At 46.4% G+C, this 57,671-nt stretch carries 50 protein-coding genes (1 of these 50 cut by a window edge); 16 read left to right on the top strand and 34 right to left on the bottom strand.

All coding sequences use genetic code 11. The features are described 5' to 3' along the window. Window positions 1–25 precede the first annotated feature (25 nt). The 5 genes from Q369_RS0113120 to Q369_RS28355 form a co-directional block, all read right to left on the bottom strand. Window positions 26–325, bottom strand: a complete 300-nt coding sequence (locus Q369_RS0113120; protein WP_031528267.1) for a Dabb family protein — start codon at window positions 323–325, stop codon at window positions 26–28. 26 nt (window positions 326–351) lie between these two features. Continuing rightward, a complete protein-coding gene (locus Q369_RS0113115) occupies window positions 352–1,443 on the bottom strand; it encodes a sensor histidine kinase (RefSeq protein WP_031528266.1) in 1,092 nt (363 codons plus the stop codon). A 198-nt stretch (window positions 1,444–1,641) separates the two neighbouring features. After that, complete coding sequence (locus Q369_RS0113110) at window positions 1,642–2,916, bottom strand: Glu/Leu/Phe/Val family dehydrogenase (RefSeq protein ID WP_031528265.1); 1,275 nt, start codon at window positions 2,914–2,916, stop codon at window positions 1,642–1,644. Window positions 2,917–3,188: 272 nt separating this feature from the next. After that, window positions 3,189–3,905: a LytR/AlgR family response regulator transcription factor gene (locus Q369_RS0113105; RefSeq protein WP_031528264.1), complete on the bottom strand. Its 717-nt coding sequence runs from the start codon at window positions 3,903–3,905 to the stop codon at window positions 3,189–3,191. A gap of 1 nt (window position 3,906) precedes the next feature. Next, entirely contained in the window at window positions 3,907–4,947 is a 1,041-nt protein-coding gene (locus Q369_RS28355) for a sensor histidine kinase (protein ID WP_051664058.1), read from the bottom strand. Window positions 4,948–5,183: 236 nt separating this feature from the next. On the opposite strand from Q369_RS28355, the gene Q369_RS0113095 reads away from it, so the two are divergent. Next, window positions 5,184–7,628 carry a TonB-dependent receptor gene (locus Q369_RS0113095; RefSeq protein WP_035333429.1) on the top strand — a complete coding sequence of 815 codons (2,445 nt, stop codon included), beginning with the start codon at window positions 5,184–5,186 and terminating at the stop codon, window positions 7,626–7,628. 66 nt (window positions 7,629–7,694) lie between these two features. Here the strand turns inward: Q369_RS0113095 and typA are convergent, their stop codons facing one another. The 3 genes from typA to Q369_RS29860 form a co-directional block, all read right to left on the bottom strand. After that, a complete protein-coding gene (gene typA / locus Q369_RS0113090; protein WP_031528261.1) occupies window positions 7,695–9,509 on the bottom strand; it encodes a translational GTPase TypA in 1,815 nt (604 codons plus the stop codon). A gap of 211 nt (window positions 9,510–9,720) precedes the next feature. After that, window positions 9,721–9,990 carry a DUF2442 domain-containing protein gene (locus Q369_RS0113085; protein WP_031528260.1) on the bottom strand — a complete coding sequence of 90 codons (270 nt, stop codon included), beginning with the start codon at window positions 9,988–9,990 and terminating at the stop codon, window positions 9,721–9,723. Window position 9,991: 1 nt separating this feature from the next. Continuing rightward, window positions 9,992–10,174: a DUF4160 domain-containing protein gene (locus tag Q369_RS29860; RefSeq protein ID WP_035333428.1), complete on the bottom strand. Its 183-nt coding sequence runs from the start codon at window positions 10,172–10,174 to the stop codon at window positions 9,992–9,994. Window positions 10,175–10,234: 60 nt separating this feature from the next. Here Q369_RS29860 and Q369_RS0113075 point away from each other — a divergent pair, with 60 nt between their 5' ends. Both Q369_RS0113075 and Q369_RS0113070 read left to right on the top strand, forming a co-directional pair. Beyond that, a complete protein-coding gene (locus Q369_RS0113075) occupies window positions 10,235–11,827 on the top strand; it encodes a M28 family peptidase (RefSeq protein ID WP_031528259.1) in 1,593 nt (530 codons plus the stop codon). A gap of 58 nt (window positions 11,828–11,885) precedes the next feature. After that, on the top strand, window positions 11,886–12,755 hold the full coding sequence (locus tag Q369_RS0113070; RefSeq protein WP_229206828.1) for a TraB/GumN family protein: 870 nt from the start codon (window positions 11,886–11,888) through the stop codon (window positions 12,753–12,755). Window positions 12,756–12,761: 6 nt separating this feature from the next. On the opposite strand, the gene Q369_RS0113065 is transcribed toward Q369_RS0113070, so the two are convergent. Beyond that, window positions 12,762–14,219, bottom strand: coding sequence for an NADH-quinone oxidoreductase subunit N (locus Q369_RS0113065; protein ID WP_031528257.1), 1,458 nt, complete (start codon window positions 14,217–14,219; stop codon window positions 12,762–12,764). A 103-nt stretch (window positions 14,220–14,322) separates the two neighbouring features. Between Q369_RS0113065 and Q369_RS0113060 the strand changes: the two genes are divergently transcribed. Further along, a complete protein-coding gene (locus Q369_RS0113060) occupies window positions 14,323–14,985 on the top strand; it encodes a hypothetical protein (protein ID WP_031528256.1) in 663 nt (220 codons plus the stop codon). Between the two features lie 3 nt (window positions 14,986–14,988). Here the strand turns inward: Q369_RS0113060 and Q369_RS0113055 are convergent, their stop codons facing one another. The 6 genes from Q369_RS0113055 to Q369_RS0113030 form a co-directional block, all read right to left on the bottom strand. Further along, window positions 14,989–16,221 carry an alkaline phosphatase family protein gene (locus Q369_RS0113055; RefSeq protein ID WP_031528255.1) on the bottom strand — a complete coding sequence of 411 codons (1,233 nt, stop codon included), beginning with the start codon at window positions 16,219–16,221 and terminating at the stop codon, window positions 14,989–14,991. 83 nt (window positions 16,222–16,304) lie between these two features. Continuing rightward, entirely contained in the window at window positions 16,305–16,805 is a 501-nt protein-coding gene (locus Q369_RS0113050; RefSeq protein ID WP_031528254.1) for a hypothetical protein, read from the bottom strand. Between the two features lie 2 nt (window positions 16,806–16,807). Then, window positions 16,808–18,130: a signal recognition particle protein gene (gene ffh, locus Q369_RS0113045; protein WP_031528253.1), complete on the bottom strand. Its 1,323-nt coding sequence runs from the start codon at window positions 18,128–18,130 to the stop codon at window positions 16,808–16,810. A gap of 121 nt (window positions 18,131–18,251) precedes the next feature. After that, complete coding sequence (locus Q369_RS0113040; protein ID WP_031528252.1) at window positions 18,252–18,587, bottom strand: DUF6787 family protein; 336 nt, start codon at window positions 18,585–18,587, stop codon at window positions 18,252–18,254. Window positions 18,588–18,773: 186 nt separating this feature from the next. Then, window positions 18,774–19,901 (bottom strand): cytochrome-c peroxidase, encoded by a 1,128-nt coding sequence (locus tag Q369_RS0113035; RefSeq protein WP_031528251.1) that lies wholly within the window; start codon window positions 19,899–19,901, stop codon window positions 18,774–18,776. Window positions 19,902–19,920: 19 nt separating this feature from the next. Then, window positions 19,921–20,730 (bottom strand): MbnP family protein, encoded by an 810-nt coding sequence (locus tag Q369_RS0113030; RefSeq protein ID WP_031528250.1) that lies wholly within the window; start codon window positions 20,728–20,730, stop codon window positions 19,921–19,923. A 270-nt stretch (window positions 20,731–21,000) separates the two neighbouring features. Between Q369_RS0113030 and Q369_RS0113025 the strand changes: the two genes are divergently transcribed. Beyond that, window positions 21,001–21,681, top strand: coding sequence for a MotA/TolQ/ExbB proton channel family protein (locus Q369_RS0113025; protein WP_031528249.1), 681 nt, complete (start codon window positions 21,001–21,003; stop codon window positions 21,679–21,681). Between the two features lie 15 nt (window positions 21,682–21,696). Beyond that, entirely contained in the window at window positions 21,697–22,089 is a 393-nt protein-coding gene (locus Q369_RS0113020; protein WP_031528248.1) for an ExbD/TolR family protein, read from the top strand. A 128-nt stretch (window positions 22,090–22,217) separates the two neighbouring features. On the opposite strand, the gene Q369_RS0113015 is transcribed toward Q369_RS0113020, so the two are convergent. The 9 genes from Q369_RS0113015 to Q369_RS0112975 all read right to left on the bottom strand — a co-directional run bounded on the left by Q369_RS0113015 (window position 22,218) and on the right by Q369_RS0112975 (window position 33,839). Further along, complete coding sequence (locus tag Q369_RS0113015; RefSeq protein ID WP_031528247.1) at window positions 22,218–23,243, bottom strand: Gfo/Idh/MocA family protein; 1,026 nt, start codon at window positions 23,241–23,243, stop codon at window positions 22,218–22,220. Window positions 23,244–23,319: 76 nt separating this feature from the next. Then, a complete protein-coding gene (locus Q369_RS28350) occupies window positions 23,320–25,152 on the bottom strand; it encodes a M56 family metallopeptidase (RefSeq protein WP_051664057.1) in 1,833 nt (610 codons plus the stop codon). 5 nt (window positions 25,153–25,157) lie between these two features. Next, complete coding sequence (locus tag Q369_RS0113005) at window positions 25,158–26,900, bottom strand: M56 family metallopeptidase (protein WP_035333426.1); 1,743 nt, start codon at window positions 26,898–26,900, stop codon at window positions 25,158–25,160. A 12-nt stretch (window positions 26,901–26,912) separates the two neighbouring features. Further along, window positions 26,913–27,287, bottom strand: a complete 375-nt coding sequence (locus tag Q369_RS0113000) for a BlaI/MecI/CopY family transcriptional regulator (protein WP_031528244.1) — start codon at window positions 27,285–27,287, stop codon at window positions 26,913–26,915. A gap of 153 nt (window positions 27,288–27,440) precedes the next feature. Next, a complete protein-coding gene (locus Q369_RS0112995; RefSeq protein WP_031528243.1) occupies window positions 27,441–29,432 on the bottom strand; it encodes a hybrid sensor histidine kinase/response regulator in 1,992 nt (663 codons plus the stop codon). Window positions 29,433–29,460: 28 nt separating this feature from the next. Further along, window positions 29,461–29,868 carry a response regulator gene (locus Q369_RS0112990; protein ID WP_229206827.1) on the bottom strand — a complete coding sequence of 136 codons (408 nt, stop codon included), beginning with the start codon at window positions 29,866–29,868 and terminating at the stop codon, window positions 29,461–29,463. 40 nt (window positions 29,869–29,908) lie between these two features. Continuing rightward, the gene (locus Q369_RS0112985; RefSeq protein ID WP_031528241.1) at window positions 29,909–31,258 is read right to left on the bottom strand and encodes a sensor histidine kinase; all 1,350 of its coding nucleotides are present in this window, start codon (window positions 31,256–31,258) and stop codon (window positions 29,909–29,911) included. Beyond that, window positions 31,258–32,382, bottom strand: coding sequence for an FIST signal transduction protein (locus Q369_RS0112980; RefSeq protein ID WP_031528240.1), 1,125 nt, complete (start codon window positions 32,380–32,382; stop codon window positions 31,258–31,260). Before Q369_RS0112980 ends, Q369_RS0112985 begins: the two co-directional genes overlap by 1 nt. Window positions 32,383–32,489: 107 nt before the next feature. Then, window positions 32,490–33,839 (bottom strand): deoxyguanosinetriphosphate triphosphohydrolase, encoded by a 1,350-nt coding sequence (locus tag Q369_RS0112975; protein ID WP_229206826.1) that lies wholly within the window; start codon window positions 33,837–33,839, stop codon window positions 32,490–32,492. A 158-nt stretch (window positions 33,840–33,997) separates the two neighbouring features. Here Q369_RS0112975 and Q369_RS0112970 point away from each other — a divergent pair, with 158 nt between their 5' ends. From Q369_RS0112970 to Q369_RS0112950, 5 genes are all read left to right on the top strand, one after another. Next, window positions 33,998–35,071, top strand: coding sequence for a DUF3500 domain-containing protein (locus tag Q369_RS0112970; protein ID WP_262485487.1), 1,074 nt, complete (start codon window positions 33,998–34,000; stop codon window positions 35,069–35,071). A 134-nt stretch (window positions 35,072–35,205) separates the two neighbouring features. Then, window positions 35,206–35,571 (top strand): endonuclease domain-containing protein, encoded by a 366-nt coding sequence (locus Q369_RS0112965; RefSeq protein WP_051664056.1) that lies wholly within the window; start codon window positions 35,206–35,208, stop codon window positions 35,569–35,571. Between the two features lie 11 nt (window positions 35,572–35,582). Next, on the top strand, window positions 35,583–36,248 hold the full coding sequence (locus tag Q369_RS0112960; RefSeq protein WP_031528236.1) for a pseudouridine synthase: 666 nt from the start codon (window positions 35,583–35,585) through the stop codon (window positions 36,246–36,248). A 60-nt stretch (window positions 36,249–36,308) separates the two neighbouring features. Next, complete coding sequence (locus Q369_RS0112955; RefSeq protein WP_031528235.1) at window positions 36,309–36,677, top strand: YccF domain-containing protein; 369 nt, start codon at window positions 36,309–36,311, stop codon at window positions 36,675–36,677. A 19-nt stretch (window positions 36,678–36,696) separates the two neighbouring features. Beyond that, window positions 36,697–37,689 carry an NAD(P)H-quinone oxidoreductase gene (locus Q369_RS0112950; RefSeq protein WP_031528234.1) on the top strand — a complete coding sequence of 331 codons (993 nt, stop codon included), beginning with the start codon at window positions 36,697–36,699 and terminating at the stop codon, window positions 37,687–37,689. Here Q369_RS0112950 and Q369_RS0112945 read toward each other — a convergent pair whose 3' ends face one another. Next, window positions 37,690–38,448 carry an alpha/beta fold hydrolase gene (locus Q369_RS0112945; RefSeq protein WP_031528233.1) on the bottom strand — a complete coding sequence of 253 codons (759 nt, stop codon included), beginning with the start codon at window positions 38,446–38,448 and terminating at the stop codon, window positions 37,690–37,692. 51 nt (window positions 38,449–38,499) lie between these two features. Further along, window positions 38,500–40,449, bottom strand: coding sequence for a TonB-dependent receptor plug domain-containing protein (locus Q369_RS0112940; RefSeq protein WP_031528232.1), 1,950 nt, complete (start codon window positions 40,447–40,449; stop codon window positions 38,500–38,502). A 103-nt stretch (window positions 40,450–40,552) separates the two neighbouring features. Between Q369_RS0112940 and pdxR the strand changes: the two genes are divergently transcribed. The 4 genes from pdxR to Q369_RS0112920 all read left to right on the top strand — a co-directional run bounded on the left by pdxR (window position 40,553) and on the right by Q369_RS0112920 (window position 45,519). Continuing rightward, a complete protein-coding gene (pdxR, locus tag Q369_RS0112935) occupies window positions 40,553–42,040 on the top strand; it encodes a MocR-like pyridoxine biosynthesis transcription factor PdxR (protein ID WP_031528231.1) in 1,488 nt (495 codons plus the stop codon). 73 nt (window positions 42,041–42,113) lie between these two features. Then, complete coding sequence (locus tag Q369_RS0112930; RefSeq protein ID WP_031528230.1) at window positions 42,114–43,448, top strand: D-arabinono-1,4-lactone oxidase; 1,335 nt, start codon at window positions 42,114–42,116, stop codon at window positions 43,446–43,448. 92 nt (window positions 43,449–43,540) lie between these two features. Then, the gene (locus Q369_RS0112925; protein ID WP_031528229.1) at window positions 43,541–44,215 is read left to right on the top strand and encodes a TetR family transcriptional regulator C-terminal domain-containing protein; all 675 of its coding nucleotides are present in this window, start codon (window positions 43,541–43,543) and stop codon (window positions 44,213–44,215) included. Window positions 44,216–44,217: 2 nt separating this feature from the next. Beyond that, a complete protein-coding gene (locus tag Q369_RS0112920) occupies window positions 44,218–45,519 on the top strand; it encodes an ABC1 kinase family protein (protein ID WP_031528228.1) in 1,302 nt (433 codons plus the stop codon). Window positions 45,520–45,567: 48 nt separating this feature from the next. On the opposite strand, the gene Q369_RS0112915 is transcribed toward Q369_RS0112920, so the two are convergent. The 3 genes from Q369_RS0112915 to Q369_RS0112905 all read right to left on the bottom strand — a co-directional run bounded on the left by Q369_RS0112915 (window position 45,568) and on the right by Q369_RS0112905 (window position 48,756). Then, on the bottom strand, window positions 45,568–46,608 hold the full coding sequence (locus Q369_RS0112915) for an AI-2E family transporter (protein ID WP_229206825.1): 1,041 nt from the start codon (window positions 46,606–46,608) through the stop codon (window positions 45,568–45,570). Window positions 46,609–46,753: 145 nt separating this feature from the next. Continuing rightward, window positions 46,754–47,227, bottom strand: a complete 474-nt coding sequence (locus Q369_RS0112910) for a GNAT family N-acetyltransferase (RefSeq protein WP_031528226.1) — start codon at window positions 47,225–47,227, stop codon at window positions 46,754–46,756. 47 nt (window positions 47,228–47,274) lie between these two features. After that, window positions 47,275–48,756, bottom strand: a complete 1,482-nt coding sequence (locus Q369_RS0112905; protein WP_031528225.1) for a cryptochrome/photolyase family protein — start codon at window positions 48,754–48,756, stop codon at window positions 47,275–47,277. 68 nt (window positions 48,757–48,824) lie between these two features. On the opposite strand from Q369_RS0112905, the gene Q369_RS0112900 reads away from it, so the two are divergent. Continuing rightward, a complete protein-coding gene (locus Q369_RS0112900; protein WP_031528224.1) occupies window positions 48,825–49,772 on the top strand; it encodes an MBL fold metallo-hydrolase in 948 nt (315 codons plus the stop codon). Between the two features lie 5 nt (window positions 49,773–49,777). Here Q369_RS0112900 and Q369_RS0112895 read toward each other — a convergent pair whose 3' ends face one another. The 5 genes from Q369_RS0112895 to Q369_RS0112875 all read right to left on the bottom strand — a co-directional run. Continuing rightward, entirely contained in the window at window positions 49,778–50,674 is an 897-nt protein-coding gene (locus Q369_RS0112895) for a DUF72 domain-containing protein (protein WP_031528223.1), read from the bottom strand. 47 nt (window positions 50,675–50,721) lie between these two features. Further along, window positions 50,722–51,237, bottom strand: coding sequence for a cupin domain-containing protein (locus Q369_RS0112890; RefSeq protein ID WP_031528222.1), 516 nt, complete (start codon window positions 51,235–51,237; stop codon window positions 50,722–50,724). A 105-nt stretch (window positions 51,238–51,342) separates the two neighbouring features. Continuing rightward, window positions 51,343–52,944 carry a SusD/RagB family nutrient-binding outer membrane lipoprotein gene (locus tag Q369_RS0112885; protein WP_031528221.1) on the bottom strand — a complete coding sequence of 534 codons (1,602 nt, stop codon included), beginning with the start codon at window positions 52,942–52,944 and terminating at the stop codon, window positions 51,343–51,345. 10 nt (window positions 52,945–52,954) lie between these two features. Continuing rightward, window positions 52,955–56,140, bottom strand: coding sequence for a SusC/RagA family TonB-linked outer membrane protein (locus tag Q369_RS0112880; protein WP_031528220.1), 3,186 nt, complete (start codon window positions 56,138–56,140; stop codon window positions 52,955–52,957). Between the two features lie 313 nt (window positions 56,141–56,453). Next, window positions 56,454–57,671, bottom strand: the 3' portion of a protein-coding gene (locus Q369_RS0112875) for a sodium:solute symporter family protein (RefSeq protein ID WP_031528219.1). 603 nt of this gene lie beyond the right edge of the window; only the last 1,218 of its 1,821 coding nucleotides appear in the window; its start codon lies off the right edge, out of view; its stop codon occupies window positions 56,454–56,456.

Here is a 57,671-nt window from a genome sequence, read left to right as displayed (position 1 = left end):
CTTGTTAACAAATGTTTGCATTCTCTTATGCCTCTACATCGTAGATAAGCACGCGCTCCCAGAGGTGCGAGTTCTCTTCTACAAACTTCTTGTGGAGCGGGTGAACCTGGTACACGTCGTGTGCAGCTTCGTCAGCAAAAACGAGGACTTCGGCAAAATCATAAGTGGCGTCAATCACCGGACGGCGGGTAGCGGCCGGGGTTCCGATGTAAGCGGATTCAATAGATTCAATTGCTTCCAGAGACTTAATACCTGCCAGCAGTTGCTCGCGGGCAGCTGCATTATCTTTTTCTTTCAGCCAGAAAAATACGTTATGTACAAACATGCTTGTTGGTTTATGGATTTGAAATGTTAAGAATTCACCTGCGTTGCAATCTCCTCTTCACCGGCTTCGGCGTGTGTAGTACCGAAGGCTTTTTCAAGTTTAAATGAGAAAGTTGTTCCCTTATCGGGTTTCGACATGACTGCGATTTTGGTATCATGTGCATTCAGGATGTGCTTTACAATCGCCAGTCCCAAACCGGTACCGCCGATCTCCTTGCTCCGGCTTTTATCTACCCGATAGAAACGCTCAAATATACGGTTCAAATGTTCATGTGGAATACCAGGACCGGTATCTCTTACCGCCACTTCCATGTATTTTTTGCCCTCACTGAAATGCACGGTAACTTTCCCGCCTTCATTCCCGTACTTGATCGCATTCTCGATCAGGTTGAGCATTACCTGCTCCATCCGGTCGGCGTCGGCCATTACCCATACTTCGGGCAGCTCGTCGGGTTTTACTTTCAGTGCTACATTCTTGGATTTTGCTATATGTTCCAGCCGGCCGAAAATGTTGATTGTCATCTGGCGAATGTCGGTGGGTAGCAGGTTCATCTTGATGTCGCCGGTTTCCATTTGTGATAAAACCAGCAGGTCTTTTACCAGCACATCCAGACTGTCGAGATTGTTGGCGGCTTTTCTCAGAAACCGCTCACGCACATTTTCGTCTTCCATTGCCCCGTCGAGCAATGTATGGATAAATCCCTGGGCGGCGAAAATCGGTGTTTTAAATTCGTGAGAAACATCGGCTAGAAACTCCCTTCTGAACAATTCCAGCTTTTTCAGCTCGTCGATCTCCTTTTGTTTTTTGGTTACGTAAACAAAAATTTCATCGTTGATCGTTTTCAGCGGATTTGATTCCTGGATCAGCTTTTTGCGCGGCGCCATATTGAAATCGCGCATTTTCAGCTTGTGTATCGTGCGGTACATTTTGTTTACTTCCCTAAAAACAAGGATGTCAACCGCATACAATACAAGGAAGAAGGAGGAAATAAATGAGGCAATCGCCACTACGAACAACATACCCTTCGAAACACCGTCCACAAACGCAAGAAAGGTGGTGGTTATAAGCGAGATAAGGAACGCTAAAATGAATGCGATAAAACGCGGACTTAATGACATACTGAGCTGCTTTGTTGCCTTAAAGTTAACATTTCCAGCTTTAAGAAGCAGGTATTTCGGCCCTGCGGGAAGGTTTGTTAATGTTGGGGTAATGTTCGGAAGGTTGTTTGGTGTTGTTCGAAATTGTTGGTATTGTAGACAAACAATTGCCAACAACACCGAACAATCTCGAACAACTTTTATCCCCTAAACCCCCCTTTAGAATCCCCCTCTGAACTTATAAGTACTTGAAACCTTGTCGATCGCTACAATGTATGCGGCGATGCGGAGGGATACTTTGTGTTTTTGGGAAATTTCGTAGACTTTGTCAAACGAATCTTTCATGATCCGGTCTGTGCGGCGGTTGATTCTTTCGAGCGTCCATTTGTAACCAATGCGATTTTGAACCCATTCGAAATAGGAGACAGTCACGCCGCCTGCATTGGCAAGGATATCCGGTACCACCATAATCCCTTTTTCATTGATAATATCATCAGCTTTGGAAGAAGTGGGTCCATTAGCGCCTTCCACGATCATTTTGGCCTGAATGCCAGAAACGTTCTTGCGTGTGATTACGTCTTCTTTGGCGGCAGGTACCAGCACATCCACTGGCAGGGTAAGCAGTTCATCGCCCGGAATCAGCTCGGCTCCGGCAAAACCTTCCAGCGAGCCTTTGTTGCTGTCGCGGTAAGCCATTGCAGCGGCGATATCAATTCCTTTGTCGTTATAATAGGCGCCGGAAATATCGCTGACCGCATGAATGGCCACGCCACGGTCGCGCAGTAGTGCGGCCGCGTGCGAACCTACATTTCCAAATCCCTGCACAGCTGCGGTGGCGCGGTAAGGATTAATGCGCAATTTCTCCATTCCGGCAAGCGCAGATACCATTACGCCGCGGCCGGTCGCCTCGGTGCGTCCCAGTGAGCCGCCAAGTACGAGCGGTTTTCCTGTTACCACTGCCGGGACTGTCATTCCTTTTGACTTGGAATATTCGTCCATCAGCCACGCCATTTCCCGCGGACCAGTTCCCATATCAGGAGCCGGAATGTCCTGGTCCGGTCCGAAAACGTCAAGTAATGCAGTTGTGTAAGCCCGCATCAAACGTTCGATCTCGCCTGCGGACATTTCGCGCGGGTTACATGCAACACCGCCTTTTGCGCCTCCGTAAGGAATGTCAACAACGGCGCATTTCCAAGTCATCCACGCAGCCAGCGCGCGCACTTCGTCGAGATTTACATCCGGATCAAAACGAATACCGCCTTTGCTTGGTCCCAGAATAGTAGAATGGATCACACGGTAACCTTCAAAAGTCCGGATCTCACCGGAGTCCATTGTAACTGGCAAACCAACGATTACCTGCTTGCGTGGGACTTTTAATATGTGGTACATTTCTTCGGATATTCCTAGAATTTCCACTGCTTTATCAAAACGCTGCATCATTGACTCCAAAGGATTTTCTTTGTCCTTAATGGGAGCTGGCTCTATGTATGACATTTTATAACTAATTGAAATAAAGTATGTTAATGAATAATGTGTATTTAACAACACAAACATACAGGATTTGTTCACATAAAAACAAAAAACTAAAATTTCTTGAAATAGTATAATAAAACACGAGAAGTAGATTGTTTTAAGCTATTTCAAAAGGTAAAATGATTATTTGGCCTGAGGCAGTTAGTCCAAATTTGATAGCAGCTTTCCACACAATTTTAAAATGTTAGGAATACGTCAGAATGGACATTCTGTACAGAAAAAAATGCTTGCACTTACCCGTTCAATCCAAGCTCACGCAGCAAGTTCTCACGATAATTTGTACCTATCGGCAGCTCGGCATTGTTCAAAAAAATGCGGTTGCCTTCAATGTGGCTGATTTTTGATTTATTGACAATGAAGGACCGGTGAATTCTGATGAAGGAAGCTTTCGGTAGCATTTCTTCGAAGTTGGAGAAAGTCATAGCTGGCAGCAGGGTTCCGTTTGCGAGCACGATCTTCGTGTAGTTGCCGCTCGCTTCTGCATAGAGGAGGTCGGAGAAGAGAATTTTGTAGATCTTACCTTCGGTTTTGATGAAAATGAAATCATCAACCTTTTGAGCGGGAGGTTCCGGAGGGAGGTTATTGCTCAAATGCAGGCGTTCCATTGCTTTGTCAACCGCCACGACAAAGCGTTCGAGCGAGAAGGGTTTTAGTAAATAATCGCAGGCAGACAGCTCGAAAGCGTCCAATGCATATTCGCGGTAAGCAGTTGTGAAGATTACCTGTGGCGGATTTTTTAAAGTTTTCAGAAAGGTTACTCCGTCCATTACCGGCATATTGATATCCAGAAAGAGGATATCGATCTTTTGTTCAAATAAAATGGGCTTTATTTCCAGCGCGTTTCCAACCGCGCCGGCTACATGCAGATATGGAAAATGAGCACAATATGTTTTGAGAATATCACGCGCAATGGGCTCGTCGTCGACAATCAGACAATTGATTTGCTGCATTTTAATGTGCATTAAGTCTTAGGATAACCTTGTACGAATCCGGCTCATCTTTGATTGTGAGCTCGTGTGCATTCGGATAAAGCAGTTCAAGCCGCTTTTTTACATTAGGCAAACCAAAACCACTGCTTTTTTCAAATAATCTGACTTCCTGCGGCGCCTGTCCGCGTGAATTATTAGCCGCAAAAAGGATCAGTCCATTCCAGGTTTTAAGAGATATGTCAATGTAAATCTGCTCATCAGCAGTGTTTTTGGAATGTTTGAATGCATTTTCGATAAATACGATCAGCAGCATAGGTGCAATCTTCATTTCCGTATCCGATACCTGCTCGATATCGGTCACAAGTTGCAATCGCTCACCAATCCTGATCTTTTCAAATTCAATGTAGTTGTTGATATATGCAATCTCATCTTTAAGCGGGACAAATATTTCGCTGGCATCGTAAACGGAGTAACGCAGCAGATCGGCCAGTTTGAGCAGTAAAGGCGGGATTTTCTCGTGTTGTGTAATGGAGAGCCCGTACAGGTTATTTAATGTATTAAACAAAAAATGCGGACTCAACTGCGATTGAAGTAAATGCAGCTCACTTTTGCTATGCGCCGCCTGGGTCCGGGCTTCCTGTAATTCGTTGAAGCCGATAGCGCGTAGAAGTTTAACAACCATTCCCAGCGTGATACTGATCGTTATAAATAATATCCAACCCAGCAGCACATTGAACGCCCGTGAGCTGTCATCGGTAAATTCAAACTGCGCCATCAGTCCAATGTTGCTGAGTACAAGAACTAAAAGCGTTACCAGCAATAATTTTTGTGGCTTCTTAATCCGTACCGTCGCCAGCTCGGCAAGGTATCTGCCGGTAAATACGCCGCCCAGGAAAAATGCGGTTAACGCAGCCGCCACAGCTTCGTCACCGTTTATCCCCATTGTATTTGCGAAAAAATCCATAGCAACCCAGATCGGCCCGGCAGCGCAGGCAGAAAGGAAGATGTATTTATCCCGCGTTGAAAAACCCGTTTTTGTCCAGATATCCGGCTTAGTTTCCATTTCGACTTCTCATTTTATGATGGTCACAAAAGTGCATTCTGCAATGTGACATCTCAAATCCTCTTGCCGGACGCGCCGCAATTCCTGACGGAATGCAGATATATACATTCCAATCATTTCGACCAGCTGTTTGCGGCGTCTGTCAGCCATTTGGGAAGGTACGACACTATTATTTTCTGTCGCCCGCACTACTGTGAATATTTGCTTCATCAGAACACTTTCAAATTGATGAAGCCATGAAAACGATAAGCAGTTTTTTGACCATTTTACTTTTTGCCAGCCGACTATATGCCCAAATGCCTTCGTATTCAATCTCAGGTACGGTGAAGGATATTGGAAATGAAGTTTTACCGGGCGTTACCGTTCGCGTGTTGAAAATACCTGATTCTGTTTTTGTAAAAGGCGGGATAACTGATCCCGGCGGCAAGTTTGAGATCAATGCGTTGGAAAGTGGGACATTTTTTCTGGATATATCTTCACTTGGTCAAAAGCGGTTCGTAAGTCTGCCGATGACACTCGACAGTGCGCATCACGCTATCGTGCTCCCGGCGATTATTTTGTTTCCTGCGAAAGACATTGCATTAAAAGAGGTAACTATTAATGCCAAAAAGCCGCTTATCGAGCAGGAGATTGACCGGACAATCGTAAATGTGGAGTCGATGATCAGCAGCGCAACGAGCAATACCATGGAGGTTTTGGAAAAAACACCGGGTGTTTCCGTAAATAACAATGGAGAAATCAGCTTGAATGGAAAAAGTGGTGTTTTGGTTTTGATTGATGGAAGAAGTACTTACATGTCGGGAGCAGATCTGGCCGCTTACCTGAAATCGCTGCCGGGCGGGTTGCTTGATAAAATTGAACTGATAGACAATCCGCCGGCCAAATACGATGCTGCCGGAAATGCAGTGATTGACATCCGCTTGAAGAAAAACAGGGTAGGTGGTTTTACCGGCAGCTTTTCTGTGGGGCTGAGTCAGGGTAGGTATGCCAGAACAAATAATGCATTGAACCTCAACTACAACTATAAGAAGTGGAATGTTTTCGCAAACCTGGGTTACGGATTCGAGCGGAATTATAGTGAAGATGTATTTGACAGGAGGTTTTATAATGAATCCGGTGCATTGGTGTCGCGGGTGGATCTCATCAATGATCAGGTTTATAAAAACAATGGCGTCAATGCAAACATTGGAGTTGATTTTGCAGCTACCCCGAAAACTACTTTGGGGTTAATCCTTAATTTGAATAAAACCAAAAGAAGCGGCAGTTTTGACTACGATAGCAGGAATTACGATGCATTCAATCAACTGGCAGTAACCGGCTCTGGCGGAACAACCGGGGGCGATATGCGGAACAATACTGGTTTCAATTTCAACCTTTTGCACAAGTTGAATACCGCAGGCCGCGAGCTGGCGGTGGATGCGAATTACCTCCATTATGCAAATCATGGAAACCAGTTTTTAAGGAACCTGGCATTCGAACCTTCCAGCGAAATGATCCGCCGGGAGGATTTCATTTACCGCATTCCGGCAAACTTTGACATTTATACAGCCAAGGCAGATTATGTGCATCCGTTTTCAAAGAAGGGAAAATTAGAGGCGGGGTTTAAGTCAAGCCTGATTAATACGAATAATGTGTTCAACTATTATGTTGTCGAAAATGGCCGGGAGACGCTCAATAATGCGCAATCCAATCATTTCAAATACAATGAAAATATCAATGCTGCTTATCTGAATGCGCAGAAATCTTGGAAGAAAACCGGTTTGCAGCTGGGTCTGCGCGTTGAAAACACCAATATACAAGGCAACCAGCTGGGAAATGAAGCTGTGGCAGGTTCTTCGTTTACAAAGCGCTATACGGGGCTGTTTCCGAGCGCGTACCTGAGTTTCAAACCCGATGTAAAAGGGGATAATACATGGGGCTTGATGGCAGTGAGACGGATCAGCCGTCCCAACTATCAGCTTCTCAACCCATTTCTTTTCCTCCGGGATCAATATACTTACAGCACTGGTAATCCCGACCTGAATCCCCAATACCAGAGCCGTCTGGAACTCAAATTTCAACGTAAACAATGGTTGAATATGGGTTTGAGCTACAATAAATTCAAAAATACGCTCATTCCGATCACACAGATTATTGATTCTATTTTTGTAAATAAACCGGGCAACGTGGCAGGTGGATTTATGATGTTGCTAAACACCACTGTTTCAACATCGCTTGCAAAATGGTGGTATACCAATACAACAGTGCGGTTGTCAAGAATTGGCTTGAAAGGAGCGGCATTCAATTCGACTATCGATTTTAAAACCAACATCGCCCGGCTGGAAGTAAATAATTACTTCACGCTCGGAAAAACACTATCAGCGGAATTGGGCGGATATTATGCGAGCCGCGACTTCACTGCCCAGACTGTGACAGGCGGAATGTACCGTGTAAATGCATCGATACAGAAAAAGATCTGGAATGGAAAAGGAAGTATCAGATTGTCCGCTGAGGATATTTTCCATTCCTGGGTTTACCACAACCGCTCAGTCGCATTGGTCAATTCAGAGAATTTTCAAACCAGCAGAACCGATACCCGGCGGATTGGAGCTGCATTTACTTATCGTTTTGGCAAAGAGACTTTTGCAAGAAAGCGGAGGCACAACAATAATGCGTCAGACGAGGAGAAAGAGAGGCTGTAAGCTCCTGTTAAACAAAAGAGGGAGCACTTTCGCGCTCCCTCTCTGCTATTTACATTCAGAAATGACCTAAACCATCTCTAATTTGGAAGCATAACGCTTGCGATCGTTTTCTTCCAAATAGATTTTCCGCATCCGAATGCTCTGTGGCGTTACTTCCAGGTATTCATCTTTCTGGATGTATTCCATTGCCTCTTCCAGGGAGAAATTGATTTTCGGAGCGATTCTCAAACCGTCATCTGTACCAGAAGCACGCATGTTGGTCAGTTTTTTCGCTTCCTGAAGGTTTACCACGATATCGTTCGGGCGGTTGTGCTCGCCGATAACCTGTCCACCGTAAATTTCATCACCCGGCTCCACGAAGAAACGGCCGCGATCCTGCAATTTATCAATTGTATAACCAGTAGCTGGTCCTGTGTTTTTAGAAATAATAGAACCGCTGATACGTCCAGGGATTGGTCCGCGGAATGTACCGAATTCTTTGAAACGGTGCGTCATTACAGCTTCACCCTGCGTGGCAGTCAGTACGTTTGAGCGAAGACCGATCAAACCTCTTGAAGGAATCAGGAATTCAAGGTGTTGCAAATCGCCTTTTGGCTCCATAATCAAAAGCTCGCCTTTACGCTGGGTTGCCAATTCGATTACTTTACCGGCAGTTGTCTCAGGTACGTCCACTACCAATGTCTCAATCGGTTCAAGACGCTCGCCCTTTTCATCTTCTTTGAAAAGCACCTGTGGCTGGCCTAATTGCAGTTCGTAACCTTCACGACGCATTGTTTCAATCAATACAGACAAGTGAAGGATACCACGACCAAATACCAGGAATTTATCTTCGGTATCTGTCGGCTCAACGCGCAATGCGAGGTTTTTCTCAGTTTCTTTCAGCAAACGGTCACGCAAGTGGCGTGATGTTACAAACTTACCTTCTTTGCCAAAGAATGGAGAGTTGTTGATCGTGAAGAGCATGTTCATAGTTGGCTCGTCCACAGCGATACGCGCGATTGGCTCAGGATTTTCAAGGTCAGCAAGGGTATCACCGATTTCAAAATCTTCAATACCAGTTACTGCGCAGATGTCACCTGCCGTAACTTCTGACACTTTCACTCTTCCCAGGCCTTCAAACGTCTGCAATTCTTTCACTTTCACTTTCTTGATCACACCATCTGCTTTGCAAAGCGACAATGTCGATCCTTCTTTGATAGTGCCACGTTTCACACGACCAATTGCAATCCGTCCCACGAATGCATTGTAGTCAAGTGAAGTGATTTGCATTTGCAAAGTACCTTCGTCGATCTTCGGCTCAGGAATTGATTCGATGATCGTATCCAGCAGGTACGTAATGTTATCAGTTGGTTTCTGCCAATCCGGGCCCATCCAGCCTTGTTTTGACGAACCGTAAACAGTTACAAAGTCAAGCTGGTCTTCGGTAGCGCCGAGGTTGAACATCAGGTCAAATACATTTTCCTGAACTTCTTCCGGGCGGCAGTTTTCTTTATCTACTTTATTGACAACTACGATCGGCTTTAATCCCAGATCGATAGCTTTTCCGAGTACAAAACGCGTTTGTGGCATAGGGCCTTCGAATGCATCGACCAGCAACAATACGCCATCCGCCATTTTAAGTACGCGTTCCACTTCACCACCAAAGTCTGCGTGACCTGGTGTATCAATTACATTGATTTTAACATCTTTGTAACGCACCGATACGTTCTTAGAAACAATTGTAATTCCACGTTCGCGTTCCAGGTCATTGTTGTCAAGAATCAGGTCGTCGAACTCCTGATTGTCCCTGAAGAGCTTTGAAGCGTGGATGATTTTGTCAACCAATGTGGTTTTACCGTGGTCAACGTGCGCAATAATTGCGATGTTACGAATGGCTTGCATTGTTTTATAGATCAATTGTTTACGAAACCTGAATTGGATAGTTGGATGTTTTACCAGGCCCCGCTATGCTTGTTTTGACTGAAGTAGTGTCAAAATAAGGTGCAAATGTACTACATTTTCTACTGAATAACAGTATTTTACAATTAAATAATTGTTACGGCTTGAAAATGGGGCTTTATACTCGAAGAAGTGCAATATCTAGCGGAAATTATCAGAATGCGGCTATTTCTGCCTCTGACATCTTATAGAGATTATCGGGATCAAAATCTACGCCATTATCCCAGGTTAATGTTCCGTAAGAGTCCAAATTTACCGATTTAAAATAGTCGGGATCAGCCAGCCGGCTTACAAGTTCATCGTTGATCAGCTTATACTTTTCTATAATCTTTTCTAGATCGACAGTGCGTACTTCTCCTGTATTAAACAGGCACTTAACTGTATAATCTTCAATCGAAACGATTTTCTTGATATAGTAAAGCATCTTATTGAAGCGGATCTATTTTATTCCACGATTTATGATCTTCTCCCAAGCGGGTAAAATTATCTAACAATTCAGTCTCGTGAATAATTGCCCAGGCCTGCACTAATTTAAGTTGTTTCGGCGGAAGGTAGCCTTCCAGCAGCTCTGCATTCCTTATTCCAATTCTTTCGCAGATCAACCGCATTTTGCAATAGACCCTGCGTTTAGTTACTTTGTAACAATTGACATAACAATGAACATTACTATGAACAAAAATTTGCTGGCCGGGATACTTCTTTCCGCTGCAACGATGGCAAATGCGCAGGATGATGCTGCCAAATATGCAAATAGCATTACGCCGGAAGATCTTAAAAAGCACCTTGTAATAATTGCTGCTGACAGTCTGGAAGGGCGAGATACTGGTTCGCCGGGCCAGAAAAAAGCGGCCGAATATGTTTCAAAGTATTACAAAGAATACGGTTTACAGCCAGCGGCCACAGCCGCCGATGGTTCAAAAAGCTATCTTCAAAAATATACGCTTTATAAAAGAAGCTATGGTGATGTGTATGTTAAAGCAGGTGGTAAAAAGTTTGAGTTCAACAAGGATTTCTTTCTCAATGGGTTGCTGACCGTGCCGGAAGAGATCTCGGCAAATGTGGTACTTGCCGGATTTGGCATTGAAGACCAGGCTTATTCTGACTATAAAAACCTGGATGTTAAAGATAAGTCGGTGATCATTTTCGAAGGTGAGCCAAAAAGGGCGGACGGGAAATATCTGATCAGCGGGACTACTGAAAAAAGTAAATGGGGCGCAACCGTGGGTTGGCAAAATAAAGTAAAGCTGGCACATGAAAAAGGCGCGAAATATGTGTTCATCATTACTGAAAAAACAGGCGATGATCTCGACAAGGAAATCCGGCAGCGTGCTGCAATGGCGCGCAGATTCAGTGCACCTACATTAAAACCGGTTCAGGAAAATCCAAACAATGTGGCTGCATTTGGTTTGTCGCAGGAGCTGGCTGCCAAAATCCTGAATACCTCAGCTGCGAAACTTGCGAAAAGCCGGGAGTCTATCGAAAAATCGGGAAAGGCTCTAACCAAAAATCCAACAGGAGAGGTGGCGCTGAAAGTGGAGCGCATTAGTGAAACAATCGATACTGAAAATGTGGCCGCTTTCCTGGAAGGTAGCGACAAGAAAGACGAAGTGCTGGTGATCAGTGCGCATATTGACCATATCGGTATCTCGCCCAATGGAGAGATCAACAATGGAGCAGACGACGATGGCTCAGGAACTGTGTCACTGCTTGAAATCGCAGAGGCTTTCAGCAAAGCCAAAGCCGAAGGAAAAGGACCAAGAAGAAGTATCCTGTTCCTGAATGTTACCGGAGAAGAAAAAGGGCTTTTTGGTTCTGAATACTATTCTGAAAACCCGCTTTATCCATTGAAAAACACAATCGCCGACCTGAACATTGATATGATCGGGCGCGTTGATGAAGCGCATAAAAATGACCATAAATATGTGTATCTGATCGGTTCAGACAAGCTGTCTTCGAAGCTGCACGAAATCAGTGAAGAGGCGAATAAGAAGTATGTCAACTTCAAGCTCGATTATACTTTCAACGATCCGAAAGATCCGAACCGTTTTTACTACCGTTCCGACCATTACAACTTTGCCAAAGTGGGTGTGCCGGTGATTTTCTACTTTACCGGCGTGCATGAGGATTATCACAAGCCCGGCGATGATGTGGAAAAAATCCTTTTCGACAAACAATCTTCAATCGTGAAATTGGTCTTCCATACTGCCTGGGAGCTTGTTAACCGGGAAGAGCGGATTGTGGTTGATAGTAATAAGGAGTAAGGAGGAAAGGGAGGATGGAGGAAGGGGAGGAAGAATTGAAGAATTAAAATTAATTATAATGGGAGTCGGGGTTAAGTGGTTTTTTGGTTTGATGCTTTGTTTTTTAATGGGTACTGGCTTTGCGCAGGTTCCTACTGAAAATGCATTGCTTTGGGAGATTACAAAACCTGGGCAGCCCAAGCCTTCTTATCTGTTCGGTACCATTCATTTGATCTGCCCGGCTGATTTTACATTGAGTGACTCGCTTAAATCCGCGCTTTCCAAAACGAAGCAAGTCGCTTTGGAAATGGATATGGACGATCCCGGGATGATGATGAGCATGATGAAATCGATGAATATGCGAGACGGAAACGAGTTGAAAAAGCTCGTTTCCGAATCAGAATATGCTAAGCTTGATCAGTTTTACAAGGACTCCGTAGGTGTGGGAATCGCGATGTTTGAGAGAGCCAAGCCTTTCGTTTTAATGGGCCCGCTTTTCAACGCAGTACTGAATTGCCAGCCACAATCTTATGAAATGTCACTTGTAGAGCTTGCAAAAAAGCAGCAGTCGGAAGTGATCGGAATTGAGACGCTCGACGAACAAATGGCAATATTTGATTCCATACCTTATAAAGACCAGGTTAAAATGATCCTGGCGATGATCGACGACCTGCCAAAAGCAAGGAAGGAGTTTAGAGATCTGGTAGCGCTCTACAAAACGCAGAATATTGACGAACTCTACAAGCTGACGTTAAAAAGCGAATTTGGCCTGGATGGAAACGAGGAGATCATGCTTTTTGACAGAAATAGAAAATGGATCCCCCGCATTGAAAAGATCGTTTCTGAAAACCCGACTTTTATCGCAGTTGGAGCAGCGCATTTAGGCGGAGAGCGTGGCGTAATTGCATTACTCAGAAAGCAGGGATATGAGGTCCGGGCAGTTCTCTAAGCTTAATCAAAATGCTGAAATCCATTCTGTCAGCAGCTCGGGCATAAAGAATAGCAGCAGCACCGCGGCAAGCAGCAGGCCAGCCACCACTTTTCCCGAAAAACGATCATTGGCGGTACTCACATTGTCAGCTGCATTTTTGAAAAACAACAAATAGGGCAGCTTCATATAATAACCCAATGCGATCGCCGCGTTCAGAATACCTCCGATCAGCAGCCACAGCATCCACGGAAATTGCTGCTGATGATAACTTTCCCAAAGCGCTGAGAATACCAGAAGTTTTGAAGTAAATCCTCCTGTTGGCGGCAATCCGGCAAGCGCTACCATTACGACTGTCAAAGTCGCTGAAATCCAAACCGATTTTTTACCCAATCCTTCATATTCCAGGAATGCAGTTTCAGATTTCGGGCGTAACAGGTCGATCAGGAAGAATGCGGCCATATTGATAATCAGATAGGCAGCTGTGTAAAATACCGCCGATTCAAAGCCAAATCTGCTGTATGCCGCAATTCCGACGAGGAGATAGCCAGCTTGTGCAATGGAGGAATAGGCGAGTAGTCGCCGCACATTGCTTTGCCACAGCGCAGCCACATTCCCGACAGTGATGCTGATCAGTGCGATACCTCCTAACACAGGGAAGTACTGCACAGGTAAAATACCTGCCAGCCGCATTAAGACCAAAACCACCGCAGCCTTAGGCGCTACCGACAGGAATGAAACCAGCGGAGTAGGTGCAGCTTCGTAAACATCGGGTGTCCATACGTGAAATGGGACCAGTGAAAGCTTGAACAGAAGTCCCGCTAATGTCAGTACAATGGTAACCGTTACCACGAAATCGGGATTGTTCGTTAACCCGATCGTCATCATTTCACTGGTAATATCCATTGTTCCGGTAAGTCCGTAAACCAGCGAGATTCCGTAAAGCATCACCGCCGAGCTGGCCGATCCGAAGAGCAGGTATTTGATCCCGCCTTCGGCTGCTTTCCGGTAAGGGGAAAGCGCCACGAGTACGTAGGAGCTGATCGAGATCAGTTCAAGCGACAGGTAAATGGAAAGGAAATGCGTTGACATACTCAACAGATTCATTCCCAGCACGGCCGCTATCAGCAATGCATTGAATTCGGGAGGGAAATCGTATTTGAGTATCCGCACGTGCAACAATGTAAATAGCCACGCAAACGCGATCATCAGTTTGAAAAAAACAGCTTGCCGATCCAGGAAGAGTAGGGGATGGAAGCGGAACGAAGGTTCGGCGTTCCATTGCAGAAGCAGGAGAAAAATAACAATAATGCTGCCCGCCAGTGCAATGCTACTCAGGTAAGAAGCAGATTTTCTGGCATCAATTCTCTTCAAAAACAGCAGCTCAGCGAGCAGAATGAAACAAAAAAGAAAAGCCAGGAAAATTTCCGGTACGATGCCTGCTAAACTTTGGCGTATATGTATGAGCTGCTCGCTTATATTCAATGGAACGGGTACAATTTTTTTGGCAAAAGTACTTAAAGATGGCAGGGAAACCAGCCTGAGCGGCTACCCGACTTCGAACTTATCAAATTAACCAACTTAAATCATGAAATATCTAAGAAGATTTTTTCTCCTGACAACGATACTTCTGGCCCAGCTTGCAACTGCCCAGGACTCCACCGGTCTGGCAGGTACTCCCTATAATGAGGCTTCCGCGAGCAGCGACGGCTCACATTATCTTTTCAAAGAATGGTACACGGGAAGTATCCGTACAAGCGATGACCGCGTGCACGACGGGATCAAAATCCGGTACGATGTAAACAAGGATGAACTGGAATACAAAGCAGATTCGGGGATGTACCGGGTTTCGGCCGGGATCAAAGAATTCAATCTTCCCACAGGTACCGACCTATATACATTCAGAAGCGGCTACCCTGCTGTTGCAGATCAGTCTGAAAAGAGCTTTTACCGCCTGTTGTACGACGGAAATACAAAGCTTTTGAAAAAATACGTGAAGCCGATCAAAGTGGAAAAAGCGAGTGCTACCATGCAAATGGATCCTTCGGCAAAACTTTATATAATGAAAGACGGAAAAATGAACCTGGTAGATCTGAAAAACCGGAACAGCTTTCTGAAACTGCTTACTGACGAGAAAAACAAAATGCAATATGTGATCCGCGAACAGCAGCTGGACTTCGCTGCTGATGATGATCTGATCAAATTACTGGAAGAGTACGATTCTTATAAAGCCGGGAGAGGAGGCAGCTGATCGCTACTTTTCAACAATCCAGCGATTGATGCTATTGTACTTCGCTTCTAACACCACTTTGAAAAAGCCGGATGGATATTTGCTGATATCTATTTCGGCTTTTCCATTTGTAACAGGTACCTCGGCGGCAAGGTGGTAGAGATCGCGTGAGCCTTTCGCGAAGTTATTGGTAGTCGTCAGCCATATTTTCGCATTCCCGTCTTTCTCCATTGCCTGCCATGAAATCATCAGCTTTCCCTGCTCTTTTTTCGCAGTAAGGTTTGTTGCCGACAATTTTCCTGTAAATGCGGCCCCATCTACCTCAAAAGCCTGTTCTTTTGGAATGTTGATATCCATGTGGCGCGCGACCGTAGGCATAATATCTACGATGCCGGGATTGTTTTTAAAATTCGCATTCAGATTTTTCGCATTGGTAACAATCCAGGTGCTGCGCTCACGGTCCGACTGCCCGCCGTGACCTTTACCTGTCTTGGCGTCGCGACCGTGATCGGTGGTGACTACCAGGAGCCAGTCTTCATTAAAGGTTTTTTCACGATACTGAATCGATTTCCACAGCCTGCCCATTTGATCGTCCATGATCTGGATCGCCTTGTGAAATTGCTCGCTGTCGCCAAATCGGTGGCCCATATCATCGGTATACTCCAGATAAACCCACGACATATCCGGGCCATTATCATGAATGTACGTCGCAGCTTCGTCCACAACTTTTTCATCGATCTTGTGAATGTATTCAGCCTGCTTATCATGCGGGAAATGAATTGTATCCAGCTCGAAGCCGTCAAAGGAATAATCGAGCTGTAACTTGTTGGTTTGTTCCAGTCCCTCACCTACCAGCTTGGTGCGGTTATCCAGCCAGGTTGAAAAAACCGCAGTCTTTTTGTGTGGGTACTGGCTTTCCAGGAAGCGGAAAAGTGTCCAGTAATGGTAATTCGGGTCTTTGATATTATTGTCGGGCACATTGTGCTTGTTAACCCAGGTGCCGGTCAGTAAGCTGTTATATCCCACTGCCGAAATCGTCGGCGTTTCTGAATAGGTACCTTTGTCGCCGCCGACGTGCGCGCGGGTGTAGCCGCCGGCTTTTGCGATCGCGTCGAGATTAGGTGTAGGAATCTTTTCTTTGCTGTCACTCGAAATCCCATCGACAATCACGAAAAGCGTTTTTTTGATTTTGGTTTGGGCAAAAAGACTTTGTTCTGAAATGAAGAAGCAAATGCAGCAGAGTAGAAGGTTTTTCATTCGGGGAAATAAAAAAATGCTCCCAAATTAACAGCTATTTAGCCGGATTCGGGAGCATTGAAGTACTAAGAAATTATTAAATGTCAGGGATTAACAGGCTGTTCCGGCAATGTTTCCGTCTTTTTCTTTTTGCCAAAAACATAAACGAGCCCGAAGTGGCTTTTCAATACCCCGCTGTCAAATTCATCTTTCACATACGGATTGAGTTCCAAAGCCAGCTGAATGTTCCGGTTTTGCGGCAAAGGAGAAATCCGCACACCTACGTTCAACGAATATCCGTCGATGGTGATCAGATCTGCATTCGCGTCGGCAATGCGGTAAAGTGGGTTTAACCGAACCCCGCCGCCAAGATACCATTGTACCACCTCCCCTCTTTTCAAGTTAATCATCGGAAGCAAATCCACACTTAAACTACTGAATAGTGAATTGGTCTGAAAACGTGTATCGAGCCAAATTGCCTTCCGCGAATTGGTACTGATCGAAAGCAGGCTGCTCCACGGGTAATATCCCACAGAAGCCTGTGCTTTCAATGTTCCGGTACTTATTGTCAGAATGAAGATGAAGAGGCAGAGCAGTTTTTTCATTATTAGCGGCGCATTGCTTTACCCAGCTTTCCAGCTGCCTGCATTGTATTCATTTTCTTCATCATTCTGCGCATTTCGTCAAATTGCTTGATCAGGTTGTTAACCTGCAAAATCGTAGTTCCGCTACCCGCAGCAATTCTCTTTTTGCGGCTACCGTCGATCATATCGGGATTTTCCCGCTCCTTTTTGGTCATAGACTGGATAATCGCCTCAATAGGTTTGAACGATTCATTGCTGATATCGAGATCTTTCATCGCACTTCCCATTCCCGGGATCATACCAATCAGATCCTTCACATTACCCATTTTCTTGATCTGCTGTAACTGGCCAAGGAAATCGTCAAAATCGAATTTGTTCTGACGCATTTTGGCATTGATGCGCTTCGCTTCGTCTTCGTCAAAAGCCTGCTGCGCGCGCTCAACGAGCGAGATTACGTCACCCATACCGAGGATCCGGCTCGCCATCCTGTCCGGATAAAACGAGTCGAGTGCCTCCATTTTCTCACCTGTACTGATGTATTTGATCGGCTTATCAACGATCTGACGAATGGAAAGTGCCGCTCCACCACGCGCGTCACCGTCTAGTTTTGTTAGTACAACCCCGTCAAAATCAAGTCTTTCGTTAAATGTCTTGGCTGTATTTACCGCATCCTGTCCGGTCATGGAATCCACTACAAAAAGGATTTCGGAAGGGCGCACGGCGGATTTGATATCTTCCACCTCTTTCATCATCACTTCATCCACAGCCAAACGGCCAGCGGTATCCACGATGACGATCTTCTTTCCGATTTTCCTCGCGTGAGCTACTGCATTTTGTGCGATGTTCACTGCATTCTTGTTCTCAGGCTCCGAATACACCTCAACTCCTACCTGCTCGCCCAATACTTTTAGCTGGTCGATGGCAGCGGGACGGTACACATCGCAGGCTGTTAACAATACCTGCCGGCCTTGTTTTTTCAACAATGCGGCCAGCTTACCAGAGAATGTAGTTTTACCAGAACCCTGCAAACCTGCGATCAGGATCACGGCGGGATCGCCTTTGATATTGATCGCTTCTGCCTGGCCGCCCATCAGTTCGGTCAGCTCTTCCTGCACGATCTTGACGAACATTTGTCCCGGCTCAACGGAGATCAATATCTTCCTGTCAAGCGCCTTGTCGCGGATCCGGTCGGTAATTTCTTTCGCAACCTTAAAGTTTACATCGGCGTCGACCAATGCTTTACGTACTTCCTTGGTAGTTGCGGCAACATTTATGTCGGATATCCTGTCCTTTCCTTTTAGTGTGCGAAAGGCATTGTTTAGCTTATCCTGTAAGTTCTCAAACATGGATTATAAAATATTATTCTGGATCTGATTTGAAATAAGTCACAAATGTATAAATAAAATAAGGAGTACAGGAAAGGGAATCCTGTACTCCTTGAAAATCAATGCGGGATATATCTTTGATTTATTTGTTGCCTTTGAACTTAGCTGCAACCCAGCGGAACATTTTCTTTTCTTTTTCCCAAAAAAACGAAAACTGGCCTAGCAAAAACCCGTAAGCCAGCAGCAAAGTCTGATACATCGGGAAGATGAAAATGATGTAGGTTATGGTTTTAAGCCACATCGGAGTAAGATCGTCGTAGCCCAACAGGTAAAAAAGCCCTTTTCTGAACCAAACTACTGAAGAGCCTGCCAAACTAAAAACGGCCAGTACCACGAGTACCTGTCTGGTTGTTTCCAAACCCCATCTTTCCTGCATTTTGCCCAACCAGGGCTGCGCATTTTTTTCTCCGCTTTGCATATTTTACTTACCTGCTTATTTGAATTCCACACAAAGAAACAATGCACATCGCAATTTTCCTTGATTTTAATGAATGTTTAATCATGACCTTAGTCAGTGGATAAAGCCTTAAATCTTAATAATAAAAGTTCAAAAAGTAACCAACTAAGCAAAAAGTCGGCAGCTGACAGCCGAAAGCCGATTACCCTAAAATGACGTCCCTATGCCCGGATCTGAGAATTGCTTGTCTCGGATAAACTGCTCGTCGTTGAGCGTCCGCAAAAATGCGATGATCGACTGCTTTTCAGCTGCATTAAGCTGTATTCCGGGTTTGGTACCTGTTTTCAGAAACGGATCCAGGGTGGCGGATTCATGTATGCTGGGCTTTACATTGTCGTTGGCATAGTGGTTCAGCACTTCTTCCAATGTGGTAAAACGGCCATCGTGCATGTAAGGCGCCGTCAGGCCGATGTTCCGCAGGCTCGGCACCTTGAATTTCAGCCGGTCATTCTCATTCAATGTAATCGCATACCTGCCCTGATCATTGATCCGGTTGGGCGGTAATCCGTTGTTTCTGAAACTATGATCAGTAAATAGCTCGGTTGCGTGGCAGGAACTGCATTTCTGCTTAAAAATCGATAACCCTTCTTTTTCCTGTGTATTTAATGCAGAAGCGTCGCCTTGTAAATAGTAATCGTAGCGCGAAGTAGCTGATACCATCGTCATCATAAACTGGGACAACGCTTTCATCATTTTATCCGCCGTAATTTCGTCTGTTCCAAAGGCAGCTTTGAACATTTTGGGGTAATCAACCTGCTTGGTTGCGCCTGCTACCGGCGTTTTTTTAAGCTTTTCAATCACATTTCCAGTACGCTCGCCCATTTCTACTTCATTCTGAATAGGCACGGGAGGCACTTCGTCCAAGGCATGCACGCCGCCGTCCCAGAAAAAGGAGGTACTCCACGCCAGATTCTGGACAGCAGGTGAGTTGCGCAAACCAATTTTGTCGTCTACACCGTGGCTGAGTTCGTGGCCATGGTGGGTGAATGCAGCTTGCTGCTGGTGACAGGTGCCGCAGCCGATGTTGTCGGTTCTGGACAGAATCCCATCATAAAATAGAAATCTGCCAAGTTCAATTCCTTCCTCGGTTAACGGATTTTTGGAAAGATCGTAAACAGGCGCAGGGAAGTAGGCGGGCTGGGTGAATTTAACTGGCATCGGGCCAGTTGGTTTTGGCACGGGCTCAGGCAAAGGTTCTTCAGTATCCTTTCCACAGGAAATCAGCACCAGCAGCAGCCAGGAAAGCATTACCAGGAAACGGAAGGTTTTTTTCATCACAGCTACTGACTTGTAATCAGTTGGTTCGAACTTCTTTTATGCTGAACATATTCCCGTAGTTGCTGGCAATATCCGCTGAAACTGGCTCATACATTACCCCCGAATTTTTGGCAATACTCAGTTTTATTGGTCCGTCGAAAATTTTAAGAATATCTGCCTTAATGTAAACCTGCGGGCTTATTGAAGTGGTAACTGTCGCCTGGGCGTTGAAGTTCAGCTTCACGTTTTTAAGGTTATTGAGCGTTTTTGCAGTTCGGCCACCGAAGCCGCCGATGTGGTATTGATACTTTCCATTGGAAGTGGTAGCGAAATCTGAGGCACCTTCCATCTTCAGGAAAATATAGCCAGGATTCCAATTCCAGTACATTGTTTCTTCGTTCGTCGGTCCGGTATATATATCCAAAATCCCTTTTCTGTTCTCAGGCTCTTCGATGCTTTTGAGGCTGTCTATTCCAACTACATATTCAATTCCTGTGTAGTTGCCTACCGGCACGTTGTTGATCCTGATAGTTTGTGAAGCTTCGTTGGCTTCCCGGATCAAAAAGTAGCTCGAATCTTTTGGTACTGTAAAGCCGCTGCCGTCGGCTTTGGTGAATTTGATATTCGAGATATAGTAATTCAGCTTCGTTACCGTAAAATCTTCTCCGGCCGCATTGATGTAATTCCCGCTGTTCAAAGCCAGGTCTTCATTGCCGACCATATTATTAAAATGCACAACCACACTACCCGTTGCGACAGTCGGTTCATCATCATTGGAGCAGGAGAGCTGAAAAAGCGCCAAGGCCAGGAAAGTAATGGCGGCAGATACTGAGAAGTATTTTTTCATAGATATCTGGAAAAAGAACGAAGGTATTTACCTGAAATATATAACAGAAAAACGGTGGTAATTATGCGAAACGTGCTTTTGTTTTCGTGCAATCACCTCATTTATCTTTTATGTATCTACCTAAAAATGTGCATTACTGTTCCCATAGAGTAATTTTTCTATATTTGCCCTTTAAACAATATGGGAGGCCCGCCTCCGTTTATGTTCAAAGCCATTTTTCCTGGGTTGACCTCTGTTCCATTCGCTTAAACTTTCACTATTATATTTAATATGATGCTTCTGCAAGCACTTACTGACTCTACGGTAGCCGCGCCTGTTGCTGACCAGGGACTTTCCATTATAGATCTTCTCGCAAAAGGGGGTTGGGTTATGTTACCGCTTGGATTGCTATTTCTGGCAACTCTCTTTTTAATCATTGAACGCTTTTTAGGAATCGGGGCGAATGGAAAGATCGAGCATCAGTTTGTTGATAATGTAAAAGACTTTATTCAGCAGGGTAACCTTAAATCCGCCGAGTCGCTTTGCCGTAACCAGCGCAATGCTGCGGGCCGGATCCTGGAAAGAGCAATTGGCCGCATTGGGTATCCGATTAAGGACATTGAAACTACAATTGAAAACGCAAGCCAGATCGAGATCCAGCGAATGGAAGGTAACCTGCCTTACCTCGGTGTAATTGCCGGTATCGCGCCTATGCTTGGTTTCGTGGGTACGATCTCTGGTATTATCCGGATTTTCTACGATATCTCCATTTCTAACGACTTCAACATCAGTACAATTGCTGGTGGTATGTATGAAAAAATGATCACTTCCGGCTCAGGTCTGATCATTGGTCTGATCGCCTATGCGGGTTATCACTTGCTGAACATGAAAATCGACCGTTTTGCATTGCGTTTGCAAATGGCGGCTTCTGATTTTCTGGATGTATTACAAAAGCCGGTGGCTGCGAAGTAAAAAGACAATCTATTTATGAAAATACGTCGCAAGAGCAGGTTTGCCCCGGAGGTGTTCACACACTCGCTCAACGATATTATGTTTTTCCTGCTGCTGTTCTTTTTGATCATCTCCACGATGTCAAATCCGAACGTGATCAAGCTGATGCTTCCAAAAGCCTCGGCAACGCAGCAGATGTACAAAAAGCAGATTACACTTTCGGTTGATGAAAATAAAGGTTATTTCATCGACAAAGAACCAATTCCATTCGATAGGCTGGAAGCCGAACTGCAAAGCATTTTCGCCAACGTAGAAGAGCGCACAGTCGTTTTAAGAGTAGACAAAAACCTCGCCGTACAGGACCTGGTAGACGTACTCGAAGTAGGCGCCAAGAACGATATCAAGATGGTGATGGCTACTGCTAAATAAAGGGAAGACGGAGGAAAGGGCGGCCCGCGTAGGGAGGATGGAGGAAGGAATTTTAGTTCTTTCATTCATTCTCCCTTTCGTTTTTGCTACCCACCTTTCTCCCTTTCCTCCATCCTCCCATTCCTCCCTCAAGTCCCAGCACTCTCATAAATCCGGGAAACGATTTCCTGCAAAATGGCTCCTTGTTCGGCGTTGCAGATGTTGCTTGGTTTTCCTTCAATCGCGTCGAGAAATGCGGTCGTGTTTTTGAGCTGGATATCTGTTTCCGGCAGGTGAGGGAAGTGAGTGTTTGTTAATTCACCTCCCATTTCGGTAAAGAGCCCAAGCGGCTTGTACATTGCTCCGCCTTTGGAGCCGAAAACTTCCAGGTTTATTTCTTTTTCAGGCTGCATATTCAATGCAAACGAAGCTGACAGTGTGATACTGGCGTTGTTTGGGAAAGATAAATGTGCGAAACAGGCGTCTTCTACTTCAAAACTGTCTGCATTCCATTCTCCCATTAAACCCCTTCCTCCGGCTTTTCCAATGTAATCGTAGGTGTTGGCCACAACTCTGTCGGGCATTTGGTAATCCAGCATTTCAAGTGCGAGATCGAGGATATGGACACCGAGGTCCATTAAAGCGCCGCCGCCTTGTATGGATTTGTTGGTAAAATTGCCCCAGCCCGGAATTCCGCGCCGCCTCAGGTACCGTGCATTGATATGGTAAATCTGCCCTAGTGTTCCTTCTAGTCTGGCTTGCCGGACGAAGCTGAATTCCGGTGTTTGCCGGAGTTGTAAGTTATAAGCGAGGATTTTGCCTTTTTGTTTGGCTAGTTCCGCCATTTCAGCTGCTTCTCTGGCCGTTAAAGCCGGCGGTTTTTCACAAAATACGTGACAGCCTTTTTCGAGTGCCTGCATTGCAAATGGATAATGCAGGTTGTTGGCAGTGCAGATCACAACGAAGTCAGGCCGGCCTTCGCCTGCGTACATTTCTTCGGCATTATCATAAGCGAAGGGGATCTGGTGCTGGTTGGCCAGCGCGCGGGCTTTTTCTTTGACGCGGCTGCAAATAGAAACAACTTCAACCTGATCAGATAAGCTCTTTAATGCGGGAATGTGATTCTGGTCGGCAATGTGGCCGCCGCCGATGATCGCAGCTTTGAGAAGTGACATGCTGTTATTTCCAATGATGTTTGCGTAAAATATGGAAACATTATCAGAAATAACAGCCTGCGTCGGGTAATCAGACTTAGTTGTTGCTTTCGGTAGATTGCTTGCGGAATTTGACAGCGCCACTTGGGCGTAGCGAATATGTTGTTCCGTTTACCCGGTTATTGTAGTTCATAAAGCGATAGCTGCTCGAATCAGGAACATACTGGTAACTGGCAGTGGGCGTGTTTAGGGAGGGTTTAAACGACTTTCCTTCAAAAAAGGCTAGAGAAGAATTGAATAGATCCTCTACATCTACTTTGGCAAGCTGAAAACCCTGAATAAAGGAGGATTGTGGTAAATGAAATCCCTGCCGCTTGTCGCCTTTCGCCGAAGCCAGGTCAAACTTGATTTCAATGGTCTGAGTCATTTCCAGCGGCTCGCCGTTCTGAATACCCGGCTTCCATTTTGGCATACTCTTGACCAGGCGGACAGATTCTCCATCGAGCCCGAAGCCTACGCCTTTTACAATTAATATATTGCTGAGAGTGCCTTCTTTATCAACCGTAAACCTGACGATGACAGTCCCTTCTACATTCGCTTTAAGCGCAGGCGCAGGATATTTTGTATTGGTTTTCAGGAATTCAATCATTGCTTCGTGGCCGCCCGGGAACTCCGGTTTTTGCTCCGCCACCATAAAGGTTCTGTTAGCCGGTTTCGCATTCGGAGCGGCAGTTTTGGCAACATTTGGTTTTGGTGTGTTTGCTACTGCTGTAATAGTCGGGCCTTTCAGTACAGTATCGTCGGGTTCTATCACGATAGTATACGTCGACTTATTGTTAGTAACAGCCACTTCTTTTGACTTAAACTGAATGTGGCTAACAACCAGAGAAGCGCCTGCTGGAACATTCTGTAACTCGAAATTCCCGTCCAAGTCCGTCGCCGCACCTTGCGTGGTGTTTTTAATTATAACATTTGCACCTGGTACCGGTTTGCCGTTTTGATCGGATACTTTTCCTTTCACGACATTAGCATTTGCGAGTTCTGGCTTCGAAGCTGGGGACATAGGTATGTATTCCCGGGCGGCGGTTAAAAAAATAGTAGCCAATGCAAGTGGGAAGATCAGCAGGTACTTACTTAAAAGCCATTTGGAAGTGCGGGTTTTGTAAATCATTTTGATCCTGTCTTTAAGTAGTGAAGCATTCGAGAAATGGTTTGTAAGTACCTGCTCCGGTACCTTCAATGCGTAAGAAACCAGGAAATGCGCATAGCTGTCGCGATTGGCAGCTTCTTCGTCGGCGAGGTATTCGTGTACAGTCTGCAGGGACTTTTTGTAAAGCCACACTACCGGATTTGCCCAAAACACGATTTTGATAATTTCAATAAGCGAAATATCCAGGCTGTGCCACTGACGTATATGCACGTGTTCATGCCGGAGAATGGTATCGGGATTGTTTTCGTAATCTGCCCGGTTTACAACCAGCCATTTAAAGAAGGAAAACGACCCTGCTCCCGCCTTTTTAGTGTGTTTCTGGTCTAAGAAAATGAGGGTGTAAGCTTCCAGCTGAATGCGTTCGCCATTTTTGATCAAAACAAATAACCTTTGGAAAGACCGCAACAGCTTGGCTAGCATGAAAGCAGAGACCGACGCATAAGCCCAAACCAGTAACTGCGCCCAGCCAATTTGCTCTTCCTGCGGAACGGGTGCTACTGCATTGACTGCCACTTGCTGCACCATTTCTGTACTTTGCGCAGCAATTTCAATGGGCGTGTAAAATACGATAAGCGGCAGGAGAAACGAAGCTGCGATTGAGCTAAGCAAATAGACCCTGTTCCATTGAAAAAAAGTATGTCTGCGGAAAAAGAGCCAGTAGCAGCAATAGAAAAGGACCAGGTACAGGTTGGTTTTGGCCAGATAAATGAGCGTTTCCATAAGCCCTATTTATTTCTTGTAGTAATCAGCACCACGCCATTTTTGCCTTCTTCTCCATAGGTAGTGGTAGCACCCGCCTCTTTGAGCACACTTATTGATTCTATTTTCTTCGGATCAAGCTTGCTGACCGCAACGTCATTTTCCTGCTTGACACCGTCTACAATGTAAAGAGGCGCCTTAGCAAGAGAGACTGACGGATCGGTCCTGAATTGTATTCCGGAACCGGGCTCCGGGTTCAGCTGCTGTACTGTAGTGGTAGGCTCCTTGGCAGATTTGTTAGGCGGCACGAATGCGACTATGGTTGCCGACTCAATGGTTTTCGCGGAGTTTGGCTTTGTTGCAATCTCAATCACGCCGTTTTTTCCCTTGTTCCCATAGATTGAAGTTGCCTTCGAATTTTTGAGCACATTGACCGAAGCGATCTGATCCGGTGCCAACCTTTTTGCAACATCCGCGTTTTTCAATTCTTTACCATCTACGACGTATAGCGGCGCCTTTTCATCAGTCTGTATGTTCAGCTTAGCCTGGCTGTCTTCTTCTTCCAGTTGGAAGTTGATAGGCAGTACATACTTAACATTGACCTTTTGTCCGTTCTGCTCGCCGGGCTTCCATTTGGGGAAACTCCTTATAACACGGACTGCTTCCTCGTCACACCCAAAGCCAAGTCCTTTCAGTACTTTAACGTCTAGGATGTGACCTGTTTCGGTTACTATAAAAGATAAGAAAACTCTTCCCTGTACATTGGCTTTGACAGCAGCAGTCGGGTATTTGATCTTTCGTCCCAAAAACTTAAACATTTCCTCTTTACCTCCCGGGAATTCAGGCTGTGTTTCAACAACCGTAAAAACCTTCGCAGGCAATACTTCCTCTTCTGTTTTCGCGACTTCAGGCTGACTGTTATCTTCCTTTTCGCAACCCGCAACAAGCAATGCAGTTGCGCCTATCATGGTGGCAGCAAACAGATAAGTACTGAGCAGCCATTTCGGACTTCGGTTTTTGTAGATCATCTGGATTCGGGATTTAATTTGTGATGGTTTGAAAAAATGGTTTGTTAATGAAGCAATAGGCGCATTCAGTGCGTAACTCACCAGAAAGCGGGCGTAGTTTTCCCGATTGGAAGCTTTGGAATCGGCCAGGAATTCGTGTACCTCCTGCAAGTCTCTTTTGTAAAGCGTTAAAACAGGATTGAACCAGAAGCATACTTTCATAACCTCCACAAAGAGGATATCTGCACTGTGCCACTGCTTTACGTGTACCATTTCGTGACAAAGAATATCGTCAAAATGGCTTTCATAATCATTTCTGTTGATCACAATCCATTTGAGAAATGAAAATGAGCCGATCTGATTGGAGTCGATCATGACCACTGTACAATCTTCCAGCTCGATCACTTCACCAGCCATTAAAAACCGCCGAAGCTGGCGTATATGCCTGAACAGCAGATATCCGGAAATGATCAGCCCGATTGCATACACAATCCAGACAGCTTGTACCCAGGTGATCAACGGCTGCTTTTCCTGAATGGCGGAAACCGAAACTGCTGCTGCATTCACCTCATAAATTACGGGCAGCGCGGGCGCGGTGTCAGGGTAGATCACAAATGGCAATGCAAATGCGGCGGCAAGTGAACCAAGCAGATAAAACCGGTTCAGCTGAAAGAAAGTGTGCTGCCGGAGCATCAGACGATAACAGGCAAAAAGCAGTATCCAGTACAGGTTCACTTTGCCGAGGTACAATAGCATTTCCATGGCTAACAGGGTTTATTGTTCGTTTTTGTGCTGGTTGATCAGCTTCATGATTTCGTCCAGGTCTTTCGTTTTCAGATCATTGTCTTTTACGAAAAACGAAACCAGGTTAGGCAGCGAGTTGTCAAAGTAGTTGACCATCAACTGCTTCATTTCGTGTCGCTTGTACTCTTCTTCGCTGATCAGCGGGTAGTATTCGTGCGTTTTCCCATAGGCTGTGTAGCCCACAACCTCTTTCTTTTCCAGGATACGGATGATCGTTGAAACGGTGTTGTAAGCCGGCTTGGGTTCGGGCATTTCAGCGAGTATGTCTTTTACAAATGCCTTTTTGAGTTGCCAGAGGATCCTCATTACCTCTTCTTCAGCGCGTGTCAATGTGCGTACTTCCATAATTCAGACTGTATTATTAAATTTTATCATTGTATTATCCCAAAGTTAAGACTATTTAATTAGTTTCAAAACTATTTTATTAGTTATTAACGATTGTTGCAAAAAAAACCCGCATTTGGTGCGGGCTGCGGATTTAAAAAGCGGTTTAAATACTTAATATCTGCTGACAGTCGGGGATAGCTCTTTCAGGTTGCGGCTGATCACGGTGATCAGTTCGTCAGCTTTGAATGGTTTTGTCACGAAACTGCTGAAACTGACACCTTCCAGCTCCTTCTCAGCGAAGGTATCTGCCGTAAATGCAATTACCGGAACATTTACAAGGTGCGGGTAGGAATTCTGAATGGTTTTCATTGCTGTAATTCCGTCCATTACCGGCATTTGAATGTCCATCAAAATAAGGTCAAAGTCTCCGTTGTCCAGGTGTTCAAGAAGCTCTTTTCCATTGTTGCAGATCACATATTCGGCCTCCCATCTGGATAATAGGTGTTTCAGCAGGATCTGATTGGCGATAATGTCCTCGGCAGCCAGAATACGGTACCCTTTGAGCGAGATGTGTTCAACCGGATCGGGCTGCACCTCATTCTGGCCTTTTACTGCTTTGCCGAAGTTGAGGATCACGCTGAATGTGGCGCCTTCGCCCAGCTTACTCTGTGCTGAAATGCTCCCATTCATCAACTCCGCTATTTTTCGCGTAATGCTCAATCCTAGTCCCGTTCCGCCGAAATAGTGCTTTGCATTGTTTTTATGTGCCTGCGAAAAGCTGTCGAAGATCACGCTCAGCTTGTCTTCCGAGATCCCGATCCCGGAGTCTACTACATCAATTTTAAGATCCACGCTGCTCCCGTGATCTTTGTGAAGCGATACGACAACTCTGACAAACCCGCCTTCTTCCGTAAATTTAATCGCATTCCCCACCAGATTGATCAGGATCTGATTCAACCGGTAAGCGTCTCCTGTGAGCAGTGTCGGCGTATTTTCGTCAAAATGGTAAGTCAGATCAATTGACTTTTCTTTCGCTCTTACTTCAAAGGTTTTGAGCAAATAACCCAACCTTTCTTTCAGGTCAAAATCGAAATGTTCCAGACCGAATTTGCCAGCCTCAATCTTGGAGAAATCGAGTATGTCGTTTAGGATAACCATCAGATTATCTGCTGAATACTTGATCATCTGCAGGTACTGTCGGTCTTCATCGGGAAAATCCCGCGTCATTAACAGGTCAGTAAAGCCAATGATCCCATTCATCGGGGTACGAATTTCGTGGCTCATCGTGGAAAGAAAATCAGACTTGATCCGCGTGGCTTCTTCTGCGTCCCGCTTCGCTTTGATCAGCTCTTTTTCCACGTTTTTGCGACTGGTAATATCAATAGCAGTACCCAGCACCTCCTGCACACTTCCATTTGCATTGCGCTTGAAAGGTACTTCCCTGGTGATGATCCAGACTTCCGAACCGTCTCTGTGCAGCAGCCTGAACTCTTTTTCCACCACATCCGAATCTTTTACCCAATGCCGCATATAATGGTAGTGCCGCCGGAATGTGAGCTGGTCCTGGTCATTCACAATCAGTGAAAGCCCCGCGCTGCTTTGAGGTATAAGGTCTTCGTCCGAGTATCCGAGGATCTTCGATATCTGCTTATTCTGAAATATATTAGTCCATTTCTCAATATCAATTACATAAATGATATTGGGGGAGAGTAGCGCAATTTTGTTGATAAACTCCTCCTTCTCAGCTAGTTCCTGCTTTGCCTGCTCTCTCCCTTTACCGGCTTCAAGCATCTGGCTCATGGTATGGAAAGTCTTCCGCAGCTTCTCAGGCGTAATTTCCGACTTAGGGAAGTAGTCCATCGCGCCCGCTTTCATCATTTCGACTGCGATGCGCTCGTCACCCTGGGAAGTAAGTACGATCACCGGCAGGTCAGGAACAAGGCGCTTGATTTTTTTCAGCAATTCCAGTCCGTTTGTTTTTGGAAGCTGGTAGTCAAGAAAAATACAGGAGGGTAACCACACATCTAGTGTCTGCAATGCTTCCTCTGCATATTTACAAACCCGGATCTCTCCAATATTCAGCAAAGACTTTTGCATTGCACGCATAAAGTGCATTGCATCAATGTCGTCGTCTTCTACTAGCAGAATACCGGGACTGGTCATGATTTTTTAAGAGATAACGCTGAAATATTTATTCGGGAAATTCGCAAAGTGTCCAGTAGCTGTTCAGTGTGGATACAGCGGCTATAAACCGGTCCATCGATAAGGGTTTCAAAATATAGCCAGCTACATTCAAGTTAAAAGCGTCGATCTTGTCGCTGTCTTCATTGGAGGTGGTCATTACGAAAACCGAAAGAGCGCTCAGGTCAGGGTCCTGGCGGATTTCTTTCAAAAATTCGATTCCGCCCATTCTCGGCATATTCAGGTCCAGAAGTACAATCTTTGGTCTTGGAAAATCATTGTCAGGATTGCGTAGGACTGCAAGGGCATCTATTCCGTTTGAAGCTACCACCAAACGGTTTGAAATATTGTTTTTCTTGAATGCCCTTTTGACGTTCATTACATCTACTTCATCATCCTCTACAAGAAGGATTGTCATAGGAACTGGATTGGAGAGTGACATTTAAATATTTCAGTGATTAAAATGAATTGTTTTTGAGAGTTGTTTCTGTGTTTTTCAATTCGTTTTTCGGCCAGGTAAAGAAGAACCTGGTCCCTTCGCCCATTTGAGATTCTATGCGGATCACGCCGCCTTTTTCATCCAGTATTTTTTTGACAATCGCCAGTCCAACCCCGGTACTCTCAACTTCGTCACGCGCCTGTAAAGTCTGGAAGATCACAAAGATCCTTTCGTGAAACTCGGGACTGATACCCGGGCCATTATCGCCGACGTAAAATTCATACAGAGACTCTTCCTCTCGCCAGCCGATCGTGATCTCGATCTCCGGCTTGTCGTTGTATTTAACACCATTGGAGATCAGGTTCTGCAAAATCTGGGTCAATGTAATCTTCTCTGTTTCGAGTTCAAGACTGGCGTCACCATCCAGTTTGAAACGCACCGGTTTCTTGCTGCTGAAAGTTTCCGACAGATCGTCCACCAGCCCTTTCAATGCAAAACGTTCCTTCGAAGTTTTGATCCTGCCAGCCCGGGAGTACGACAAGATCCCATTGATCAGGCTCTCCATTCTGTGTACGCGGCCGCGCAGCAGCTTGAACTGGTCAAGGGTATCTCCTTCCAGCAAATGGTTAATATCTTCTTCAATCCATTCAGACAAGTTATTGATTGCCCGCAGCGGCGCTTTCAGGTCGTGGCTTACCACATAGGCAAACTGGTCCAATTCAGCATTGATCCTTTCCAGGTCGCGCATGTAGGATTTCAGTTTCTTTTCCGAATTAACCTTTTCGGTTACGTCCGAAAGTGCGCCAATGTACCCCACCAGCTCGTCGCCGGCATATTGCTTTGTGATCGAACCGCCGACCCAGATTTCTTTTTTGCCGGCAGTATGGATCTTGATAATTGCATCCACAGAAGCCTGATCCGCATTCAGTATTTCATGGATCTGATCAGCCGACTCGGAGAAGAAATCTTTCCAGTTGCGGTTGAGCGTTTCGGCGACAGTGTAGCCGGTTACAGTTTCCCAGGCATTGTTGAGATAAATGATAGTCCCGTGACGATCGAGCTGCAACAGTATCTCCGAAATACTGCTGACAACCTGTTCCAGCCTTTTGCTGGTAAGCGCAGCTTCTTCGGTTTTTTCCTGCGCAACCCGGGTCAGTTCCCTATTGGCTTTGAAAAGCTCGCCTGAGCTTTGTTCGAGGATATGTTCAACACGGGTAAGATCGTCCTGGTATTCGGTATAAGCCAAATGGACCGAAAGCAGAAATTCCTGCAAACCGGGATGTTCGGCCAGTTCCGGCGGCAACGATTTACGGATTTGTCGTTTGAGCAGCCGGTGATAATTGGTTTCCGTTATTTCAATTGCTGACATTACAGTTCCCTGAAAGTAGTAATGGTCATGGTTTGATTGTGGAGCTCGCACAAAGCATTGCGGTTGAATGGGGCCAGCTCGCCGTAAGAGTAAAAGCCAGCCATAACCGGTGCCGACAAAACGTCTGAAACACATTCCACTTCTTCTTCAACCATTTGTTTTAGCACCAGCTTTCGTCCGACGCAGCTCACCAGGATTGCAAGTTCCGGGTTGTTTTCCAGACCTTCGGCAGCAGCGTGCGCCGCTTCTTCTGCACCTGTAATCAGCCGGTCGTTGTTTGCTTTCATTAATCTTACAAATGAACCCTCCGGAATATCGCCTGCGAAAGTGAGGCTTTTTTCTTCTTCGTTAATGCCAAGAATGGTGCGTACCACAGGTGCGCGGTCTTCGCTGTCGCGCATGCTCAATGGGAAAAGCAGGCCCGAAGCGGGTAGTTCTTTGGCTTTATCTCCCAAAAATGATTTATAAAGATCCAGCGCAGGCTGGTTGTCAATCTCAAACAAAACGTTTTCCCTGGATCTGGTCACAACCCTGTCCAGCCCGAAACTGTCCCAGCCGCCTCTTGAACCAAAACCAATGGACAGACTGTCGCCGTAAAATCCGACCGCCGCCACACTCTGCGTTGCTACAGCACCATCAGGCTCAACAATTACCGTCTTTGCGAAATGGGAACCGTCGCCCGCGAGCCCGCCAGTTAATGTTACATTCGCCGGGAGGTGCTGCGTCATACCTTTTACCAGGTCGGTACCATTCACTTTCAGTCCGTCAGAAACAACAAAAACGTGCTGTAATCCTTCTTTCGGAAGTTGGTCTACGAGCTGCTTGCCTGCTTCCATGCTGCTGAAATGGATATCTTCAAGGCAAACTTTCGAACTTTTTACAAGGGTTTTGTCGAAGCCGACTGCTGTGATAATAATGGTATTGTCTTTCACATTTACATCTGCGATTTCACCCGCGGTGGAGCATCCGGTAAAAATTGCTTCGGGATAGTCGGCCGCCAGCTGAGCAGTCAGGCCGGTTCTTTCAAGTAGTTCGCGGTTTCCGAATATAAAAAAGAGTTGAGGTGTAAAACTAAATTTAACTGAGGAGGAAGATTCGGTATAGACGACCTGTTCAATTTGCATGGGTTTACGGATCTAGAAAGGCTGGATAATTCGGGAAAACAATTTACATAAAACTTTTAATATTCGAATTAATATTACACTTATTGCCTTGTAAGTGCGGTATTTAACTAAGAGATAGAAGGGAAGGAGATACCCTTGATCTTTCTGAACAATTCAACCGCGTACAGGTCAGTCATTCCCGAAATAAAATCCAGTACGGTCTGGATGCGGGAATAGGTTTCGGTGCGGGAAGTAATGAATTGTTTGGGTATCAGATCCACCAGCTTGCGGGTATAATGCGAAGTATTGTTCAGGTAAGCCGGTACAAATTCTTCCAGGAGGCCGCCAATCACTTTATATCCGGCAACTTCAATTTGTACAACCGAAGAATAGTTGTAAATCTTGCTAACCGAAACGCGCTGAATTTCTTTCATCGCGCTGCGGTAAGGTTCCGCGATCCCGTCTACCAGACTGCAATTCAGGTCGCCCCCAAGAATGGCAGATTGCTCATCGTAGAAAAGTTCGGAGCAGGCACCAATCAGCGTGTTGATCGACTTGGCCCTCAGCAGACTGATTTTGGCATCATCGTCATCGATTTCCTGTAACCGTGCCGGCATTTTGGGATCATTGCAAAGTTCCAGCAGCAAAGTCTCCACTTCTTTATACGAAAGGATTTTCAAACGGTGTGCGTCTTCCAGGTCGATGATATTATAGCAAATATCATCAGCTGCTTCTACGAGGTAAACCAGCGGGTGGCGCTTGTAAACCAATGGAGAGTCGGTTACCTTACACAAGTCCAGTTCATTCGCAATCTTTTGGAAGCCAGTTTGCTCCGATTGAAAGAAGCCGTATTTTTTGGTATAAATATTGGCTTTGTTATGACCTGCGATTGCTTCACAGGGATACTTGGCGATTGCGGCCAGCGTGGAGTAGGTGAGGGCGAAGCTTCCGTAACCTTTTCCCGCGTAGGGATGTGTGAGTATCCGGAATGCATTTGCATTTCCTTCAAAATGGACCAGGTCCGCCCATTGTGCCTCAGTTACCAGGTCTTTGTATTTCAATCCGTCACCATCCGTAAAATAATGCGAGATTGCCGCTTCACCAGAGTGCCCGAAAGCCGGATTACCCAAATCGTGTGCAAGACAGGCAGCGGAAACAATGTTCCCTATCTCGCTGATCAAGGGATATTTCGAGTCAATGTCGGCATCGTCTGAACAGAGCTTGTTGTAAAAGATCCGGCCGAGCGACTTACCTACACTCGCTACTTCGAGGCTGTGTGTTAGTCGGTTATGAACAAAAACGCTTCCGGGTAATGGAAATACCTGTGTTTTATTTTGAAGCCTTCTGAAAGGAGAAGAAAAAATGAGCCTGTCATAATCGCGCTGAAACTCGGATCGCGCTTCGGCCGGATTTGCATTGTATTTGTCTTCGCTTCCCCATCGTTTGGCAGAAAGCAGTTTTTCCCAATTCATCATCATAATTTTCTTAATGCAGTAAAACTAGTCGGTTTCGTTCAATTCCTTTCCGCGTGGAGGAATAACATTCCGGCAGTCGGCTGCATTGAAGTGGTAGTTTCACTGCTGCTGTTACTTTCCTTTTTACAAATGGAAACACTCATACTCAAACTACTGTGCTGATGAGAGATTTAGGAATTAAAATGGTGGCGATTACTTTTTTGCTGAGCACATTGGTGCTGACCGGCCGGGCAGCGAACGGGAAAGCACTACCTGCGCAAGACGAAAAGCTCGTGAAGCAAATGGCGGCAGCGGTAAATGCATTCTTAAAATCTCTCAGTGACGAGCAGAAAAAAGAGGCACAGCTGAACTATCAGGATCTGGCGCGTTTTGACTGGAATTTCACTCCCCGGGCGCGCAAAGGATTGTCGCTCAAACAAATGAATGCAGCGCAACGGAAAGCCGCTATGTCGCTGATCAAAGTAGTACTGAGCCAGGAAGGATACAGCAAGGCAGAGCAGATCATTGATCTTGAAAATGTGCTGAGAGTAGTGGAAACGCGTCCCGCAAACGATACTTACCGCGACCCTGAAAATTATGCATTCCTGATTTTTGGAGCACCCGGCAGCGATCCCTGGGGCTGGCGTGTGGAAGGACACCATTTGTCGCTTCATTTTTCCTCCATCCAAAATCAGATCACGTACACGCCCAGCTTTATGGGGAGTAATCCCGGCAAAGTGCTGGCGGATGTGCCGCAAAAAGGAAAGGTAATATTGAAGGAAGAGCAGGAAATCGCATTCCGGCTACTGCATAGTCTCACCGAAGGCCAACAAAAAAAGGCCGACCTGGGTACAAAAGCACCTAATGAGATATTTACTTCCAATTCCCGGAAAGCGGTGCTGGACAAAATAGAAGGTATAGCAATGGAAGAACTGAATGCAGAGCAGAAGACTGTTTTTAAAAACCTGATCATGGCATATTTGCAGCGCTACCATGTTACACTTAAAAACCAGCAATGGTCACAGCTTGAAAAGGCAGGTCTGGAAAAAATCCATTTCGCCTGGATGGGCGACCACGAACCGGTAATCGGCCCCGGCCGCGGCCATTACTACCGCATCCACGGTCCGACATTCCTGATCGAATTTGACAATACCCAAAATGGCGGCAACCACATCCATTCCGTTGTGCGGGATCTTACCAATGATTTTGGGGAGGATATGCTGCGGGCGCATTATGAGAAGGGGCATAAGCCTTGACTGGTGGCGTTTTGACCCCTAGATCCCCTAAAAGGGGACTGTTTATCTAACGGTTAGTCCGAACTTGCTCCGGCCAGGTACTAAGCATGGCCTCATCGACACCCCTTTAGGGGCCGGGGGCAAACACATACACTATGCCAATGCATCACGGCGCTGGTCCGATCACCTTTGCGAGAGCGAGGCAACTGAGAAATGCAGAAACAAGGGCGGAAAAGCTCCTTTGGGAAAGACTATCCAACAAGAAACTGGGTGTGAAATTCAGAAGACAGCACCCAATCAGCAACTTTATAGTAGATTTTTACTGTCATGAGAAGAAGCTTGTCATTGAGGTCGACGGTTCCATTCATTTGCTGGCTGACAATATTGAGTACGATAAAATTAGATCTGATGTGATAGTGGAATTCGGAGTTAGTATTATCCGATTTACAAACGAGGATATTTACTTTCGTATGGAGAATGTGATTGCTTTGATCAAGCAGGTTATCTCAGAGAGTAAATAAAATTGCACAGAATGACCGAAACACGTCACCGTTACTTTATCATTAATAAGCCTGCCAATATGGTCTCTCAGTTTATCAGCACACATCCGGTGGGGCTGCTGGGTGACCTGGATTTTGACTTCCCGCCAGGTACGCATGCAATCGGGCGGCTCGACAGTCATTCCGAAGGCTTGCTGATCCTTACTACAAACAAACGCGTTACGCGACTGCTGTTTACAGGAGAAGAGCCTCACCGGCGCACTTATTGGGTCAATGTAGGACACCATGTAAGTGAGGAAACATTGGAATTGCTCCGCAGCGGTATTGGGATAGAAGTAAAAGGCGGACAAGAATACATTACTGCACCCTGCGAGGTTGATATCATTGAAAGACCGGCTGTTCTGACCAAACACCAAAATGAAACCTGGGAAAATGTGCCGAATACCTGGTTGCAAATAACACTACAGGAAGGTAAGTACCACCAGATCCGCAAAATGGTGCGCACTGCAGGACACAGGTGCAAGCGTTTGGTGCGAGTGAGCATCGAAGACCTGGAACTAGGCGACCTCCCGCCAGGTAGAGTGCGTGAAATCGAGGAGACTGCATTTTTTGAGCTGCTTAAAATCAAGAACTGGCAATCAGCCGATATTTCCAGTGACTGGCGCACCCGACCGCCTGTAACAAACCCGGAACACTAACCCGCTGCATTGTTAGTTTTATGCGACCTAAATAATCGCAAAAACAAAAACTCTACGGCTATGAACCTCATCGGAAACATCATCTGGCTAATTTTTGGCGGCTTCATCGTTTTCCTGGAATACATGATTTCAGGTTTTTTGCTTTGCCTGACGATTGTAGGTATCCCTTTTGGAATTCAATGTTTTAAAATCGGGTTTCTTACACTATTTCCATTTGGCCAGCAAGTGCGTGAGGTACCTGGAAATACCGGTTGCCTGTCTACCATATTCAACATTCTCTGGATTGTGCTTGGTGGCATCTGGATCGCTTTGACGCACCTGGTTTTTGGAATAATTCTTGCCATAACCATTATCGGACTTCCGTTTGCAAGGCAGCATTTCAAGCTGATGAGCTTGTCTTTTACACCTTTCGGCAAGGAAATCTATTAATCACCAACCAAAATCCAGCATGAAAGTAGTCACGATCACCGAGCCGGGCGACCCCGGAGTTTTGCAGGTAATGGAGCGGGAAATGCCGCAACCCAAAGCCACAGAAGTATTGATCAAAGTCTACGCTGCCGGGGTCAATCGCCCCGATGTCATGCAAAGGCAAGGTAAATATCCCCCGCCGCCAGGTGCTCCGGCCGACGTCCCCGGACTGGAAGTTGCCGGCGAAATTGTAGAGACCGGGAGTGAAGTAACGGAATGGAAGCCGGGCGATAAAGTTTGCGCATTGCTTACAGGCGGCGGTTATGCTGAATATGCGGTTGCACAATCAGGACATTGTTTACCAATACCTGCTGATTTTGATTATGCAGAAGCCGCTTCGCTGCCCGAGACCGTCTTCACGGTTTGGCACAATGTATTCCAAAGAGGAAATCTGAAAGCTGGCGAGCACTTGCTGGTTCATGGTGGCAGCAGCGGCATTGGTATCACTGCGATCCAGCTTGCAAAAGCTTTTGGTGCCCAAGTATTTACAACCGCAGGTTCAAAGGAAAAATGTGCCGCTTGTTCCCGGCTTGGTGCCGACATTTGCATTCCCTATAAAGATGAGGATTTTGAAGAAATCCTGAAAGAGCACGGAGTCGACGTGATCCTGGATATGATCGGCGGCGATTACATCCCCAAAAACATCAGGTTACTCCGAGAGGATGGCCGCCTCGTTTTTATCAACACCATGAAAGGAGGCAAGGTAAAACCGGGAGCAGATCAGGTCGATTTTAGCCTGATTATGCGGAAGCGGCTGCTCGTTACCGGCAGTACATTGAGAAACCGGGACGTGGCATTCAAAAGCCAGCTTGCAGCAGAAATCCGGGAAAAGGTGTGGCCGATTATGGAAAGTGGCGCATTTAAGCCGGTCATCTTTCGCGAGTTCCCGCTCCATGATGCAGCGCAAGCCCACGAGTTAATGGAAAGCAGCGGGCATATCGGGAAAATAATCCTGATCAATAATTGGGATTGATCATTTTGACAAAAGCTGTTTGTTCAAAATTTTAGAAATCTCGTCAGCCTGCGCATAAACCATCAAATGCCCCGCTCCGCTAATCACTAAGTCAGGTTTTACAACATCAATCGGGATCAGCTTGTCGGCGCTGCCGTGGATGTGGTATACATTGTCTGCCTTGGTTTTCCGATCCCAGCTGCTCATTCTGACCAGCGCCCATTTCAGGAATTTACTGTCGGTATCGTGCAAAATGGCCTTTAACAAAGCTTGCAGCTCAGGCGTATCTGCCCCAAAATATTTGTAAGTGTACTTATTCGTCGACTTCAAGATCGGGGCTGCAAATGGTGAAAACAGGAAGAACCGGATCAGTCCACGGTTGAATGCAGAAACGGGAATGCCCACCGGCGTACTTGAAATAAGTACAATCTGCTCAGGCCGCACGATCCGGGAAATCTCGCTGGCAATTACACCGCCAAATGACAAACCTACCAGCTTGAATGGTTTGGTCGTATCAATCTGCGCGATCAGGCGCTCTGCATAATGCGCGATTGTCTCTTTTTTTTGCGGCTTGATCCATTGAATATGGTTGACCTGAATCGCATTATCAATTTTCAGTTTATCAAAAACGCGCTTATCTGCCCCAAGGCCGCTGATAAAGTATACATTCATTTTCGAAGAAGCTGGAAAGCCCGGGTTTCTGGCAGCGACCAGATTTTGCGTAAATGCGTTTGCAAGGATCAGAAAAAGAGAAAGCGCAATTCGTTTTCCGGAAGTCATACTCGATTATTAACCTCCTGAATATACGAACTGCGCCCGAATAACGATTTGCTATCTCGCGAGATTGAACCTTACTCCTCCTAAAACCCAGCGCCCGGGCATTTTGGAACCGAGCAAATCGCTGTAATTCGCGTCGAATACATTGTCTGCTTGTGCAAAAACCGCAAGCATTCTGCCTGCAAATGCATATTCTGCACGGACATTCATTACAAAGTAATTTTTTGAAATAGTTGCTTCAATCGCCGAAGCTTCGCGGGTGGCTCTTTGTTTGTACAATCCATTCATACTAAGTGAAAACCCTTTCACCCGATAAATTGCTGAGAAATTGGCCAGGAATTTAGCATGTGAGGATACGTAAAAGGAAGGTACCTGATTGCTGTTCCGACTGTCCAGCCAGGTCAATCCCGCATTCAGCAGCAGATTCTGATCGTTTCCTACTTTGTTCGCCGACTGAATATCCAGCTCAAAACCCGTGGTATTGACCTCCGCAATATTCAATGCCAGCCCAAAATTGCCGGTGGGTGAAAGATTGTCTTTACGCGGCATTTGCGCGTAAGGTGTCGTGACATAGTCGATCAGATCATTTTGTAGCCTTTGGAAAAACGTACCGGACAATTTTAGCTGAGACGCATTACTTGTTGTTAAAAACCAATCCGTACCCACTTCGTAGCTGAAAGAACGTTCCGCTTTTAAATCAGGGTTACCTACATTGCCGCCGGCGACGAGGGTTTTATTGTAGTTGTTAAAACGTTCTGTAAAATCGGCATCCCGGATCGTCTTGCCTGCACTGCCGCGCAGCTGCCAGCTGTCCTTTTTGTACGATAAAGTAATTTGAGGAACAGCTTCCGTGCCGATACTTTGCCGCCAGTCCAACCGAATGGAAGGTGTAACGGTGAAATGGGTGCCGAAACTTTGAACCAGCGAGATAAAAGGTGCAAGCTGGTGTATAGCGTGGTTCCCGCGGTCATTAGACTCGATATTCCGGTTCTGGTAATTCAAGCCGCCGATCAGGCTGGTGGCTGGCGAAAAAGCCTGCTGCCAGGTAGCAAGTCCCTGCCACAACCGCGACTTGCTATTGTTGGCAATTGCATGCGGGTTGAATGCATACGTATCTTCCACAAACTTGTACCCAGCGTCAAATGCAAACATGCTTTTGTTTTTACGATAAGCGAGCCGCAGCTGGTTCCAGGAAGTTTTAACCTTTTCGCTCGCCGTATCGGATTTCAGGACTGTATAAAAGTTTTGTGCAGCAAAATCGCGGTGATCGTACGAGCTGCGGACTGCAATATTCCACGCATCAGAAAGCCGGTAGTTTAGCGACAATGAAGCCGTGTTGTTGTGAAAAAAACCTTTGGTACCACGCTGCTGAACGCCCGTTGCATTGTTTGACAATATCCCACCTGAAACCGCCAGCTTGTTGATCTGGTAAAAACCTCCGGCACTTGCATTCAATAAACCGTATTGCCCGGCCGAGACACTCGCATTAACATTCGTTTTTGTGCCCGCCGCGTCTTCATTTCCATTCAATAATCTGGCTGCGAATGTTTTAGAAATGACGTGAACCACCCCTCCCACGGCGTCGGAACCATAAATGGCCGAAGATGCTCCTTTCAGTACCTCAATGCGCTCGATCTCGGCAGGCGAAATGGGGATATAGCTGTTGAAATGTCCCGTATTCGGATCGTTGAGCCTGATCCCGTCGAGGATTACCAGAACCTGTTGAAAAGTACCCCCACGCAGCACAATGTCACTTTGCGAGCCCATCGGTCCCCGCGCCTGTATTTCCACACCCGGCACGTACCGGAGCAGATCATCAATGCTGTGCACAGGCAGGTTTTGAAACGATTCCCCTTTAATAACCGCAATATTCCGCCCCGTTTCCGAAGCCCGCTTCTCGACAATCGAAGAGGTAACCGTAACAGGATCCAAAGAAATGTCCTGGCTCTGCGACCGCACAGCCATAAAAATCAAAACAACAACAAAAAAATAAAATCGAATCATAGTTATAAAAATTAAAACTTCCACCCTTTCTCCATCCTCCTTCCTCCCTTGCCAACAAAACTACTACCTTGCCGGACCGTTTATATGCTCCGGTTTTAAACTCATGAATAGTCCGGTTGAAATCCCATTTGACAATATCATCCTGCTTGACCGCCTTTCGGGTACTCCGGTGTATCTGCAGATCGCGCACAAAATGATCAATGCAATCCAGCGTGGGTTACTCTCCAACGGTGCCCGGCTGCCGGGCACGCGCGCATTGGCAGAGACCCTCGATGTACACCGGAAAACAGTCGTAGCTGCTTACCAGGAGCTGCATGCACAAGGGTGGATCGAAATGCTGCCCAATAAGGGAACTTACATTACCTACAAGTTGCAAGAATCTGAGGGTAAGCGGTTGCAAATCAATGCAGAGGACCTTGTCAGTTACCCGCGAACAGCTGGTTTTGCATTTGATAAAAGCATGCTCCTGGACCGTCCTGTTTCTGTCTCCAATGTCGAGCTGGAATTTACCGATGGGCTGCCCGATGTGCGGCTGGCGCCGCTGGATAAACTGGCCAAAACCTATTCAGGCGTTTTGCGGCGAAAGAACAGCCGCAAATACCTCGGTTACTCCCACGTGGAAGGCAATGTGTATTTCAGGGAAAAACTGGCTACTTACCTCAACAATACCCGCGGTCTACATATCAATGCAGAAAATATCCTGACAACACGTGGTGTTCAAATGGGGATATACCTGGCTTCGGCACTGCTGATCAAACGCGGTGATCGGGTGGTAGTGGGTGATCTGAGTTATTATACGGCCAATATGATTTTTCAGAATGCGGGCGCAAATATGATGTCCATTCCGGTTGATAGTCAGGGTATATCTGTGGAAGCACTGCGTAAGTTGTGCGAAACGACTCCGATCAGATTGCTGTACCTGACCCCGCACCACCATTATCCCACCACCGTCACACTTTCAGCAGAGCGGCGAATGGAGCTGCTGAGCCTGTCGGCGAAATACGGGTTTATTATCCTGGAAGATGATCACGATTACGATTTTCATTATAACAGCAGTCCGGTACTGCCGCTGGCAAGTGCCGACCGGGCCGGAATGGTTGTATACGTCGGATCATTTTGCAAAACCCTGGCGCCCGGGCTGCGGTCAGGTTATATGGTCGCACCTGCGAATCTGATTGCGGAGCTGGGGAAATTGAGGCGCATTATGGACCGGCAGGGCGACCTGATGATGGAACAGGCGCTGGGCGAAATGCTCGATGATGGCGAAATTCAAAGGCACATCAAAAAAGCACAGAAGATTTACCATCAGCGGCGCGACCTGCTCAGCGCACAACTAGATACGCAATTAGGTGAGTATCTCACTTTCAAATCGCCGCCAGGCGGGCTTGCTTTCTGGACCGAATGGCGGAAGGATATCAACCTGATGCGCGTCAGTAAGGCTTGTCTGAAACAAAATCTGCATCTTCCGCAAACCCTTTTGTTTCAAACAGGGAAACTGAGTGCGGTGCGGCTGGGTTTTGGTAATTTGAATGAAAATGAAATGACCGAGGCGATCCTGATCCTCAAAGATATACTCGATAAAATGCATTAGAAAAGAGGCGCTGTGCTTTCGGATTATTCAACTAATTTGTGGTAAAATCATATACCGGCCCGCAGCTCATCTTATGAAAAAGCGAACATTCATTAAACTATCGTCAGCATTAATGGCAGCTCCTCTAATCCGTCCGCTCACTGGCCTGGCAGCCGACGAAAAATTGAAAAACTGGGCCGGTAATCTCGAATACGGTACCAATAAACTGGACACAGCCCGCAATTTGCAGCAGGTAAAGGAAATCGTAACCAAATACCCGAAACTAAAAGTACTCGGCACGCGGCATTGTTTCAACCACATTGCGGATACCAAAGACCAGTTTATCTCGGTAGTCGGTGCGGATAAGGTGATAGATTTGGATGTAAACAACAAAACTGTTACCGTTAACGGCGGTTTGAAATACGGCGAGTTAGCTCCGCTCTTGCATCAGAAAGGTTTTGCCTTGCATAACCTGGCCTCATTGCCGCATATTTCCGTCGCGGGAGCCTGCGCGACGGCCACGCACGGTTCCGGCGAGAAGCATGGTAACTTGTCCACCGCAGTTGCGGCACTGGAAATGGTGACTGCGAGTGGAGACGTGATTCAGTTGAGTAAGAAAAAGGATGGAGATCAATTCAATGCGGCGGTGGTCAACCTGGGCGCGCTGGGGGTAGTGACACAAGTTACGCTGGACGTGGAGCCTACCTTCACAATGGGCCAGTATGTGTATGAAAACCTGCCTTTGAACCAGCTGAAAGACAATTTCGATGAAATCCAAGGTAGCGGATATAGCGTCAGTTTGTTTACGAATTGGGCAACCGAGGATATAACAGAGGTTTGGTTAAAATTCAAAGGGTCTAAATTTTCACCGCAAGAGGAGTTTTTTGGAGGAAAACTAGCTAAGAAAAACCTGCACCCTATTCCCGAGCTTTCAGCGGAAAACTGCACAGAGCAAATGGGTGTTGCCGGTCCGTGGTATGAGCGTATGCCGCATTTCAAAATGGGATTTACACCCAGTAGCGGAGTAGAACTGCAATCCGAATATTTTGTCCCGAGAAAACATGCAGTGGACGCGATTATGGCCATTTCCAGACTGGGAAAGCAGATTACCCCGCATTTGCTCACTTCCGAAATACGTACCATCGCGGCTGATGAGCTGTGGATGAGCCCGTGCTACAAACAGGATTCGGTGGCGATCCATTTTACCTGGAAACAAGATTGGCCCGCAGTCAGCAAGTTGTTGCCGGTTATCGAGAAAGAACTTTCCGTTTACAATGTAAGGCCGCATTGGGGCAAGCTATTTACGGTCGCGCCGAATGTACTGGCAGAACGTTACGACAAACTTCCCGACTTCATTGCATTGGCGAGAAAATATGATCCACAGGGGAAGTTCGAAAACGACTTCCTGAAGATGAACGTGTTCGGTTGATACTTTGCACGATTCGGCCCGCGCAACTGGCACGTTTACGGCGCAGTTTACGTTATTAATTTCAGACATTTTTGTGCTAATCGAAACTAACAATGGCAACAAAACTAAGAGAACTTCCGGCTGCTGCACAGGAGATTACCTCCGATAGAATTACCGAGTTATTCATGCAATACTGTCTTGAGAACAACAGGAAACCGGAGTCGGTGTACCTGTTCTGCAAGCAAAACGGGATTGTTGAAAAGGATTTTTACAAGCACTTTTCGTCAATAGACGCGGTTGAAAGAACTGTTTTTGTGAGCTTTCACAAGCTTGCAGTCCAGTTGATCGACCAAAGCGGAGAAGTGGATGCATTAGGGTTCAGGGATAAATTGCTGACCTATTACTACACTTACTTTGAGATACTTACAGCAAACAGGAGCTTCGTAATATTCTCATTGCAGGAAAGTAAGAACCGCCTGAGCGGCCTGATGAAGCTTAAAGAGTTCAGAACGCATTTCAAAGAATTCATTTCGAAGATCAGCGACGGGTATCTGAAAATCAGAAGCGAGCGCATTCGCAAGGCGCAGCAGGATGCATTGGAGGAAGGAGCTTGGATACAGTTCCTGGTGACATTGAAATTCTGGCTCGATGACGAATCTATCGGATTTGAAAAAACAGATCTTTTTATCGAAAAATCAATCCGCGCGTCATTCGACCTGATTGATACAAGCCCACTTGAAAGTGTTATTGATTTTGGAAAATTTCTCATTAAAGAAAAGCTGAGGTAGGAATGGAGACGATTGATAGTATACCCACCTCTAAAATCCGACGTGCCACTAAATTGATTTCAACCGGAGTAAAAATTGGTGGTAATTATTTGAAGTATTACGGTGAAAAGATCACGAATCCCGAAACGGCGCGTGATAATTTGAACAGTAACAATGCAGAGGATATTTATGACAGCCTGAAAAACCTGAAAGGCAGCGCCCTTAAAGTAGCGCAAATGCTGAGTATGGAGAAGAATTTTCTTCCGCAGGCTTATGTCGAAAAGTTTTCGTTGTCGCAGTTTTCGGTACCGCCGCTTTCTGCCCCGCTTGTTATCAAAACTTTCAGAAAATATTTCGGCAAATCGCCGCTTGATCTTTTCGATAGCTTTGATCCGAATGCAATCAATGCAGCCAGTATCGGACAGGTTCATAAAGCTACTCTGAAAGGTAAGGAGCTGGCCGTCAAGATCCAATATCCCGGTGTTGCCGAGAGTATCTCTTCCGATCTTGCGCTTGTGAAGCCGATCGCGATGAAGATGTTTAATATTCAGGCGAAGGATTCGGATAAGTATTTCAAGGAAGTGGAGACCAAGCTGACAGAGGAAACGAATTATAATCTTGAAATAGCGAGCAGTACCGAGATTGCAGAAGCCTGCGCGCATATTCCGAATCTTCGTTTTCCTGCTTACTATCCCGAGTTTTCATGCGAGCGCGTGATCACAATGGATTGGATGCAAGGCAGACATTTGTCTGAATTCAGCAAAACGAATACGGACCAGATACTGGCCAACAAGATCGGGCAGGCGCTTTGGGACTTTTATATGTACCAGGTGCATCAGCTGCGAAAAGTGCACGCCGACCCGCACCCGGGTAACTTCCTGATCGACGATCAGGATAATCTGATCGCCATTGATTTCGGTTGCATTAAGGAAATTCCTGAATCGTTTTATGCGCCGTACTTCGATTTGGCAGAGCCCGAAAAACTGAATGATCCCGCGACTTTCCGGCAGGGTCTGGTAGATCTGGAAATTATTACGCCAAAGGACACGGAAAAGGAAATCGTCTATTTTTCTAATCTTTTCAGAGATATCCTCGGTCTTTTGACCCAGCCTTTTAATTCTGAGAAGTTCGACTTTGCAGATGAGAGTTTCTTTGGAAAGCTGGCCGAACTGGGTGAAAAATATGCGAATGATAAAGAGCTGCGAAAAATGAATATGAATCGTGGATCGAAACACTTCATTTACATTAACCGCACGTTCTTCGGGCTGTTCAGCTTGCTGCACGATTTGAAGGCAGAAGTTGAAACGAAGCAATTTGCAATGTGACAGCAATGCGCATTGAATCAGGGCAGGCAGAATTTCTGTCTGCCTTTTTTATTCCTCTTCGACTATTTTCTTGCGTTTGACAAGCCTGAAAAGGTTCTTGTTGGCCTGCTCCGGCGTTTGGTCGCCCAGCAAAATACCCCAGGGTTGCAGGCCATCGACGCGGTCGAAAACAACTTTCATCATCGCTATTGCGGGTATTGACAAGAACATACCTGATAGCCCAGCCAGCGCGCCTCCCACCAGCACGCCCACTATAGATACCAATGCATTGATCTTCACTTTTGAGCCCACGATTACTGGAACAAGGAAATTATTGTCAATGAATTGTACCACAATGAAAACACCAACAACCCCGAGGACGATATTAGCTTCGGGGTGGCTGATAAATGTCACCAAAACCGCTAGTGCCGTAGCAACGATCCCGCCAATGTAGGGTACCAGGTTGAGAATAGCAGCCATAACGGACAGCAGCACAGCGTATTGTACATTCAGGATCAGCAAGCCGATGGAATTCAGGATTGCCACGGCTGTCGTCTCGAGCAGCAAGCCTACCATGTAGCTCTGGATAATCGCCTTAATCTGACCTAATCCTTCCAGGATTTTTTCCTTATGCTCTTCGGGAAACACTACTACCAGGAAATGGAGGAGCATGGTGCGGTAGTAAAGCAGAAGAAAGGCGTATATTGGTATGAGTATCAATGTAGTTAATGGGCCGGCTATGGCGCCCAGCGTTTCCGTTCCTTGTAAGTTTTCAAGTGTTTTGGTCTGGGCGTTTTTCAGGTATTCGGCTTGCTGGCGGTAAGTAACGCTGTATTCCCGTCTGATCCAGCGGCGTGCGTCGTGGTAAAATTCGTTGATGTTGCGTTTCAGTTTAGGCAGCTCGTCAGAAAACTCGGCTAGCTGCATAGACAGCAGTACACCTACTGCGGAAACGAGTAATACAGCCAGCAATACCGCAAGACTTATTGCTACCACCTTCGGCATTCCCATATTCACCAGCCACCTTTCTACGGGCCGCAGCAAAACCGCTATCAGTCCGGCCAATGCCAATGGAACAATGATATCAGCTCCCAGATAAATGGCCGTCATAATCAAGCCAATTGCTAACAGGGAAAGTGATAATCTTTGGTAAAAAGGAGAGGGGGCGAGGTCGTGCATATTCCTGGTTATAAAAATTTTAAGTAGTTCTAAATTTCTTTAACTTCAAGTACGCGTATGCGATGGTTATAATCAGTTATAGGGCTATACTCGGGATCTCAACCAACTTCTTCATCATACAAACACTATAATCCGAAACCGCAAACTTAGAAGTGTCAGTGAGTTGCTCATAACCCAGCTTTTTGTACAACTGAATAGCCTGCGGCTGGCCTTTTCCTGTTTCGAGGAAGGCAGATGCGTATCCCAGCTCAACTCCCCATTTTTCAAGTTCCCGCACAATTGCCGATGCAATGCCCCGGCCTCTGAATGCGGGTTCGATAAACACGCGTTTTAATTCGAGTGTTGTTTCGTCAAACTTTTTAAAACAGCCGCAACCCACTAATTCCTGTTCATCATAAGCAAGTACTACCGTTTTCAGGTCTGTAATGCGGTTATAATCTTCAAAATCTTCTTTTTTGGTCTGATAAATGGAGCACAACTCATCGTCAAGCTCGCCAGTCAGCCTCGTAAAGTCCGGATTGTCGCTGGTGGTTCGTATAATTTTAAGCATAAACAGGTGATTGCATTCAATGCAATATCGCTGATTTGCCCCGATCATCAACTATCCAGCTTTTTCAGGAATGCATTCGCAACGGTAATGTGCGCCTTTTTCTTTTCCTCCGGCATATTATCAAATGTTTTCAAAAGCATGCTCAGCCTGGGATTGTGCGAAAAGAACTTGCGTTGCTTGTCCATGAACCGCCAAAAAAGCCCGTCCCAGATGTCCTGCCATTCTCCCTTTTTATAATCACTCATTTTGGACAGGTAGTTGCTCGAACTGATATAAGGTTTGGTCGATAACAGCCCGCCATCTGCAAACTGGCTCATTCCGTAAACATTAGGTACCATTACCCAGTCATAGGAATCAATAAAAAGCTCCATAAACCAGAGGTATACATCGTCGGGATCGAATTCGCAGAGCAGCATGAAGTTGCCCATTACCATCAGCCGCTCAATGTGGTGACAGTAACCGGTCGCAAGTACCTTCTTGATCGTAATGTCCACAGGTTCAATGCCGGTAGTGCCCTCCCAGAATGATTTCGGGATTTTTCGAGTGAAACCCCAGTAATTTCGCGTTCGCTGGCGGCTGCCTTTGTTTTCGTAAACGCCATGCATAAACTCCCGCCAGCCAATCACCTGGCGGATAAATCCTTCCAGGGAGTTGAATGGAATATCGTGCTTTTCGGCGTAGTGAAGGATTTTTAAAATGACCTGCTTGGGTGTGATCAGTCCAACATTCAGCATGGGTGTCAGCTGGCTGTGATGTAGGAAATGCTCCGAGGTAACAATCGCGTCTTCGTATTTCCCGAATTCCTCGAACCGATTGCGCAGAAATTGGTCCAGCCAGGATTGACTTTCTTCGTGGGTGACTGGAAACCGGATCTCCTCGGGAATAGTACCGTAATTTTTGCCAAAATATTTTTCAACATACGCTTCGGCTTCGCTGTGCAGCTCGGACTTAACCGGAAACTTGATCTTGGGTGGCTCTTGTTTCTTCGGGAATTTCAGCCTGTTTTCTGTATCAAAGCTCCATTTGCCGCCAACCGGTTCCTCATTTTCGTCTACCAGAATTTTCAGTCTCTTCCGCTGATTAGCATAGAAATCCGCCTGGAAGTAGCGTTTTTTGTTAATGAAGTATCTGTCCAGATCATCCTGCGAATTAATGAACATCGGCGTTTCGTATGATACCAGCTCGATTCCCTCGCTTCTGGCAGCTTTTCCCAGCCTCGTTTGCAGCCAGTCGTCGGTTACATTTACGTAATGTATTTCTTCAACACCCTTCTTTTTCAGATAAGGTACCAGCTTCCTGACATCACTATAATCTTCGTAAGCTTCAATGTATTCAACCGGTAGTTTCTGGTCTTCCAAAAATTGCCGGTAAGCCTGCATAGTTGCGCGGTGGTAGGACAGCTTGTGTTTATGAAAATGATATTGTTTGAAAAACAGGTATTCTTCAACCAAAATCACATTCCTGTTTGTATTTACAGCAGGATTCTGCCTGAATAACTGATGTGGAAATACCAGCGTGACACTTTTCATAACAAGCCGTTTTAAGAGCAATTACCTACCTTTAACCAAAAAGATCCTTCGAAATAGTTATTAAAATCATGCGAACGCTGCTCTCTTTCATTCTCGCGCTTTTGTTTTTGTGTGTTCCAGGTTATGGTCAAAATGCATTCAGGGTAGTTCCTCTGGGAGTAAAAGGCGGGGTACACGACGGGAATTTGTCTGCCTATATGGTAGCGCCGGCAGGTTCCGATGCATTCGTCTGCCTGGATGCAGGTACGATCACCAATGGCATCCGCTCCGCAGTGCAGCAGGGTACCTTTGAGGGGTCAGCTGAGACTATTTTGAAACAATATATCAAAGGCTACCTGATATCGCACCCGCATTTGGACCATGTTTCGGGAATGCTGCTCAATGCAGTAGAGGATACCGCCAAGCACATTTACGCATTTGAAAGTTGCATTAAAGTCCTGAAAACGCATTATTTCAATTGGGAAAGCTGGCCCAATTTTACGAACGAAGGCGCAGCACCGACATTGAAAAAGTACACTTATCATGTACTTTCAGAAGAAAATGAGATTCCATTGAATGGTACCGCAATGCAAATGCGCGCGTTCAAGCTCAGCCACGGTGCGCCTACCGAAAGTGCCGCTTTCCTGGTGCGTAGCGGCGATAGTTACCTGTTGTATTTTGGCGATACCGGCCCCGACGAGATTGAAAAGTCCAACAAAATGGAGCTCGTCTGGAAAGCAGTTGCGCCATTAGTCAAAGAAGGAAAATTGCGTGCAGTGTTTCTGGAAGTATCTTATCCCAACAGCCAGCCCGACAAGAGCCTTTTCGGGCATTTGACCCCAAAATGGTTTTTCAAAGAGTTAGAGAAACTGGCCGCGTTGGCGGGGCAGCAATCAATGCGAAATTTGAATGTGGTCGTGACGCACATCAAGCCGGTTGGGAGTAACGAAGCGCAAATCACCGCCGAGCTCAACAAAGAAAATACCCTGGGCGTCAAGCTGATCTTTCCGCAACAGGGTATTCCAATGAATTTTTAAATGAATCAGAGCAGCTTGGTTTGTCCGCCGGTACTTGGGTGCTGCGGTACCTGCAACGTCATTCCCAGCTCATCGTTCAATCTTTTGATCAGATAAGTGGATAGCAGGGGAGAGGCTTCTTCGTGATTTTGGTGTACAAAAAAGTAAATATTCTCAATGCCTTGCTCGATCCACAATTTCAAGCGCTCAAACCAATCATCAAGCCGGGTATAATCCGAATCTACATTGGCGCCATTGTAGCGGATAAAAGCAGTTGGCGTAGTGAGGCGCATGTGCATTAAATCTCTTCTGCCCGCCGAGTCGGTAACAATGTGCGTGATGTTATTTTTCTCCAAAACCTCATAGAAGTCCGTGGTGTCAAACACCCCGTCATACCAGCCGGGATGCCGGAGCTCCAATGCGAGCGGAAAGCCCGAAGGCCATTGTTCCAGGTAGGCTTTCAGCTGCTCCCAGTTTTTGGGGCCAAAATTGTCGGGTAGCTGCAAAAAGAGCATTCCGAGCTTTTCCTGTAAATGCGAGATTCCGTCCAGGTAAACGTCAGTTGCCTCTTTCGCTTCTTTCAATCTTTTCCAGTGACTGATTCCCTGGTGAAGTTTCGGGAAAAACTTAAACCCTTCGGAAGTCTTGTTGTACCAACCCTCAATTGTTTCAATGGGAAAGTTGTTGTAAAAAGTGGCATTAAGCTCGATGCTGTTGAATTGCGTAGCGTAGTAGCCCAGCTCGTCTTTTACACCTTTTGGATAAAAGCTTTTCAGGTCTGTTTTATTCCATTTTGCACAGCCAATACGAATGTCCGGTTTGCCTTTACCCTTTGTTCTGCCAAGTATTTTTTCATTTTCAGGTGCATCGGGCGGCAATGTAAAATCGATCAATGCGGGATTATCAACTTTTCCGAATTTCATATTTCAGGGATTAATAGTTGTGCAAATAGTGTTTGAAATGGTCTTGATTATCTTCCAAAATCATCCTGTACCCGAACGATATCGTCTTCGTCGGAAGGATTAGCGGGGTCTGTATGCTGCCATATTTCTGCAACAATCCCCCATTCGTCAACACCTACCAGCCGGTGGCGCTCTCCTTTTTTAAGGTCAATAACAGTCCCGATCGGCAATTGGCGCATTTCGGTTTCCTCATCCGTGTCGCTGATCACAATCCCGGCATTGCCGCCGATTACTTTCCAGATCTCAGCGCGGCGATGGTGGTACTGCCACGATAGCCTTTTATTAGGTGCAACGACGAGGATTTTCGGGCTCAACTTTTCGTAGCCTGCAAAATCTTCCAGTGAAAGGTGGGGAAAGAATGTGGAAATAAACTGCGGAGCCTGACTTTCTTCCAGTACAAAAAAACCTCCCCAGGGACGGGAATGATCCTTGCTGACAACTGTGAAGCCCTGCTCGTCGATAAACTGCTGGACTTTCGCGAATACAGCGTCCTTATCAGCATCTGCTGTGAATGATTGTATCATAAAAGGGATTAACCTGATTAGGGTGAGTTTCAAAATTAGGATAAAAAACAAAAAGATGCCCTAAAATATTCAGGACACCTTTTGAATTATATCTACTAATTTACACTATTTGTCCCACCAAACCTTGGTAGTAAAATCGTCGGGCAAGGTTGCGCCGGTCTGGTAATTAGGGTTACCTGCTACTTCGTTGGTGGGGTAGCGCAGGCGCACTGGAATTGTGCCGCCTGTGACATTTCCGGGGTAGTTGGTTGGGGTGAGTTTAGGATATCCGGTCCTTCTCCAGTCCGACCACGCTTCCCACCAGTTGAAGAATTTATTCACCCAAAGCTGCTCGCCGATCATTTCCAATGCCGGCTTGGTAACGCCATAAGGATAGGTAGTCAGGTAAGCTTGTGCGGCTGCGTCAGAGACAGTGAGCGACGCATCAAATGGCGTGTACATTTGCATGGACGCTTTTACGCCCGCATCGTAGTGCGACTTGGCTGTGCCTGAAATCCCGGAGCCGATTTTCCGCTCAATTGCTTCGGCCAGCAAAAGCTCTACTTCGCCATAGTTCATAATCATATAAGGATCTGAATCCTGCAACATTTTCACGTTTATTCTCGAATAGGTTTTAGCAAGATCCACTCCTGAGCCGCCTTCCAGTCTGTCGATCATCGCCTGATCGTACCCATTTGGCATACCTTTCTGCTTTACCGGATCCAGCACAAGAGGCGTAAAACCATTGGCAGTCCAGGGGCCGATTCCGCCACTAATGATCATCAGGCGCGGATCATCATCTGCAGCGCTGTTCTGATTGGTGCCTTTCAGGAAGTTCACCAAAGTTGCACTCAGGTAAGAAGGCTGCCCGCCATCGCCGGGGTCAAATGCGCGCGAGATACCGTTCTGGTTTGTCCATTCATTCGGACCGTCGGACATCGTCACCCACACATTATCGGCATTGCTGGTAAATACACCACCTGCGGCTGCTTTGGTTACATAAGTAGCCGCTTTGGCTGCATCTACATTGGAAATCCGCATTGCCAGCCGGAGCATCAGGGAGTATCCGAATTTCTTCCATTTGGCAATATCACCTTTGTAAATGAAGTCGGCCGCTGCAAATCCTTCGTCTCCATTCGATGCATTGAGGGAAGAGGAAGCTTCGTCCAGTTCTTTCAGTAAATCAGCGTAAATGGCGTCTTGCGTATCATATTTTGGGAAAAAGATACCTTCAATACCGCGATTGGCCTCGGTGTAAGGAATGTTTCCGTAAAAATCGGTGATCCGCGAAAAGCTGAACGCGCGCAGTATACGTGCCGCCTGCCGCATATTCTTGTTCTTGCCTTCCGCAAAGCCGCCCGGAGCCGACTGTCTCAGGATTTCTGCGATGTTTTTCAGCTGGTCATTGTAAGTGAATTCGAAAGGCGCTGCGTTGGTTTCTGCATTGCTTGCATACTTGTCCCCCGGCGCAATCCCGCCTCCTGCATTCGCCAGCTGCTGGATCGCATAGGCGCACATTCCGATATTGGTACGCCAGTCGATATAGCGGTTATCACCCGTGGTTCCATTAGATGCGATGCCCAGCTCGGCCGAAGTAAACAGCAGGTTGAGATCAATGGTATTCAATGCCTGCGGGTTGATGTTCAGATTGTGCAGCTCTTCCGTATCACAGCCCGTGACCAGTATTGCTGCCAGACCAAATTTTATATAGCTCTTGAAATTTTTCATTTTTCTGTAATTAGAATGTTGCTCTCAAATTGAAACCGTAACTGCGGGTGGATGGGAAACCGAAATAGTCAAATCCCTGTGAGTTCCCATTGGAGTAGGTTGATTCCGGATCAACATTGTCGATGTTCTTGAAAAGGATCGCGAGGTTACGACCAACAAAAGAAAGGCTGAGGTTTTGCAAAGGCGTTTTTTCCAGGAGTTTCTTCGGGAAATTGTAGCCTAGTGTCAGTTGTCTCAGCTTCACAAACGAGGCATCGTACAGGTACATGGTTGTTACCGCATCGGCTTCGCCGCCTACCGAGCCCCAGTAATTGAAGGCTTCCAGCGGGGTCAATGTTTTGGTGAAAGGCTTGTATTCGCTTCCTTCCTGAGTTACTCCGGTAACTGTCAGCGGTGCTTCACCTTCTCTTCCCTGCAATGAGCGCTGGCTAAGTCCCCATTGGTCGAGTCTCATATTTGTTCCTGAAAGTATGTCGCCGCCTACTTTGAAGTCCACCAGGAATGATAAGTCGAATCCTTTGTAGTTGAATGCATTGGTAAGTCCGCCTGTGATTTTGGCGATACCATTTCCAATGATCTCATAGTTGGTGGAGCCTACCGGCCGGCCATCGCTGTAAAATACGGGCTGACCATCAGGAGACAGTTTTTGAACACGCCCTGTGATCATACCGAAAGGTTGTCCCACAATATTTTTGATATAAGCATTGCGTGAGCGTGGTTCTTCCAGTACCAGTTCCGTCGATCCCGGGATCAGCGCTTTTACTTTGTTTACGTTTTTACCAAGGTTTAAAGTTACATCCCACGTTACCTGGCTGGATTTAAGCGGCGTTACGGTAAGTAACAGCTCCACGCCCCTGTTTTGTAGCTTACCAACATTCACCGAAGTCGACCCGAATCCTGATGCTCTTGAAATGGTCGCATTCAGGATATCGTCAGTTGTTTGCTGATCATAGTAAGTGAAATCAACGCCTACTTTGTTGTTGAACAAACGAAAATCGATACCTACCTCAGTTTCTGACACCGACAAAGGCCTGAGGTTAGGGTTTGGAATGTTTCCGTTGTTTCCCATTGCAGACGAGAATGAGCCCATGGCAAGTCCGAGATGCGGATTTCCATTCAGTGAGTACGTCAGGTTGGTTTCGTATGGTCCGATGGTCGCATTGCCCACCTGCGCCCAGGACGCGCGGAGCTTACCGTAAGAAAGCCACGCAGGCATATTATTGAATGCGTCGGAGAACACGAAGCTACCACCAACGGAAGGATACAAAATGCTGTTTGTTTTGGGATTCAGTACCGAAAACCAGTCGTTCCGTGCAGTACCGGTCAGGAAAAGGAAGCCGCCGTATGAAATTTCAGCAGATCCGAAAAGGGAGTTGATCCCGGATTCATTGGGTGTATAATCCCAGTTTTTACCCTGAATGTTGTTCAATGCGGGGAAGAACTGTACGTTGAAACCGTTTCCGTAAATATTGATAAAGTCGTATTTACGTCTCATCCGGTTTCCTCCGCCAAATACATTAAAACCCAGCTTGCCAAATTCCTTATTGAAGCCGATCGTGTATTCCATGTTGATCTCCTGTACATTCCAGGTACCCATACTTCTGGAACCGCCACGCTGGTAGCCAGTTCCTTCCGGTACAAGCGACTCGGCACGACGCGAATATTTGTCCATACCCACGCGGCCCTGAACGAAAAGCCAGTCTGTAAGCTGGTATTTTAAGCTACCGGAAGTGATAATACGATCTTTCTTATCGGTTTTGATAAACTGGTAGGCAGTCCAGTAAGGATTTTGCCCCCAGTTATTGTTGGCTTGCTGATATTCTTCACCCACTTCTTTGCCCCAGATACCCAGGCTCGCCGCGTCAGTACCTGCCGGGATTGCGCCGGGCTTATTGGGATCGCCCATGTAGTCGAGTACATTGTAGTTGCCCGGTATGCGCCATACAGACTGGATACCATTACCCGGAGAGTCAGACACATTGGGACGATTTTTTGCTTTTTCCTCAGAATAAAGCACTTTGGCGTCAAGGGTAAGTCTCTTGCCAAATTTTGAAAGCGTAGAAATGGAAATGTTCAGCCTGTCGAAACCGGAATTTGGAATGATGCTCGTGCTGTTCATATTTGTAATGGACGCACGGAAATTCTGGTTTTCGTTTCCGCCTGAAAAAGCAAGATTATTGGTAAATGCGTGACCGGTTTTCAGGTATCTCGAAAAGTTATCTCCTGCATATGCATAAGGCCGCATTTTTCCGTCAAAACCAACTACCTGGCTGTTGTCATATTTCGGTCCCCACGAGTCGTCGCCCCATTCATAAGCCTGGTTCTGATTGGCTGGCTTGGTGGCTACCCCATTTACATAGCCGCCGCTGCCGTAGCTGTGCTGCAGGTCTGAAAGATCGTTCAGCTTTTCAAAAACGTAATTTGATCCGAACTCGACGCCGATTCCTTTTCTCTTTGAGCCCCGTTTGGTGGTTACGTTAATGACACCATTTGCCGCACGAGCGCCATAAAGTGCAGCCGCATTCGCACCTTTCAATACCGTTACGGATTCAATATCATCAGGGTTTATACTGGAAAGCCCGTCGCCCTCGTCGGAGCCGCCCCACATACCCGCCTGTCCGAAGCCGCTGTTGTCGATCGGGATACCGTCAATAACATACAAAGGCTGATTCTGGCCATTAAGCGACTTGTTACCGCGGATAATAACGCGAGATGAACCGGCCGGACCTGAGGCTATCTTGCTTACATTCACCCCGGCAACCCTTCCCGCCAATGCGTTACCAAGGTTGGCTTCGCGGGCGGCTGTCATGTTACTTCCGCTCACCTCGGTAATGGAGTAAGCAAGCGAGCGTTTTTCACGGCTTACGCCCAGCGCAGTTACAACCACCTCATTCAATGCAGTTGCTTCCGACTGGAGAGAAACATTCTGGACAGTTGCATTCGCTACTACTTCCTTCGTAACATAGCCGATGTAGCTAAAGGTAAGCGTTTTGCCTTTTTCGACTGTAATGGAGTAATCCCCTTTGTCGCTGGTGGTAGTGCCGCGGGTGGTGCCTTTTACCACCACGTTCACCCCGGCGATCTCGCCGCCACTTGCGTCTGTAACTTTCCCGGCTACCGTCATTTCCTGGGCATAACCCGGCAGGGCGAGCACAGAAAGCAGTACCAATAATTTAATTAGTAGAGTTTTTTTCATAGAAACGGATTTCTGGTAAAACAAGGTTTGATTAGCTGAACTATGGAATAGTGATAAAAATTAAACCAAATATACCAGAATGGCGACCACAACTATATAGTACATTTTTATCAAAAAATGACACATTTAGTACCACATTTATAGATGATAATTAGTTTATATAATGAATAAATAAAACAATACTTAGTTTATCGACTTGGGCAACCTGCTTTAAATGGATGCTGGAAAAATGGTGCATGTGCCGTTTCCGGAGCGCCTCCGCATCATTCGGATGTGTGTATACGCAGTGACAACTTTGTAAGTACTGCTAAACTCAGCGAGGCGGGAGCGTTTTATACCAGGTTCGCCACAAGACCAGCAGGGTAGCAACCAGGATGCCCGCTGAAATGCTGGCCGGTACTGGCATCAGCAATACTATGTAAACCGGCAAGGCTGTCAGCGCAGTTTGGGCGACAATACCTGTGACAATATTAAATGCGTCGCGGGAGAAATGTGGATTTGGTATAAACGTCGGGTCGTCTTCCTGGATCGCTTTTCTGACTGGCTGCCAGAAACCCCAGGGATTGACCTGTTTGCAGAACTTTATCAAAACTTCCATCTCAGTAGGTGGCGTGAGCAGCGAAGCGGCTACTGCCACGCATGTGGCTATGGCGAGGATCAGCGGGAAGTAATAGAGCGGAAGCATTTTTGGAAAGAGATAGGGGCAACACATCGCACATACAATTCCCGCTATCATACCCCAGAAAAACCCGTGGCTGTTAAAGCGCCACCAATGGAATTTAAGCACATTCGAGGCAATATAACCGCCATATAACGCCGATACGATCCACAGCAGAATGCTGTTCAGATCTTTGATGAGAAAGCCGAGGGCGATCGCAATGGTTACTACCGACAGCCCGGAAACATAATTCATCCACCTGACCTGCCGGTTGCTGGCATCGGGGTTGATGGATTTGAGGTAAACATCATTGACCAGATAAGCCTGAGCTGCATTGAAAGTACCCGCAAATGTTCCCATAAATGCGCCAAGCAGCCCCACCAGCACAAGCCCGAGCAGGCCAGGCGGAACATGCGCACTGAGCACTTCAGGCAACAAGCGCTCAAAATCCCTTCCGTGGCCGCCGCTCTGGCCGTGGAAAATAAGGGCGAGTACAGTAACACCGGTAATGAGGAGATATCGGGGCGGGAGTAACACGAAATTCACAAACATGCTCATCAATGCGGCATCGCGGGGGGATTTGGACGAAAGGACTTTCTGCATATCATAGTTGGGCATCGGGCCGGCCAGGCTTGCGAGAATCCCTTTTGCTGCCATTAATGCGAAAAAGTAGCCGAACGGCGAAAAGTTATCTTCCCTGATTTTCCGGTCGGCATCGGCGAGGTAGCTGCTCCAATTCAGTTCCAGGTTTTTGCCAAAAAATATACTATCCCACCCTTCCGGAACACGCAGGGCGCCGGCAGTTTCCAAAGCATTCATGGCAATGCAGGCGATGCAGACGGAAATAATTACAATGATCACATAATGGATGAG

It is taken from the genome of Dyadobacter crusticola DSM 16708, from assembly GCF_000701505.1.
Classification (GTDB): Bacteria; Bacteroidota; Bacteroidia; order Cytophagales; family Spirosomataceae; genus Dyadobacter; species Dyadobacter crusticola.
The sequence above is the reverse complement of the archived record's forward strand: the minus strand, read 5'-3'. Positions and strand labels throughout refer to the sequence as shown.

Excerpts from the sequence above, each read along its gene's own strand:
- Q369_RS0113120 (WP_031528267.1), bottom strand. The coding sequence starts at position 325 with ATGTTTGTACATAACGTATTTTTCTGGCTGAAAGAAAAAGATAATGCA.
- Q369_RS0113115 (WP_031528266.1), bottom strand. The coding sequence starts at position 1,443 with ATGTCATTAAGTCCGCGTTTTATCGCATTCATTTTAGCGTTCCTTATC.
- Q369_RS0113110 (WP_031528265.1), bottom strand. The coding sequence starts at position 2,916 with ATGTCATACATAGAGCCAGCTCCCATTAAGGACAAAGAAAATCCTTTG.
- Q369_RS0113105 (WP_031528264.1), bottom strand. The coding sequence starts at position 3,905 with ATGCAGCAAATCAATTGTCTGATTGTCGACGACGAGCCCATTGCGCGT.
- Q369_RS28355 (WP_051664058.1), bottom strand. The coding sequence starts at position 4,947 with ATGGAAACTAAGCCGGATATCTGGACAAAAACGGGTTTTTCAACGCGG.
- Q369_RS0113095 (WP_035333429.1), top strand. The coding sequence starts at position 5,184 with ATGAAAACGATAAGCAGTTTTTTGACCATTTTACTTTTTGCCAGCCGA.
- typA (WP_031528261.1), bottom strand. The coding sequence starts at position 9,509 with ATGCAAGCCATTCGTAACATCGCAATTATTGCGCACGTTGACCACGGT.
- Q369_RS0113085 (WP_031528260.1), bottom strand. The coding sequence starts at position 9,990 with ATGCTTTACTATATCAAGAAAATCGTTTCGATTGAAGATTATACAGTT.
- Q369_RS29860 (WP_035333428.1), bottom strand. The coding sequence starts at position 10,174 with ATGCGGTTGATCTGCGAAAGAATTGGAATAAGGAATGCAGAGCTGCTG.
- Q369_RS0113075 (WP_031528259.1), top strand. The coding sequence starts at position 10,235 with ATGAACAAAAATTTGCTGGCCGGGATACTTCTTTCCGCTGCAACGATG.
- Q369_RS0113070 (WP_229206828.1), top strand. The coding sequence starts at position 11,886 with ATGGGAGTCGGGGTTAAGTGGTTTTTTGGTTTGATGCTTTGTTTTTTA.
- Q369_RS0113060 (WP_031528256.1), top strand. The coding sequence starts at position 14,323 with ATGAAATATCTAAGAAGATTTTTTCTCCTGACAACGATACTTCTGGCC.
- Q369_RS0113055 (WP_031528255.1), bottom strand. The coding sequence starts at position 16,221 with ATGAAAAACCTTCTACTCTGCTGCATTTGCTTCTTCATTTCAGAACAA.
- Q369_RS0113050 (WP_031528254.1), bottom strand. The coding sequence starts at position 16,805 with ATGAAAAAACTGCTCTGCCTCTTCATCTTCATTCTGACAATAAGTACC.
- ffh (WP_031528253.1), bottom strand. The coding sequence starts at position 18,130 with ATGTTTGAGAACTTACAGGATAAGCTAAACAATGCCTTTCGCACACTA.
- Q369_RS0113040 (WP_031528252.1), bottom strand. The coding sequence starts at position 18,587 with ATGCAAAGCGGAGAAAAAAATGCGCAGCCCTGGTTGGGCAAAATGCAG.
- Q369_RS0113035 (WP_031528251.1), bottom strand. The coding sequence starts at position 19,901 with ATGAAAAAAACCTTCCGTTTCCTGGTAATGCTTTCCTGGCTGCTGCTG.
- Q369_RS0113030 (WP_031528250.1), bottom strand. The coding sequence starts at position 20,730 with ATGAAAAAATACTTCTCAGTATCTGCCGCCATTACTTTCCTGGCCTTG.
- Q369_RS0113025 (WP_031528249.1), top strand. The coding sequence starts at position 21,001 with ATGATGCTTCTGCAAGCACTTACTGACTCTACGGTAGCCGCGCCTGTT.
- Q369_RS0113020 (WP_031528248.1), top strand. The coding sequence starts at position 21,697 with ATGAAAATACGTCGCAAGAGCAGGTTTGCCCCGGAGGTGTTCACACAC.
- Q369_RS0113015 (WP_031528247.1), bottom strand. The coding sequence starts at position 23,243 with ATGTCACTTCTCAAAGCTGCGATCATCGGCGGCGGCCACATTGCCGAC.
- Q369_RS28350 (WP_051664057.1), bottom strand. The coding sequence starts at position 25,152 with ATGGAAACGCTCATTTATCTGGCCAAAACCAACCTGTACCTGGTCCTT.
- Q369_RS0113005 (WP_035333426.1), bottom strand. The coding sequence starts at position 26,900 with ATGGAAATGCTATTGTACCTCGGCAAAGTGAACCTGTACTGGATACTG.
- Q369_RS0113000 (WP_031528244.1), bottom strand. The coding sequence starts at position 27,287 with ATGGAAGTACGCACATTGACACGCGCTGAAGAAGAGGTAATGAGGATC.
- Q369_RS0112995 (WP_031528243.1), bottom strand. The coding sequence starts at position 29,432 with ATGACCAGTCCCGGTATTCTGCTAGTAGAAGACGACGACATTGATGCA.
- Q369_RS0112990 (WP_229206827.1), bottom strand. The coding sequence starts at position 29,868 with ATGACAATCCTTCTTGTAGAGGATGATGAAGTAGATGTAATGAACGTC.
- Q369_RS0112985 (WP_031528241.1), bottom strand. The coding sequence starts at position 31,258 with ATGTCAGCAATTGAAATAACGGAAACCAATTATCACCGGCTGCTCAAA.
- Q369_RS0112980 (WP_031528240.1), bottom strand. The coding sequence starts at position 32,382 with ATGCAAATTGAACAGGTCGTCTATACCGAATCTTCCTCCTCAGTTAAA.
- Q369_RS0112975 (WP_229206826.1), bottom strand. The coding sequence starts at position 33,839 with ATGATGATGAATTGGGAAAAACTGCTTTCTGCCAAACGATGGGGAAGC.
- Q369_RS0112970 (WP_262485487.1), top strand. The coding sequence starts at position 33,998 with ATGAGAGATTTAGGAATTAAAATGGTGGCGATTACTTTTTTGCTGAGC.
- Q369_RS0112965 (WP_051664056.1), top strand. The coding sequence starts at position 35,206 with ATGCCAATGCATCACGGCGCTGGTCCGATCACCTTTGCGAGAGCGAGG.
- Q369_RS0112960 (WP_031528236.1), top strand. The coding sequence starts at position 35,583 with ATGACCGAAACACGTCACCGTTACTTTATCATTAATAAGCCTGCCAAT.
- Q369_RS0112955 (WP_031528235.1), top strand. The coding sequence starts at position 36,309 with ATGAACCTCATCGGAAACATCATCTGGCTAATTTTTGGCGGCTTCATC.
- Q369_RS0112950 (WP_031528234.1), top strand. The coding sequence starts at position 36,697 with ATGAAAGTAGTCACGATCACCGAGCCGGGCGACCCCGGAGTTTTGCAG.
- Q369_RS0112945 (WP_031528233.1), bottom strand. The coding sequence starts at position 38,448 with ATGACTTCCGGAAAACGAATTGCGCTTTCTCTTTTTCTGATCCTTGCA.
- Q369_RS0112940 (WP_031528232.1), bottom strand. The coding sequence starts at position 40,449 with ATGATTCGATTTTATTTTTTTGTTGTTGTTTTGATTTTTATGGCTGTG.
- pdxR (WP_031528231.1), top strand. The coding sequence starts at position 40,553 with ATGAATAGTCCGGTTGAAATCCCATTTGACAATATCATCCTGCTTGAC.
- Q369_RS0112930 (WP_031528230.1), top strand. The coding sequence starts at position 42,114 with ATGAAAAAGCGAACATTCATTAAACTATCGTCAGCATTAATGGCAGCT.
- Q369_RS0112925 (WP_031528229.1), top strand. The coding sequence starts at position 43,541 with ATGGCAACAAAACTAAGAGAACTTCCGGCTGCTGCACAGGAGATTACC.
- Q369_RS0112920 (WP_031528228.1), top strand. The coding sequence starts at position 44,218 with ATGGAGACGATTGATAGTATACCCACCTCTAAAATCCGACGTGCCACT.
- Q369_RS0112915 (WP_229206825.1), bottom strand. The coding sequence starts at position 46,608 with ATGACGGCCATTTATCTGGGAGCTGATATCATTGTTCCATTGGCATTG.
- Q369_RS0112910 (WP_031528226.1), bottom strand. The coding sequence starts at position 47,227 with ATGCTTAAAATTATACGAACCACCAGCGACAATCCGGACTTTACGAGG.
- Q369_RS0112905 (WP_031528225.1), bottom strand. The coding sequence starts at position 48,756 with ATGAAAAGTGTCACGCTGGTATTTCCACATCAGTTATTCAGGCAGAAT.
- Q369_RS0112900 (WP_031528224.1), top strand. The coding sequence starts at position 48,825 with ATGCGAACGCTGCTCTCTTTCATTCTCGCGCTTTTGTTTTTGTGTGTT.
- Q369_RS0112895 (WP_031528223.1), bottom strand. The coding sequence starts at position 50,674 with ATGAAATTCGGAAAAGTTGATAATCCCGCATTGATCGATTTTACATTG.
- Q369_RS0112890 (WP_031528222.1), bottom strand. The coding sequence starts at position 51,237 with ATGATACAATCATTCACAGCAGATGCTGATAAGGACGCTGTATTCGCG.
- Q369_RS0112885 (WP_031528221.1), bottom strand. The coding sequence starts at position 52,944 with ATGAAAAATTTCAAGAGCTATATAAAATTTGGTCTGGCAGCAATACTG.
- Q369_RS0112880 (WP_031528220.1), bottom strand. The coding sequence starts at position 56,140 with ATGAAAAAAACTCTACTAATTAAATTATTGGTACTGCTTTCTGTGCTC.